This window comes from Nesterenkonia salmonea (genome assembly GCF_005771525.1).
In the GTDB taxonomy this organism is placed as follows: domain Bacteria; phylum Actinomycetota; class Actinomycetes; order Actinomycetales; family Micrococcaceae; genus Nesterenkonia; species Nesterenkonia salmonea.
The window spans coordinates 1-57,671 of record NZ_VAVZ01000006.1; the positions used below are offsets into that span (position 1 = coordinate 1).

The 57,671-nt window shown below is 60.2% G+C and carries 59 protein-coding genes and 1 pseudogene (1 of these 60 running past the window's edge); 41 read left to right on the forward strand and 19 right to left on the reverse strand.

What is annotated here, in order from left to right; genetic code table 11:
• Window positions 1-337, reverse strand: a 337-nt coding sequence (locus FEF26_RS03075) for a transposase family protein (protein WP_138252079.1), incomplete at its 3' end; no start/stop codon positions are given.
• A 457-nt stretch (window positions 338-794) separates the two neighbouring features.
• Between FEF26_RS03075 and FEF26_RS03080 the strand changes: the two genes are divergently transcribed.
• A complete protein-coding gene (locus FEF26_RS03080) occupies window positions 795-2,579 on the forward strand; it encodes an ATP-grasp domain-containing protein (protein WP_138252080.1) in 1,785 nt (594 codons plus the stop codon).
• A gap of 99 nt (window positions 2,580-2,678) precedes the next feature.
• On the opposite strand, the gene FEF26_RS03085 is transcribed toward FEF26_RS03080, so the two are convergent.
• Window positions 2,679-4,115, reverse strand: coding sequence for an ATP-grasp domain-containing protein (locus FEF26_RS03085; protein ID WP_166432896.1), 1,437 nt, complete (start codon window positions 4,113-4,115; stop codon window positions 2,679-2,681).
• Window positions 4,116-4,344: 229 nt separating this feature from the next.
• On the opposite strand from FEF26_RS03085, the gene FEF26_RS03090 reads away from it, so the two are divergent.
• On the forward strand, window positions 4,345-5,565 hold the full coding sequence (locus FEF26_RS03090) for an MFS transporter (protein WP_138252082.1): 1,221 nt from the start codon (window positions 4,345-4,347) through the stop codon (window positions 5,563-5,565).
• A 174-nt stretch (window positions 5,566-5,739) separates the two neighbouring features.
• Here the strand turns inward: FEF26_RS03090 and FEF26_RS03095 are convergent, their stop codons facing one another.
• The 4 genes from FEF26_RS03095 to FEF26_RS03110 form a co-directional block, all read right to left on the reverse strand.
• Window positions 5,740-6,975 (reverse strand): ammonium transporter, encoded by a 1,236-nt coding sequence (locus tag FEF26_RS03095; protein WP_138252083.1) that lies wholly within the window; start codon window positions 6,973-6,975, stop codon window positions 5,740-5,742.
• A gap of 211 nt (window positions 6,976-7,186) precedes the next feature.
• Entirely contained in the window at window positions 7,187-8,377 is a 1,191-nt protein-coding gene (ftsY, locus tag FEF26_RS03100) for a signal recognition particle-docking protein FtsY (protein ID WP_243730382.1), read from the reverse strand.
• Window positions 8,378-8,400: 23 nt separating this feature from the next.
• On the reverse strand, window positions 8,401-9,072 hold the full coding sequence (locus tag FEF26_RS03105) for a hypothetical protein (RefSeq protein WP_138252084.1): 672 nt from the start codon (window positions 9,070-9,072) through the stop codon (window positions 8,401-8,403).
• 10 nt (window positions 9,073-9,082) lie between these two features.
• The gene (locus tag FEF26_RS03110; protein ID WP_138252085.1) at window positions 9,083-9,628 is read right to left on the reverse strand and encodes a hypothetical protein; all 546 of its coding nucleotides are present in this window, start codon (window positions 9,626-9,628) and stop codon (window positions 9,083-9,085) included.
• Window positions 9,629-9,734: 106 nt separating this feature from the next.
• On the opposite strand from FEF26_RS03110, the gene ffh reads away from it, so the two are divergent.
• The 5 genes from ffh to trmD all read left to right on the forward strand — a co-directional run bounded on the left by ffh (window position 9,735) and on the right by trmD (window position 13,572).
• The gene (gene ffh / locus FEF26_RS03115; protein ID WP_138252086.1) at window positions 9,735-11,321 is read left to right on the forward strand and encodes a signal recognition particle protein; all 1,587 of its coding nucleotides are present in this window, start codon (window positions 9,735-9,737) and stop codon (window positions 11,319-11,321) included.
• Window positions 11,322-11,523: 202 nt separating this feature from the next.
• The gene (gene rpsP, locus FEF26_RS03120; protein ID WP_138252087.1) at window positions 11,524-11,946 is read left to right on the forward strand and encodes a 30S ribosomal protein S16; all 423 of its coding nucleotides are present in this window, start codon (window positions 11,524-11,526) and stop codon (window positions 11,944-11,946) included.
• Entirely contained in the window at window positions 11,943-12,200 is a 258-nt protein-coding gene (locus FEF26_RS03125) for an RNA-binding protein (RefSeq protein ID WP_138252088.1), read from the forward strand. Before rpsP ends, FEF26_RS03125 begins: the two co-directional genes overlap by 4 nt.
• A gap of 22 nt (window positions 12,201-12,222) precedes the next feature.
• Window positions 12,223-12,825 (forward strand): ribosome maturation factor RimM, encoded by a 603-nt coding sequence (gene rimM / locus FEF26_RS03130; RefSeq protein ID WP_138252089.1) that lies wholly within the window; start codon window positions 12,223-12,225, stop codon window positions 12,823-12,825.
• Between the two features lie 18 nt (window positions 12,826-12,843).
• A complete protein-coding gene (gene trmD, locus FEF26_RS03135) occupies window positions 12,844-13,572 on the forward strand; it encodes a tRNA (guanosine(37)-N1)-methyltransferase TrmD (RefSeq protein WP_138252090.1) in 729 nt (242 codons plus the stop codon).
• Here trmD and FEF26_RS03140 read toward each other — a convergent pair.
• On the reverse strand, window positions 13,560-14,000 hold the full coding sequence (locus tag FEF26_RS03140; RefSeq protein WP_138252091.1) for an SseB family protein: 441 nt from the start codon (window positions 13,998-14,000) through the stop codon (window positions 13,560-13,562). The genes trmD and FEF26_RS03140 overlap by 13 nt on opposite strands.
• Window positions 14,001-14,389: 389 nt before the next feature.
• On the opposite strand from FEF26_RS03140, the gene rplS reads away from it, so the two are divergent.
• From rplS to FEF26_RS03175, 7 genes are all read left to right on the forward strand, one after another.
• Entirely contained in the window at window positions 14,390-14,785 is a 396-nt protein-coding gene (gene rplS / locus FEF26_RS03145) for a 50S ribosomal protein L19 (RefSeq protein WP_138252092.1), read from the forward strand.
• A gap of 36 nt (window positions 14,786-14,821) precedes the next feature.
• Entirely contained in the window at window positions 14,822-15,523 is a 702-nt protein-coding gene (gene lepB / locus FEF26_RS03150) for a signal peptidase I (protein WP_243730383.1), read from the forward strand.
• Window positions 15,520-16,239, forward strand: a complete 720-nt coding sequence (gene lepB, locus FEF26_RS03155; RefSeq protein WP_243730384.1) for a signal peptidase I — start codon at window positions 15,520-15,522, stop codon at window positions 16,237-16,239. Before lepB (FEF26_RS03150) ends, lepB (FEF26_RS03155) begins: the two co-directional genes overlap by 4 nt.
• Window positions 16,236-16,922, forward strand: coding sequence for a ribonuclease HII (locus FEF26_RS03160; protein WP_243730385.1), 687 nt, complete (start codon window positions 16,236-16,238; stop codon window positions 16,920-16,922). Before lepB (FEF26_RS03155) ends, FEF26_RS03160 begins: the two co-directional genes overlap by 4 nt.
• Before the next feature lie 211 nt (window positions 16,923-17,133).
• The gene (locus tag FEF26_RS03165; RefSeq protein WP_138252094.1) at window positions 17,134-17,505 is read left to right on the forward strand and encodes a YraN family protein; all 372 of its coding nucleotides are present in this window, start codon (window positions 17,134-17,136) and stop codon (window positions 17,503-17,505) included.
• Window positions 17,502-19,058 (forward strand): YifB family Mg chelatase-like AAA ATPase, encoded by a 1,557-nt coding sequence (locus FEF26_RS03170; RefSeq protein ID WP_138252095.1) that lies wholly within the window; start codon window positions 17,502-17,504, stop codon window positions 19,056-19,058. Before FEF26_RS03165 ends, FEF26_RS03170 begins: the two co-directional genes overlap by 4 nt.
• 9 nt (window positions 19,059-19,067) lie before the next feature.
• Window positions 19,068-20,369, forward strand: a complete 1,302-nt coding sequence (locus tag FEF26_RS03175) for a DNA-processing protein DprA (protein ID WP_138252096.1) — start codon at window positions 19,068-19,070, stop codon at window positions 20,367-20,369.
• A gap of 38 nt (window positions 20,370-20,407) precedes the next feature.
• On the opposite strand, the gene FEF26_RS03180 is transcribed toward FEF26_RS03175, so the two are convergent.
• On the reverse strand, window positions 20,408-20,629 hold the full coding sequence (locus FEF26_RS03180) for a hypothetical protein (protein WP_138252097.1): 222 nt from the start codon (window positions 20,627-20,629) through the stop codon (window positions 20,408-20,410).
• Between the two features lie 399 nt (window positions 20,630-21,028).
• Here FEF26_RS03180 and FEF26_RS03185 point away from each other — a divergent pair, with 399 nt between their 5' ends.
• From FEF26_RS03185 to FEF26_RS03195, 3 genes are all read left to right on the forward strand, one after another.
• Entirely contained in the window at window positions 21,029-21,331 is a 303-nt protein-coding gene (locus FEF26_RS03185) for a CatA-like O-acetyltransferase (RefSeq protein WP_138252098.1), read from the forward strand.
• A 100-nt stretch (window positions 21,332-21,431) separates the two neighbouring features.
• Window positions 21,432-22,355, forward strand: a complete 924-nt coding sequence (locus tag FEF26_RS03190; RefSeq protein ID WP_138252099.1) for a tyrosine recombinase XerC — start codon at window positions 21,432-21,434, stop codon at window positions 22,353-22,355.
• A gap of 138 nt (window positions 22,356-22,493) precedes the next feature.
• Complete coding sequence (locus FEF26_RS03195) at window positions 22,494-22,997, forward strand: DUF3145 domain-containing protein (RefSeq protein ID WP_138252100.1); 504 nt, start codon at window positions 22,494-22,496, stop codon at window positions 22,995-22,997.
• A gap of 70 nt (window positions 22,998-23,067) precedes the next feature.
• Here FEF26_RS03195 and fabF read toward each other — a convergent pair whose 3' ends face one another.
• From fabF to aceE, 6 genes are all read right to left on the reverse strand, one after another.
• A complete protein-coding gene (gene fabF, locus FEF26_RS03200; protein ID WP_138252101.1) occupies window positions 23,068-24,312 on the reverse strand; it encodes a beta-ketoacyl-ACP synthase II in 1,245 nt (414 codons plus the stop codon).
• A 127-nt stretch (window positions 24,313-24,439) separates the two neighbouring features.
• Window positions 24,440-24,685, reverse strand: a complete 246-nt coding sequence (locus FEF26_RS03205; protein WP_138252102.1) for an acyl carrier protein — start codon at window positions 24,683-24,685, stop codon at window positions 24,440-24,442.
• Window positions 24,686-24,740: 55 nt separating this feature from the next.
• Entirely contained in the window at window positions 24,741-25,793 is a 1,053-nt protein-coding gene (locus tag FEF26_RS03210) for a beta-ketoacyl-ACP synthase III (protein WP_138252103.1), read from the reverse strand.
• 24 nt (window positions 25,794-25,817) lie between these two features.
• Complete coding sequence (locus tag FEF26_RS03215; RefSeq protein WP_138252104.1) at window positions 25,818-26,756, reverse strand: ACP S-malonyltransferase; 939 nt, start codon at window positions 26,754-26,756, stop codon at window positions 25,818-25,820.
• Window positions 26,757-26,864: 108 nt separating this feature from the next.
• Window positions 26,865-28,040, reverse strand: a complete 1,176-nt coding sequence (locus FEF26_RS03220; protein ID WP_138252105.1) for a PucR family transcriptional regulator — start codon at window positions 28,038-28,040, stop codon at window positions 26,865-26,867.
• A 41-nt stretch (window positions 28,041-28,081) separates the two neighbouring features.
• Complete coding sequence (gene aceE / locus FEF26_RS03225; RefSeq protein WP_138252106.1) at window positions 28,082-30,823, reverse strand: pyruvate dehydrogenase (acetyl-transferring), homodimeric type; 2,742 nt, start codon at window positions 30,821-30,823, stop codon at window positions 28,082-28,084.
• A gap of 173 nt (window positions 30,824-30,996) precedes the next feature.
• Between aceE and FEF26_RS03230 the strand changes: the two genes are divergently transcribed.
• From FEF26_RS03230 to FEF26_RS03265, 8 genes are all read left to right on the forward strand, one after another.
• On the forward strand, window positions 30,997-31,434 hold the full coding sequence (locus tag FEF26_RS03230) for a DUF3052 domain-containing protein (RefSeq protein WP_243730386.1): 438 nt from the start codon (window positions 30,997-30,999) through the stop codon (window positions 31,432-31,434).
• Between the two features lie 10 nt (window positions 31,435-31,444).
• Window positions 31,445-31,921 carry a redoxin domain-containing protein gene (locus FEF26_RS03235; RefSeq protein WP_138252108.1) on the forward strand — a complete coding sequence of 159 codons (477 nt, stop codon included), beginning with the start codon at window positions 31,445-31,447 and terminating at the stop codon, window positions 31,919-31,921.
• Between the two features lie 27 nt (window positions 31,922-31,948).
• Window positions 31,949-32,950 carry a DNA polymerase III subunit delta gene (gene holA, locus FEF26_RS03240; protein WP_138252109.1) on the forward strand — a complete coding sequence of 334 codons (1,002 nt, stop codon included), beginning with the start codon at window positions 31,949-31,951 and terminating at the stop codon, window positions 32,948-32,950.
• A gap of 241 nt (window positions 32,951-33,191) precedes the next feature.
• Complete coding sequence (gene rpsT, locus FEF26_RS03245) at window positions 33,192-33,452, forward strand: 30S ribosomal protein S20 (RefSeq protein WP_138252110.1); 261 nt, start codon at window positions 33,192-33,194, stop codon at window positions 33,450-33,452.
• A 91-nt stretch (window positions 33,453-33,543) separates the two neighbouring features.
• The gene (lepA, locus tag FEF26_RS03250; RefSeq protein WP_138252111.1) at window positions 33,544-35,403 is read left to right on the forward strand and encodes a translation elongation factor 4; all 1,860 of its coding nucleotides are present in this window, start codon (window positions 33,544-33,546) and stop codon (window positions 35,401-35,403) included.
• 38 nt (window positions 35,404-35,441) lie between these two features.
• On the forward strand, window positions 35,442-36,728 hold the full coding sequence (gene hemW, locus FEF26_RS03255) for a radical SAM family heme chaperone HemW (protein ID WP_138252112.1): 1,287 nt from the start codon (window positions 35,442-35,444) through the stop codon (window positions 36,726-36,728).
• A 52-nt stretch (window positions 36,729-36,780) separates the two neighbouring features.
• On the forward strand, window positions 36,781-37,404 hold the full coding sequence (locus FEF26_RS03260; protein WP_138252113.1) for a SatD family protein: 624 nt from the start codon (window positions 36,781-36,783) through the stop codon (window positions 37,402-37,404).
• A 25-nt stretch (window positions 37,405-37,429) separates the two neighbouring features.
• Window positions 37,430-38,164: a hypothetical protein gene (locus tag FEF26_RS03265; RefSeq protein WP_138252114.1), complete on the forward strand. Its 735-nt coding sequence runs from the start codon at window positions 37,430-37,432 to the stop codon at window positions 38,162-38,164.
• 10 nt (window positions 38,165-38,174) lie between these two features.
• On the opposite strand, the gene FEF26_RS03270 is transcribed toward FEF26_RS03265, so the two are convergent.
• Window positions 38,175-38,576, reverse strand: coding sequence for a DUF4870 domain-containing protein (locus tag FEF26_RS03270; protein ID WP_243730387.1), 402 nt, complete (start codon window positions 38,574-38,576; stop codon window positions 38,175-38,177).
• A gap of 140 nt (window positions 38,577-38,716) precedes the next feature.
• The gene (locus FEF26_RS03275) at window positions 38,717-39,592 is read right to left on the reverse strand and encodes a DUF3097 family protein (RefSeq protein ID WP_138252116.1); all 876 of its coding nucleotides are present in this window, start codon (window positions 39,590-39,592) and stop codon (window positions 38,717-38,719) included.
• Between the two features lie 50 nt (window positions 39,593-39,642).
• Between FEF26_RS03275 and hrcA the strand changes: the two genes are divergently transcribed.
• The 10 genes from hrcA (at window position 39,643) to FEF26_RS03325 (ending at window position 50,296) form a co-directional block, all read left to right on the forward strand.
• Entirely contained in the window at window positions 39,643-40,677 is a 1,035-nt protein-coding gene (gene hrcA / locus FEF26_RS03280) for a heat-inducible transcriptional repressor HrcA (RefSeq protein WP_138252117.1), read from the forward strand.
• 12 nt (window positions 40,678-40,689) lie between these two features.
• A complete protein-coding gene (dnaJ, locus tag FEF26_RS03285; RefSeq protein ID WP_138252118.1) occupies window positions 40,690-41,811 on the forward strand; it encodes a molecular chaperone DnaJ in 1,122 nt (373 codons plus the stop codon).
• Window positions 41,808-42,590, forward strand: a complete 783-nt coding sequence (locus FEF26_RS03290; RefSeq protein ID WP_138252119.1) for a 16S rRNA (uracil(1498)-N(3))-methyltransferase — start codon at window positions 41,808-41,810, stop codon at window positions 42,588-42,590. Before dnaJ ends, FEF26_RS03290 begins: the two co-directional genes overlap by 4 nt.
• A 49-nt stretch (window positions 42,591-42,639) precedes the next feature.
• The gene (locus FEF26_RS03295; RefSeq protein WP_424991717.1) at window positions 42,640-43,677 is read left to right on the forward strand and encodes a PhoH family protein; all 1,038 of its coding nucleotides are present in this window, start codon (window positions 42,640-42,642) and stop codon (window positions 43,675-43,677) included.
• A complete protein-coding gene (ybeY, locus tag FEF26_RS03300; RefSeq protein ID WP_138252120.1) occupies window positions 43,674-44,174 on the forward strand; it encodes an rRNA maturation RNase YbeY in 501 nt (166 codons plus the stop codon). Before FEF26_RS03295 ends, ybeY begins: the two co-directional genes overlap by 4 nt.
• Window positions 44,171-45,547: a hemolysin family protein gene (locus tag FEF26_RS03305; protein WP_138252121.1), complete on the forward strand. Its 1,377-nt coding sequence runs from the start codon at window positions 44,171-44,173 to the stop codon at window positions 45,545-45,547. The genes ybeY and FEF26_RS03305 overlap by 4 nt, the downstream gene beginning before the upstream one ends.
• Window positions 45,548-45,556: 9 nt before the next feature.
• Entirely contained in the window at window positions 45,557-46,549 is a 993-nt protein-coding gene (gene era / locus FEF26_RS03310) for a GTPase Era (RefSeq protein WP_138252122.1), read from the forward strand.
• A 247-nt stretch (window positions 46,550-46,796) separates the two neighbouring features.
• The gene (leuA, locus tag FEF26_RS03315) at window positions 46,797-48,542 is read left to right on the forward strand and encodes a 2-isopropylmalate synthase (protein ID WP_138252123.1); all 1,746 of its coding nucleotides are present in this window, start codon (window positions 46,797-46,799) and stop codon (window positions 48,540-48,542) included.
• Window positions 48,543-48,706: 164 nt separating this feature from the next.
• The gene (gene recO / locus FEF26_RS03320; protein WP_138252124.1) at window positions 48,707-49,456 is read left to right on the forward strand and encodes a DNA repair protein RecO; all 750 of its coding nucleotides are present in this window, start codon (window positions 48,707-48,709) and stop codon (window positions 49,454-49,456) included.
• A 21-nt stretch (window positions 49,457-49,477) separates the two neighbouring features.
• A complete protein-coding gene (locus FEF26_RS03325) occupies window positions 49,478-50,296 on the forward strand; it encodes an isoprenyl transferase (protein ID WP_138252125.1) in 819 nt (272 codons plus the stop codon).
• On the opposite strand, the gene FEF26_RS03330 is transcribed toward FEF26_RS03325, so the two are convergent.
• Window positions 50,297-51,355: an alpha/beta hydrolase gene (locus tag FEF26_RS03330; RefSeq protein ID WP_166432897.1), complete on the reverse strand. Its 1,059-nt coding sequence runs from the start codon at window positions 51,353-51,355 to the stop codon at window positions 50,297-50,299. It abuts the gene before it with no gap.
• 60 nt (window positions 51,356-51,415) lie between these two features.
• Here FEF26_RS03330 and FEF26_RS03335 point away from each other — a divergent pair, with 60 nt between their 5' ends.
• Window positions 51,416-52,507, forward strand: a complete 1,092-nt coding sequence (locus FEF26_RS03335; protein WP_138252127.1) for a quinone-dependent dihydroorotate dehydrogenase — start codon at window positions 51,416-51,418, stop codon at window positions 52,505-52,507.
• Window positions 52,508-52,541: 34 nt separating this feature from the next.
• Here FEF26_RS03335 and FEF26_RS03340 read toward each other — a convergent pair whose 3' ends face one another.
• Window positions 52,542-53,162 (reverse strand): DUF3043 domain-containing protein, encoded by a 621-nt coding sequence (locus FEF26_RS03340; protein WP_138252128.1) that lies wholly within the window; start codon window positions 53,160-53,162, stop codon window positions 52,542-52,544.
• Window positions 53,163-53,270: 108 nt separating this feature from the next.
• On the opposite strand from FEF26_RS03340, the gene FEF26_RS03345 reads away from it, so the two are divergent.
• The 5 genes and pseudogenes from FEF26_RS03345 (at window position 53,271) to def (ending at window position 57,650) form a co-directional block, all read left to right on the forward strand.
• Window positions 53,271-53,675, forward strand: coding sequence for a HesB/IscA family protein (locus tag FEF26_RS03345; protein ID WP_138252129.1), 405 nt, complete (start codon window positions 53,271-53,273; stop codon window positions 53,673-53,675).
• 281 nt (window positions 53,676-53,956) lie between these two features.
• A complete protein-coding gene (ctaC, locus tag FEF26_RS03350; RefSeq protein WP_138252178.1) occupies window positions 53,957-54,811 on the forward strand; it encodes an aa3-type cytochrome oxidase subunit II in 855 nt (284 codons plus the stop codon).
• Window positions 54,812-54,813: 2 nt separating this feature from the next.
• Window positions 54,814-56,570 (forward strand): annotated as a pseudogene (gene ctaD / locus FEF26_RS03355) (aa3-type cytochrome oxidase subunit I).
• Entirely contained in the window at window positions 56,570-56,971 is a 402-nt protein-coding gene (ctaF, locus tag FEF26_RS03360; protein WP_138252130.1) for an aa3-type cytochrome oxidase subunit IV, read from the forward strand. The pseudogene ctaD and the gene ctaF overlap by 1 nt, the downstream one beginning before the upstream one ends.
• Window positions 56,972-57,038: 67 nt before the next feature.
• Complete coding sequence (gene def, locus FEF26_RS03365; protein ID WP_138252131.1) at window positions 57,039-57,650, forward strand: peptide deformylase; 612 nt, start codon at window positions 57,039-57,041, stop codon at window positions 57,648-57,650.
• Between the two features lie 6 nt (window positions 57,651-57,656).
• On the opposite strand, the gene trpD is transcribed toward def, so the two are convergent.
• Window positions 57,657-57,671: the 3' portion of an anthranilate phosphoribosyltransferase gene (trpD, locus tag FEF26_RS03370; RefSeq protein WP_138252132.1), read on the reverse strand. Its footprint extends 1,026 nt past the window's final position; only the last 15 of its 1,041 coding nucleotides appear in the window; its start codon lies off the right edge, out of view — the gene reads right to left on this strand; the stop codon is at window positions 57,657-57,659.

The window sequence follows — 57,671 nt, forward strand, 5'->3', positions numbered from 1 at the left end:
CTGCCGGATTTTGCTCAGTGAACACTGCGCGTGAACAGTCAACGTCTTGGCAGCGCCACCGGCGCTTGCGCCAGATCAGCCGGGCTGGTGTCGCATAGACCGGAGCGTCAATCAGCTCGACCTCTCGCCGGCCAGCACTGACAGCGATGACCCCGCAATCGGGGCAACCGGTGAGGGTCTTTGCTGATTCCACCCACACGATCAGCGCCGCCTTCTTGGTTGGCCGGTCTACAGCGGTGACGTGGAGGCCCTCCAGATCAGCGAAGAGGTCGCAGTCATGGCAGTAGCTGATCTTGCCTGTTGGGCAAGCAGAGACGGGGCGCGTATTCTCGAACATCGGGGTCGGGGTCCTTCTGACGACGTGTTGCTTGGTCGCTACACATCATCGAGGCCCCGGCCCCTCTTTCATGCCCTACCCGAGAACCTCCGCGAGTCGCCACCCCCACCTGAAGTCCGAAGAGCCACTAAAGGGCCAGTGTGTATGTGAGCCACATCCATGGAGGGAACGGCCAGTACCAATCCTGCCAGCCAATCCCAGACCAGTCATGTCTAGAGTCACAGCTAGCGGGCATTTCGCTCGCCCACGTGAGAGCCTGGAACGCCGTTGTGAAGTTTGCTTTCGGGGACTTATGGCGCAGAAGGTGTATTCTCGGACCTTGGGGATTTTTATCTAGCGCGTATTTGCCCCACTGCAACCACGTAAGGACCGTTAAATCTGCAGTTCCACGAGCTGGCATTTAGACTTTTGGAGAGTCAGTGCCTAAAGCTTGCATGCTATGAGGGGGATACGATAGATGGTGTGTGAAGGCAAAGATGAGGCATCTACCATCTCGCCGGCACGTGGTTTGGGTGCCCAGCTGATAGCCCGTGAAGCACAAAAAGCAGCTGGAGCAGAGATTTCCTGGGTAAATTATCGCGTTGCAGTGGCTGAGACATCCGATCGGATGATCTTGATTGATGGCACCACGGTTAATGAATCTATTATGGCTGCGAGAATAGCCGATAACAAGGTTCTTACAAAGTCTTTTCTTACGCAAGCAGGAGTGTCAACTCCCCAAGGCACGGTTGTTGGATCAGAAGAGCAGGCAATTGCTTTCGCACAGAAATTAGAAGGACCTGTTGTAGTGAAGCCCGCAAAGGGATCAATGGGGAAGGGCGTGAGCGTCAATGTATTCAGTGCGCGCGAGGTTAGAGAAGCATATAGGCTTGCGGCCAGTATCAACCCCGTGGTTTTGGTAGAGCAGTTTATTGATATCGACTTTGAAGCTCGATGCATTGCTACCTCTCAAGAATTTGTCTCATCGTACAAACGCGTCTTGCCAAGCGTCGTCGGTAATGGTGAGGCATCTATACGTGAACTCATTCTGGAGGCTAATCTTCTGAAAGAAGAGAGTCCATTGCTGAGAAATCACCCTATTCCGGTCGACGCGACGCTTCTGTCGACTCTTGACGCTCAGGGTTGGCGGATAGATGACGTTCTGGAATCAGGAAAGAGACTCGTGGTACGGAACGTAGGCGGGTTAAGCAGTGGTGGAGAGCCCCACGAAATTACAAGTGAATTTAGTGATGAACTTAGGCAGATGGCTGTTCGATCTATTCGATCAATACCAGGACTTCATTGGGGTGGAATAGACCTAGCGGTAGAACGCCATACAGGTAGAGCGTACGTTATCGAAGTAAACGTTAATGCCGGATTTGCGGGTTCAATGTTTCCCGTTTCTGGTGACCCGGTTAACGTGGCGGCTATTGCCTGGCGGGAGCGGTTCAAAAGAAGTCATCCGCTCCCTCCCGCTGAAGGTCGGTTTCCCGAGAGGCATACGGAGCCGAGTACTATGGACACGCTCTACCCACACCTGTGGACTAAATCGCAGGTGGTTCGGTTGTCGGGTCTACTCTGGAACAGTCTCGAAGGCTCCGGCCTTTTCCAGGCGCGCCGTCTTGCCTCGCTGGTTCAATTGAAGGGCCACGATGGGCGTGAACGTTGGTTCAGCTCAGACTTGCGTGGCGAAAACGATTCTCTGTCAGCGTATCGCCTGTCACGAAGGCATGCGTCCATTCGGAAGATCCTCCGTGAACGGGGAGTCCGACAGGTCCGCGCTGCCGTGGTGTCGAGCGCAGATCAAGTTGCTCGATTTTCCCCTCGGCATCGTGGCCTGTTCGCCGCCACTCCAGTCAACAGTCCTTGGCTGGGAGCCGATTGTCACATCGGTCATCGTGCATGCATCGAAAAGCTCATGACGGGTTCCAGTCGATGGGTTATTCAACCATATTGGGATGGTGTGCGTCTGCGCGCTTATGCCTCGAAGGATCGAGTTTTCGCCCTCACATCCTCGAGTGGAGGATCGCGCTTTACGCAGGAGATGCTTATAGGCGCGTCGAAAGCGGCAATCAGCGTGATGCGCGCGGTTCCTGATCTGCGGTGGGCTGCCGTGGATCTATACGTTCCGGGTGCAACCCCTACGGATGGAGAATCTCGAGAACCCGTTTTCGAGGGAATCCAGGTGGACCCCAAGCTAGCGTCTGCTGAAAGACTACTTGCCGGATCATTTTCTGTCATGGCTGATTGGGTGGTGCGCTAGATCATGTTGCGGAATTTGAACGGTAGCTGGTGTTAATCGGGGGACTGTTTGCGCCTTCCCAGAAGGCTCGTTCTCGCGGAACGAAATTCTACAGTTGAACTAGGGAAGCAATGTCCCTGGTACGCGGAAGCCTGCCGTGACAACCCCGCGCCATTCATCAACCGAGGAAGCAGGAATACCTATGATCTCTTCAGCGGCCTCTCTTAATGGCTGGAGAGACTCTCTATCCGGACCGGCGAGCATAAGTAAGAGACGTTTTCCCCTCCGTTCGAGGGAACCAGCGGCATTCAATTGGCGAGCCTCCTTTTGGAGTTCTTGCTTCTGCGACTCAGTTATCGGGAGGCAGCTTGCGCCTTCATCGAAAGTGTATTTGTAACGCGCGGGATAGTGGGACGGGGGCAGCGCTTTCAGAGTCACGCTCCCGGCAACGTTGGCGCGAAGTGCTGCGCGAAGTGGACGCACGTCAAAATTAAGAAGCTCGTCTCCTGGTTGCTCGCTCCGTGAAGACTCCGGAAAGAAATAGTCAACCATGCCCTTGGGGACGTCTTGGCCGGTACCTTGGGTCGGGTACATGTTAACGGGTATGTGAGGACGAGAGTTCATCTCGATTACGGTGAATGTATCCGGAGTGGCGGCTTCGCCAGTCTTGTAGAGAACATCCACGCCAGCCACCACAACGTTGGGTATGGCTGCAACAGCTCGAATCGCTGCATCCTTTATTGCTTCCGGTAGTGCTTCTGTCACGTCGATTACATCGCCACCCGCTGAGGCATTTGCAATTCTTCTCAGAAAAACAGTCTGTCCGTCAGTGGGAACACTTCCAAGCGTCATGTCATTTTTCTTAAGTTCCTGTCTGACCTCATAGTCTATTTTGATCAGACCCTTGGATAAAAAGGGATTCTGTTTTCGTGAATAATTTTTATCTTCGATGAGCTCTTCGACGCTCTTGGTACCGTCGCCTTCGATGTTTGCTGGAACTCGCAGACAAGCGGCTACTACCTTGTCTCCTACCACCAAGATTCGATAATCATCACCAGAGTGATGCTTTTCTATCAGGACTTCTTCCGCACGAATCTCTTCAACTAGCTGATTCCATGAGGAAGACAGTTCTGCCCACGACGGTATGTTGCTAAAGACGCCCCGGCCCATTGTTCCGCCATTCGGCTTGATGACTAGAGGATAACCGATCTCTGCTGCTATCGATTCTAAGTCGTTAAGGCTCGTGGCAGCAGTGTCCAAGAGACGCCCTCGAGGAACAGGAACTTGCTCTTTCTCCATGAGCCGCTTCGTGTCCCATTTCTTGATGAGCTTTTGGTAATCGCTACGTTTGGTGATAGACGTGGGCCTGGAGTCGTTAAAAACGACCCTCCTTGTGCCGTCACTGATTCCGAATATCCGTAGGTCTGCATCGTAGAAAGTGACTTGCAAACCTCTGCGCCATGCCTCTAAGGCAAGGCAGTAGCTGGAGAGTTTCCCGCCTCCGTAGGTCCGCCGGACGACATCGGGGGAAAAGTGCTGTGGCCATGCTGCTGACATAAGTCGTCCTTTCCGAGTCTTGGTTGAGCCTACTAGCCACTTGTCGGAGCGTCCAAGGGCAACCCGTATTTTCTGCGGCATCGCGGATACCGAAAGGTGATTTGGAGTGCAGCGCTTGGAGTTCTTGCCACTAATCACTGGTCTCGGCACAGGTGGAGAGTGTTATCGCGAATCAGCAGCGTAGATGCGTCGGGAAGACGAATGTCGTGAATGCTGTTGAGGGTTCTACGTGAGCACTAACGCCGAGCAGGTTTCCCGCCCCCGTATACCGCCAGAGTTGAAAGTGATGATCGCGTCGGCGTTCGTTATCGCCATAGGTTTCGGGATCGTCGCTCCGATCCTGCCGCAGTACGCATCCGATTTCGGAGTCTCTGCCTTCGCAGTGTCGGCTGTCGTTTCAGCCTTTGGGCTTTTCCGGCTGCTCTTCGCTCCCGCTTCAGGGAAGTTGACCCAGCGTCTAGGGGAGACTCCTGTTTACGTCATTGGCCTTCTGATCGTCGCTGCCTCCATGATTGCGACGGCTTATGCGCCGACCTTCGAACTGCTGCTCATTTTCCGGGCACTTGGGGGCATAGGGTCAACATTCTTCACCGTATCCGCCATGACATTTTTGGCTCGGAAATCACCCCCAGAAATTCGAGGAAGAGTCGCCGGTGCCTACGCGTCAGCATTCCTGATCGGCAACGTTGCGGGGCCCATTCTCGGTTCCGGTCTCCTCGTCTTCGGGCAGAGGGTCCCATTCCTGGTCTATGGAGGGGCCCTGATCCTCGCTGCGGCCCTGGTTTACTTCATGCTTCGCAAGTCCAGACTCGAGGACCGGAAAAACAAGGAGACCCGCCAGAACGCCAGTCTCGTTGAAGCCTGGCAGAGTCGGAGCTACCGGGCTGCGCTGACCTCTGGATTTGTCAACGGCTGGGCAACCTTTGGAGTGCGCAACTCGATCGTGCCGCTCTTCGCCGCCTCAGCATTCGTCGGCGGTGGTTGGATCATCGACTCCAGTCAGCTTGCGGGTTTCGCGCTGGCCACATTCGCGGTAGGAAACGTGGCCATAGTCTTCACATTGGCAAAACGCTCTGACCAGTGGGGCCGTCGTCCGCCCATCATGATTGGGCTGGTCATTGCCGCAATCGCCACCGGGCTGTTGGGATTCGCCCCGGACCCCTGGATCCTGTTGCTCCTGAGTCTGATTGCCGGGGCTGGAACTGGACTGATTGTTCCTGCGCAACAAGCGGCGGTGGCCGACATTGTCGGGGAAGGACGGAACGGCGGCCCTGTGGTGTCCACTTTCCAGATGACACAGGATCTCGGTGGAATTCTCGGACCGCTCCTGGCCGGGTTCCTGGTCGATCAGTTGAGCTACGCATGGGCGTTCGGCATCACCGGCATCGTGATGCTTTTTGGTGCCGCAGCCTGGGCGGCAGCACCAGAAACTCTTCCGGACAAGCCCTAGGGGCCCATGTCCGAAAGGTGTGAGTCCGATCCAGCTGTGCTGAGCCCCGGCGGCCGAGAGCACACTGGGTAACGTGAGAAGTCCCGAACCCATCAGGGGGTTCGGGACTTCTCACTCGTTGGCACACCACCTACAGGTGATACGCGAACTCAGTGTTACTGGATGTTCGACACCTTATGCGCGAGTGTCCACTGGGACCGTGGCGTAGGCCTCAGTCTGGTGAGCTGCGGAGTCAATGCCAGTCTCTTCGATGCTGTCATCGACACGGAATCCAATGGTCTTATGGATCGCCATACCGATGATGTACGTGGCGCCGAAGGCGAAGACCAGGGTCACGACAACTGCCACGACCTGGGCGATCAGAAGGTCGAAACCTCCGCCGATCAGCAGGCCGGTGCGGCCCTCACCGTAAATGTCTTCGTATCCGAAGAGGCCAATGGCGATGGTGCCCCAGAGGCCAGCGACGAAGTGCAGACCCACAACATCCAGGGTGTCGTCATACTTGCCATACTTGAAGTCCACGGCGAAGCAGCAGATAACACCAGAGATGGCGCCCAGGATGATAGCGCCCACTGGCGGTACATGTGCCACAGCGGGTGTGATGGCCACAAGACCAGCGACGATACCGGAAGCCGCACCCACAGGAGTGGGCTTCTTGCCACGTGCCCACTCAGTCAGCAACCAAGCAGTCAGAGCGGCGGCGGGAGCCAGCATCGTGTTCAGCCAGTTCAGAGAGATCTCATCTGTGCTGCCGGCTTCACCAAGGTTGAATCCGAACCAACCGAACCAGAGGATCGAGGCGCCCAGCAGGACGAATGGCACGTTGTGAGGTTTTGTGGGAGCGAAGTTGCTACGTGGGCCGATCACCAGCACCAAAGCCAGAGCCGCTAGACCGGCGCACATGTGGACAACCAGGCCGCCAGCAAAGTCCACAGCTTCACCTACGGCATCACCGATCAGGCCACCTTCCACGAGAAGGCCTCCGTCGCCCCACACCCAGTGTGCAAGCGGCGCGTAGACGAGGGTGAGCCAGATCGGCACAAAAATCATCCATGCGGAGAATTTAGCGCGGTCGGCGATAGCACCGGAGATCAGTGCCGTGGTGATGATGGCGAACGTACCGCCGAAGCCAACCAAGACAAGTTCATCGCCTGCCGCTTCGAAGGATGCGAAGGCCGCGAAGTTGTCTGCCGGGTTGCCGAACAGGCCACCAACTGAGCTACCGAAGGAAATCGCATCACCCCACAGTGTCCAGGTGATAGCCACGAGACCCATGGCCGCGAAGCTCATCATCATCATGTTGACGGCGGACTTGGTCTGTGTGAGACCGCCATAGAAAAGTGCAAGACCAGGGGTCATGAACAGGACCAAAGCACCTGCTACGACTACCCAAATAACATCTGCTTCCATCAGGTTCCCTCCAGGAACGTTACTCACCGATGACCCTCATCGGCGCGAGCTGTGTTCCATGCTGTCCTCTATGTGTTTCACCTCGAGTGCCCTCATGTTTCAGCAACGTTAAATCTCTCCGGCGAAAAGGGAATAACACGACGACGGCGCCCCGCTCAGGCCCCGGAATCCAGGGGAGTGGGGCGCCGCAACGCTCTTGGAAAGAGTCAGATCATTCTTCCAAAAGGGCATCCACAAATGATTCGGCATCGAAAGGAGCGAGATCATCGGGGCCCTCACCGAGCCCGATAAGTTTGACCGGCACACCCAGCTGCTTTTGGATAGCGACGACGATGCCGCCGCGAGCAGTGCCATCGAGCTTGGTCAGAACGATGCCAGTGACGTTGACGACTTCGGAGAAGATTTTTGCCTGGCTCAGACCGTTCTGACCCGTCGTGGCGTCAAGAACCAACAGGACTTCGTCCACCTGTGACTTCTTCTCGACGACACGCTTGACTTTGCCAAGTTCGTCCATCAAGTTCGATTTGTTCTGCAGGCGGCCGGCTGTATCGATCATCACGATGTCTGATTCCAACTCAGTCGCCTTGTCTACCGCCTCGAAAGCCACTGACGCGGGATCTGCGCCCTCAACGTCCGAAGAGACCGTCGGAACTCCCACCCTGGAACCCCACGTGGTGAGCTGCTCAGCGGCTGCCGCACGGAAAGTGTCAGCAGCCCCGAGAATGACGTCTTTGTCTTCTGCCACCAGCACGCGCGCGAGTTTTCCTACGGTGGTGGTCTTGCCAACGCCGTTGACTCCCACCACCATCACCACAGCTGGGCGGCCGGAGACTTCAATGGCGAGGCTGCGGTCGAATTCTGGGTCAACGAGGTTAATAAGTTCCTCGCGGAGGATGGCTTTCACTCGAGCCGGGTCTTTCGACCCTTCGATTTTGACCCGTTCGCGCAGGGTCTCCACCAGTTCAAACGTTGAATCAGCGCCGAGATCAGCGGTCAGGAGAGTCTCTTCGATCTCATCCCAGACGTCGTCGTTGATTTCATCCTGGCTCAACAGTGCAAGCAGAGACTTACTGAAAATGTTGTTGGATTTGACCAGTCGGGCCCGGAGGCGGGCAAGGCGGGTGTCTGCAGCTTCCGGCGTGTCCAGGACGGTCTCTGCCGGTGCCTCAGGAGCCTCGACATCTAGGTCGGACGGAGTTCCCTCTGGACGGTCTGCGACCAGGGTCGCTCCGTCTGGCTCATCAGGAGCCCCAGGTGGGAGATCGTCGTGGTCCCGGGTTTCGGGGAATTCTTTGGTCGTCCTACCAGGGGAGAGCGGGCGCCCCTTGACCAGGAACAGTCCGAGCAGGGAAAGCAGGATAAGGCTGAGAACTATGAACGTAATAAAGACTGAGGTTTCCACGCACCCAAGTCTCGCACAGGGTTCTATCTCCTGAAGCGGCTCCGAATAGTGTTCAGAGCATTCCGTGCCTGTTGGGCAGCAGGGGAGACGCGCTCCCCGACCCTGTGTATGAGGCTGGACTCTGTTTCCTTCGCTAAGACGCCCAGCTTTTCATGCGCGGATTCCGCCGACTCCACGGCAGCGCTGATTGCCATTTCCAACTGGTCAACACGGGCATTCTGGGCCGCAATGCGGGCATCACGTTCGGCCAATTGCGTGGCATAGGATTCGCCAGCCTCACGCAGAGCCAGGTCAAAATCAGACTGCTTCTCTTCCTGCTCCTTCAAAGAGGAGGAAATGTTCTCGAGCAGGTTCAGCAGCTCCTGCAGCTCTCCCGAGGATGGTGCCGCCGAAACTGTCGCCTCAGCGTCCTGGACGCGTGACTCCAATGCCGCATACTCCACCTGGCGGACCTGCTCGAGCTGATCATAGACGCTCCGAAGTTCCGCTACGAGATCCTGCTGATGGCCCAGCAGCGCGGTGACCACCTGGTGAGCGTTGTCTCCCAGATCGCTCGGGGGCAGGATCTTGTCTCTGGTCTCGGGGGCCCAGTCAACCTCGGTGGGTTCTTCCTCATCGGCCAGCTCGGGCTCCTCGCCATCGTGTTCGAAGGCATCTGAGAGGTCAATACTCTCGGGCTGGGTTCTTTCCGTCATATGTTCGATCCTACTTGCGTCCACGAAGGATGTCCCCAAAGCTTCGTCTGTACCAGCGGGGCTTCCGTTCTGGTGTGGGGAGCGTCACTTCATCCTCATACCGAAGTGGTTGTTCTGAAGGGTCTCCCGCTGACTCATGTTTACCGGAGTCCTTGTGCGTGGCAGGCCGGGCGGCCGGTTTCGCGGCGGCTAAGCGTGCGGTGGACTCGCGTTCTGCGATGGCCTCGGAAAGATGTTGCGGTACAGCAGATTCGCCGATGTGCGCCGGGACCTGCAGCGTGCGCATATCTCCGGAGGTCAATGAGCGCAGGCCTGAGACCGGGAAATTGAGAAGCTGTTCGACGAATTCTGCCCGTTGCCCGAAAGATGCACCGCGTGCGCGGTGGGCCGCTGAGCGGGCGATCGGGCTCCGTTGCAGCTTCACCAGATGCGAAAGCTCGGGGTGTTGGGACAGTGCGCGTCCGGCGGCCCGATGACCGGATTCAGCCGCGCGGAGATATGCCAGGTGGGTCCCCAGCGCTGACTTGATCACCTGTGCATCATGGTCTTGGCTCACATTGTTACTCTAGAGCTTTGGAAGTTTCGAGTCCGGGTCAGCTTCAAGCTGGGGCTGAATACCCTCGACTGACGGCACTATGAGTCTTTAAGGAAACGCACCCGACGTGTTCAACTCGCTCTCAGATCGCCTCACAGCGACGTTCAAGAACCTCCGCGGCAAGGGGAAGCTGACCGAGGCCGATATTGACGGCACCGCCAGGGAAATCCGGCGCGCCCTCCTCGACGCCGACGTCGCCGTCCCTGTCGTCCGAGAATTCATCGCCCGGATCAAAGCTCGTGCCTTGGGGACGGAGGTAGCTCAGGCCCTCAATCCCGGGCAGCAGGTCGTCAAGATTGTGAACGAGGAGCTCGTCGGCATTCTCGGCGGTGAGACCCGTCAGCTGGAGTTCGCCAAGCAGCCACCGACGATCATTATGCTCGCTGGTCTCCAAGGAGCTGGTAAAACCACCCTCGCAGGGAAAATGGCGCTGCACTTGAAGAACCAGGGACACACCCCTGTTCTCGTCGCATGCGACCTTCAACGGCCCAATGCTGTGAAGCAGTTGCAGGTCGGCGGCGAGCGTGCCGGGGTGCCGGTCTACGCCCCACATCCGGGAGTCAGCTCAGAGACTGAAGCTGCGACCGGGGATCCGGTGGCTGTGGCCAAGGAAGGACTTGCACACGCGAAGTCCAAACTCCACGATGTGGTCATCATCGACACCGCCGGCCGACTGGGCGTCGATGAAGAACTGATGCGCCAGGCTGCCGACATCAAATCCGCTGTCAACGCCCACGAGACGCTGTTCGTCATTGACGCCATGATCGGTCAGGACGCAGTCAACACCGCCCAGGCGTTCAACGAAGGTGTGAACTTCACCGGAGTAGTGCTCACCAAGCTTGACGGCGATGCGCGAGGCGGCGCAGCGCTCTCGGTGGCGTCGGTGACGGGCAAGCCTGTGATGTACGCATCCACAGGCGAAGGGCTGAAGGACTTCGAGGTCTTCCACCCCGACCGGATGGCTCGCCGGATCCTTGACATGGGTGACATCCTCAGTCTGATCGAACAGGCTGAGGCGACCTGGGACAAGGATGAAGCGGCCAAAATGGCGCAGAAGTTCGCCGACCAGGAGGACTTCACTCTTGAAGACTTCCGAGCCCAGATGCAGCAAATCAAGAAGATGGGCTCGATGAAGAAGCTGCTGGGTATGATGCCCGGCGCTGCAGGGATGCGCCAGCAGCTTGAACAGTTCGACGACTCGCAGCTGGATCGAGTCGAGGCCATCATCAACTCCATGACCCCACATGAGCGCAACGCGCCGAAGATCATCAACGGTTCCCGACGCGCACGCATCGCTCGCGGTTCCGGTGTCCACGTCTCGGAAGTCAACCAGCTTCTGGAACGCTTCGGCCAGGCGGCCAAGATGATGAAGAAGATGGCCTCCGGGGGCGGTATGCCGGATATGCCGGGAATGCCAGGCGGTGGAATGCCGGGCATGGGGGCGCCAGGAGGAGGTCGGAAGAAGACCAAGGCCAAAGGCAAGAAGCCCAAGGCGAAGTCAGGAAATCCGGCCAAAGCCGCTCAGCAGGCACGTGAAGCGGAGCTGCGGCGAACTCAGAAGCAGATGGACGGCTCAAGCTTCGGTGCAGGATCGGGTGACTTCGACCCTGACGAGCTCAACCTTCCCAAAGGATTCGAAAAGTACCTCAAGTAGGGAAACGACCTGAATCCCGCTAAGGATATGCGTCAGGCCAGTTTATCTGGCAGAATACACAGGTACCTTGCTCAGATTCGGTGAGCACCCTCTACTCTTGCCGATCTGACCAGCGTTCTAGTGCAAGACAAAAGCTGTTTGCATCACCCCACGCAGCTCAGGTCCCGTGCACGCCCCAAAACCTACAGGAGTAACCACACAAGTGGCAGTCAAAATTCGTCTGAAGCGAATGGGCAAGAAATTCGCCCCCCAGTACCGCGTTGTCGTTGCTGATTCCCGCGTGAAGCGTGACGGCAAGAGCATCGAGGAAATTGGCAAGTACCAGCCAACAGAGGAGCCCTCGTTCATCGAGATCCAGTCTGAACGTGCTCAGTACTGGCTGTCGGTGGGCGCACAGCCCACTGAGCAAGTCAAGCAACTGCTGACGATCACCGGTGACTGGCAGAAGTTCAAGGGCCTCGAAGGCTCGGAAGGCACGCTGAAGACTCGTACGCCTAAGGAAGAGTTCACAGCTCCTACTAAGGGCTCCGTCGTCGTTGACAAGTCCAAAGCCGCTGAGCAGGCACCTGCAGAGGCAGACAAGCCCGCAGCTGAGGACTCCTCCGAGGAGAAGACCGAAGCATGAGCACCGACGCTGCGCTCACTGACGCGCTAGAGCACTTGGTCCGCGGAATCGTCGACTCACCTGAGGAGGTCGACGTTCGCCGGAAGACTGGCCGCCGCTACGACACTCTCCAGGTCCTGGTCAACCCAGAGGACCTGGGGCGAGTCATCGGGCGAGCCGGCCGCACCGCAAAAGCTCTGCGCACCGTGATCGCAGCGTTGCCCGGCGGCAACGACGTCCGCGTGGACGTCGTCGACACTGACCGCCGTCGCTGAGAACACCATAGGCCACCAACCAGTGGACAAGACCGCATACGAACCCGACCCGCAGACACCGCCTCCCAAGGGCGAGCGTCTGCGGGTCGCTCGTATTGGGAAGCCGCACGGCATCCGTGGTGAAGTTACCGTCCAGCTCTTCACCGATGAGCCCACCGAGCGGCTCGCCCCCGGAGCTGTTCTGCTCCGAGACCCCGGAGATCCGTCAGAAAATTCTGAACTCTCTTCCAAAACCAGCGGCGCAAACACAGAGCTGGGCACACTTACGGTCGCTACTCAACGGTGGAACAAAAAGATCTGCCTCCTGGGGTTCGCCGAAGTGCCCGATCGAAACGCCGCCGAAGAGCTCCGCGGATCCGTTCTGTTCATAGACGTCGAAGACCAGGACGACGACGAAGAAGGCTGGTACTCCCACGAGCTGGAGGGGTTCCGCTGCGTCAGTGGCCAAGAGGCAGAGCTTGGAACAGTCGAAGCGCTGCTGACCGGATCCGCCCAAGACATCCTCGTCGTAAAGACACCGAACGGTGAGGAAGTCATGGTTCCGTTCGTCGAGGACATCGTCCCCGAGGTCGACCCCGGTCAGCGGCTCATCACGCTCACTCCGCCTGCGGGTCTCTTTCCGTGATGCTGTTGGGGCTCGCCGGTGAAAATTGACCTCATCTCAATTCTTCCCGAGTTCTTCGACGTCCTCGATCTCTCCCTGATCGGACGTGCACAGCAGGATGGCTTGCTGAGCATCCACCGACACAACCTTCGCGATTTCACCTACGACAAACACCGCAGTGTCGACTCGCCCCCCGCTGGTGGTGGGGCAGGGATGGTGATGAAGCCCGAACCATGGGCGTTGGCCATGGAGGACGTGCTCAAGCGTGGAGAATCCGACGCTTCCGTCGGAGCCATTTCTGAAAAGCCAGTCCTCATCATTCCGACGCCTTCTGGAGAACTCTTCACCCAAGACAGGGCGCAGGAACTCTCCCATAAGCCTCACCTGGTCTTCGCACCGGGAAGATTCGAAGGCATAGACGAACGATTCACTCGCTGGGCAGCTGAACGGTTCGACGTGCGGCGGCTCAGCATCGGCGACTACGTCCTCAATGGGGGCGAGTCAGCAGTCGTGGTCATGGTCGAAGCCATCACACGCCTCATTCCCGGAGTCATCGGCAACGATGCCTCCCTGGAGGAAGAATCCCACAGTGACGGGCTGTTGGAATACCCGGTCTACACCAAGCCCGCTCAGTGGCGGGACCATCACATTCCGGAAGTTCTGCTCTGCGGCAATCACGCCAAAATCGCCGCATGGCGCCAAACCCAGGCCGAAGAGCGGACCCAACAGGTCCGCCCCGACCTGTGGCAGCGATATCAGTCCTCTTGAGTTGGTTCAGCCTCGGCTAGACGCTCCTCAACGAAGCTGCGCATCGAACCCATCTGCTCGGCAGGGATCAGGAACTGGTGATCACTCATCGGATCCAAGACCACTCCGACGTCCTTGAGTGACTGGACCAAGGTAATTCCGTTGGTCTGCACCACATGGGGAGCTTGTTCCTTATGCTCACCGGCAGCCTCTGGGGTGGTGAACAGAACAGGCAGAGCGTTGCCTTCGTTGTCTTGCACCATCAGCAGGTTGGTGCCCTGCTCACCCTGAGGATCCTCAGAGCTCGCCACATACACGGGACTGTTCAGGAACGCATTGAGGACATTGGTCACGTCATCCTGCAGGAACCCCTCATCGGTACGATTCGCTGTGGCATCCTTCAGAGCCTGCTGCAGGTCAGGAACGTTCTCAGTGGGTGCTTCAGTCATGATTAGTCACTCTCCAGTCTCGACTCACTCTTCGGATCATCAACGGCTGTGCCGCATCCGCCCACGCTACGGGAGACCCCGCCCACTGTGCGAGGCCCAGAGTCCCTCCACCGGTTTTTTGGGCGCTGAGCGAAAAACAGCCGCAACGAGCCACCTCACCAAGAAAGTGGATAAAACACTAGCAAGCACATAAGATGGAGTGCTGTGCCTGCTGGGTGCCGGCTCTGCCACAGGGGAGAGGTGCCATACAGCCAGGAGACGGTGGATGAGCATTCCGCTCCCACCGGAAAACTGAGACTTTTGACCAGAGCCGTGAGCGTGCAAAGCGCACTCGGCCAGGGTCCCCGATATCAGGGCGTTGACCTGTGGCAGCCTCTGGAGGAGATGCTATGCAAAAACTCGACTTTGTTGATACCGCCAGTCAGCGCAGCGATATCCCGGAATTCGGTCCCGGTGACACTGTCAACGTCCACGTCAACATTGTGGAAGGCAAGACGACCCGTGTCCAGATCTTCAAAGGTTACGTCCTGGGACGTCAGGGCTCCGGTCTGCGCGAAACCTTCACCGTCCGTAAAGTTTCCTTTGGCGTCGGTGTGGAGCGTACCTTCCCGGTCCACTCCCCAGTGATTGACAAGATCGAAGTCAGCGCCCGCGGTGACGTTCGTCGTGCCAAGCTGTACTACATGCGCGACCGCCACGGTAAGGCTGCGCGTATCCCCGAGAAGCGCGAGTCCCAGGTGGCGCGTGCCCAAGGGCAAGACGTGGAGGAAGTCGTCGAGGCCTGATCCTCAGCGCAGACTCCCCGCAAAAGCAACCTGAACGTGCCCGAGAGCCCCGAGACAGCTGAGCCCAGCTCTGCGTCCCGGGGCTCTCGGTTGTTTAAGGCCCCCCGCCGCTGGGTGATTGGCGCCGGCGTCGTCGTCATCCTTGCTTTGCTCATCAGCACCACGATCCGTGTCTTCGCGGTGGACCTCTATGCGGTCAATCAAGAATCCATGGATCCGACCCTGCGTGATGGAGAACGCATTGCAGTGTCGAAGAGCTATCCCGAGGACAACGGACCTAAACGTGGAGACATTGTGGTCTTCGACGGTGAAGGGTCTTTCACCCCGTATCAAGGCGGTCCGAGCCTGAACCGAAGTCTCGAGACGCTGGGGCACTGGGTCGGCCTGGGATCCGCACCGCACGTCTACGTCAAGCGTGTCATCGGTGCCGCAGGAGACTTGGTGGCATGCTGCGACGACTCAGGCCAGCTCACGGTCAACGGTGAGCCTATAGCTGAAAACTACCTCCCGTATGAGGTAAGCCCAGAGAAGCCTGCCTCAGACCTGACCTTCGAAGCCCTTGTCCCAGAAGGGCGAATATGGGTCATGGGAGACAACAGGGCAGAGTCAGTAGACTCCCGCGACCTACTGGGCGCACCCGGTGGCGGTATGATCAGCGAAGACCGAATCATCGGGTCGGCCACCTCCGTGGTCTGGCCGTGGGAGGACCGACGCGATCTTGAAGGAGGCCTGCGGTGAGTACTGCGGAGGATTCCGCCGAGGCTTCCGGCCAGGAGCAGCGACCTGAGAAGAAACGCCACTGGGCGGTTTCATTCCTCATCGAACTTGTCGTGATCGTCGTGATGGCGGTTGTCATCTCCTTCATCATTAAAACTTTCCTTCTGCGGGCCTTCTACATTCCGTCAGAATCCATGCAACCCACACTGGAAGTCGACGACAGGATCGTCGTTAACCTCCTTGCCCCCGGCGTGATGGACATACAGCGCGGAGATGTCGTCGTCTTCGAAGACACTCGAAGCTGGTGGGGTAGCCCGGAGCCACAGACCAGTTCCGTTCAAGAGGCCCTGATCTTCATCGGTCTGGCCCCGGACACCTCAAGTCACTACGTCGTCAAGCGCGTGATTGGACTCGAAGGCGACGAGGTCGAGTGCTGCGACGATGATGGACGCATCCTCGTCAACGGTGAGCCCATCGATGAGCCGTATCTCTTCCCCGGAATGGAACCCTCTACCTCCAGCTTCGATGTCACCGTTCCCGAAGGGCATGTATGGCTGTTGGGAGACAACCGCTCTGCCTCAGCAGACTCCCGCTCCCACGCCGATGAGCCGGACCAGGGTGCAGTACCCGAAGAAGACATCATTGGCCGTACCTTGAGCATTGTCTGGCCTGTTGACCGATGGGGTGGTGGAGGAACCGAGCGGGACCCCTTCGACACTGTCCCAGAGCCGCAGTGAGCCCCGCTCCCAACGCCACCCTCCTTCCCGAGCTGGCACTCGCTGAGCAGACCGGCTCCCGCTACATCGCAGGCGTCGACGAAGTCGGGCGCGGCGCTCTGGCAGGGCCGGTGACCGTCGGAATCGTCGTGATCGATCTGCATACGCTCCCGCAAGAAGTCCACGCCTCAGGCACTGGTGTCTGGCAGGCACTCGACGGAGTCCGGGACTCGAAACTGCTGACTGCTCCGGCCCGCAAACGCTGGAAGCCTTCCATCTGTCAGCACGCCAAAGCGTTCAGCGTCCAACACTCCACGCCACAGACAATCGACGCCGCCGGGCTCACCTCAGCTATGGGTGCCGCAGGCCGGGCAGCCCTCGCCTCAATTCACGAAGAACTGGGACACCCTGTCGACCACATCATCCTCGACGGAATCCACGACTGGATCCAAGCCGACGTCCCGGTCATCACCATAGCCAAGGCTGATACCACGTCATTGAGTGTGGCTTGTGCCTCCGTCCTGGCCAAAGTAGAACGAGACTCACTGATGACTGAGTTAGCTGGCGACCACCCCGAGTTTGGGTGGGATTCCAATAAGGGCTACGGATCTGCCGCCCACCGGGCAGCGATCCTCTCACACGGGGCAACCCAGCACCACCGCACATCCTGGAACCTCGGCACGGATACGCTGCCCGGACTCTAGGACCTGATGGGGCTGGGCGCCCATTGCCCCCAGAGCTCTTCATTCCAACACCCGGCCCAGCTGATTGTTGAGCTGAGCAAGCACAGTTATCCCCACCTGTGGGCAGTCCGCCCCTGACACGCGGAGGTCTCCACAGGTCCCTCATGCGTCGCCTCCGCGGCAACTTTTGTAGCGCAGTCTGGTTGATCACGGACAGGGGAAGGGAGCGTCTATGCGGGCCAAAGACCGGACAGGACTAGTAGGTGAGGACAAAGCTGCGGAGTACCTGATAGCGAACGGCCACCAGCTACTGGAGCGACGATGGCGTACACCAACCGGTGAGCTCGACCTGATCACCATGGATGGCCATGAGCTGGTTGCTGTGGAAGTTAAGACTCGCCGGGGCCTGGACTACGGACACCCTTTCGAAGCCATCAGTGAACTGAAACTACGACGGCTGCAAAGGCTGCTCATGGAATACGCCGCTCATGTTCCAATCAGGCCGGCACGTCGGCGAATTGATGCCATTGCGATTCTTCTGCATCCGGGGGATATCCGCGCAGACACCCCAGTCGCCGTCGAGCATCTCAAGGACCTTCCATGACCATGGGTCGGGCACGCTCAGTGGTGCTCATTGGTATGGAAGGCCGACTCATCGAAGTCGAAGCCGACATAGGACAGACCCTGCCAGCATTCGTCCTGCTGGGACTGCCCGACGCCGCACTGAGGGAAAGCCAGGACCGTATACGGTCCGCAGCCAAAAACACCGGACTCGACCTGTCACGGCGGCGACTCACCGTCAATCTGTTTCCCGCGTCACTGCCGAAGTCTGGATCCGGTCTTGACCTAGCAATTCTGATGAGTGCTTGGGCTGCCGACGGTTACATGACGGGAACTTCTGATGTCGTCTTCCTCGCAGAGCTGGGATTGGATGGCAGGCTCCGGCCTGTGAAAGGCATATTGCCATCGGTGGCAGCTGCCGCCGCCGCAGGGATTGGCACTGTGGTGGTCTCTGCCGACAATGCCGCCGAGGCTGCCCTTGTGTCAGGAGTGGAGGTATTGACTGCTGACCATGTTCTGCCTATAGCCCACCACTTCGGGACGGCCAAAGCTCGGAAAGTGCTTCGCCCACCGGAAACAGCGCCGGAACGCATCACCGGAGGTTCAGGCAGCAGCGGAAGTCCCCATGAATTGCATGAAAGAGACCTTGCGGAGGTGCGGGGCCAGCAGGAGGCCCGGTTTGCCCTGGAAGTTGCTGCTGCCGGAGGGCACCACATGCTACTCATGGGCGCTCCGGGCGCAGGAAAGACAATGCTGGCCGAGCGGCTCCCGTCGATTCTCCCGCCGCTCGACGATGAGGAGTCCATGGTCGCTACGGCGATAGCGTCGATTAGCTCCGGGGCCACCAGCGTCACCCAACTCCAACGGAGCCGCCCCTTCGAAGCGCCGCACCACAGCGCCTCTGCGGCATCCATCCTCGGTGGCGGCAGCAGAATCCCGGGTCCAGGCGCTGCCACACGTGCCCACCTGGGAGTGCTTTTCCTTGACGAAGCTCCGGAGTTCCACCGCCATGTTTTGGACTCGCTGCGGCAGCCGCTGGAAAGAGGAGCAATCACGCTTCACCGATCAGCTGGACAAGTCACTTACCCTGCCAGTTTTCAGCTTGTTCTGGCTGCCAACCCGTGTCCCTGCGGCATGAACGTCGGATCGGGAAGACAGTGCGTCTGCTCAGTGGCACAGCGGCGAAATTACCTCAGTCGGCTCTCCGGGCCACTGCTTGACCGCGTTGATGTTCAGGTGAAGGTTGATCGTCCGCGATCAGCTGCCTTAGCGCTGGAAGACAGGGGCGAGTGTTCTGCAACGGTGGCGCAGCGGGTCCAGCACGCGCGGCAACGTCAAGGCAGCAGGCTGGGTCCGCATGGGCTGAAGCTCAACAGCCAAGCGCCGCTGAGTTTGCTGTCCAACGAACTGCGACTCCCGCGTGCCAGCCTCCAGGCCCTCGACGCAAGCCTGGATCGAGCTCAGATTTCTCTCCGAGGGTACGTCCGAGTCCTAAGGCTCGCGTGGACATTATCGGACCTTTCCTTCAAAGACATCCCAGACCATGAAGACATTGACATCGCCCTGCATCTGCGGCATGTGGGCGTACGACCCTGAGGAGAAGGAATGCTTGCTGACAACGTCCCAGCATGGGCGCCGGAGGGAACACGCCAGGCACGAGCAGATCTGAGTCGACTTATCGAACCTGGTGATCTTCTGGGCTCCATCACGGTCTCTGTCCTAGGCGCTGAACGGACGCTGCACCTTATCCGTTCAGGGCAGAAACCCAGCGCCAGCGATCAGCAGAATGTGGGAGAAGCGGCAGAGTCTTCAGGTCTGACACCAAGGCAGCGGAAACTCTCTGAAGCGTTGGCGCGGTGGCGGACACGGCTCGCCCAAATCGGTGACACGCAGATGCTCCGATCTCTGGGTCGCCAGGGAGGGGGGCTGCTGATCCCTGAGGATGCTGCCTGGCCGAGACAACTGGGCGACCTGGGCGCCGCCCAGCCCATCGGGCTGTGGTTCAGGCTCTCTGGTAGCGATGATCACGACCCGTACGCGTCTGTGAGCGGACACCTTCCACGCTCGGGTCGGAGCGTAGCCGTTGTAGGCTCACGTGAAATGACTGACTACGGCGGTCACGTCGCATGGGAGACGGCCCGTGAGCTCGCCGGGTACAGCGTGACCGTCATATCAGGCGGCGCGTACGGCATCGATGCTGCTGCTCACCGAGGAACTCTGGCAGGCGCTCAGCGAGGTCATCGTCCCGCGATTGCGGTATTGGCTGGGGGAGTAGACAGGCTCTACCCCGCCGGAAACGAGGGATTGTTTAAGGACGTCCTGCGCCACGGCATCGTTCTGAGCGAGATGGCACCAGGGTCAGCACCGACCAGACACCGTTTCCTTCAACGCAACCGAATCATCGCGGCACTGTCCGCTGCGGTTGTTGTCGTGGAAGCGCGCTGGCGCTCCGGTGCCCTGTCTACCGCGCACCATGCTATGGACATCGGCCGACCGGTAGGAGCCGTACCCGGCAGTGTCCTCTCTGCCAGTTCAGCGGGCTGCCACCGTCTATTGCGCCACACACCCGCTCACGTCGTGACCGACGCAGCCGACGTTATGGAACTTGTTGCCGCAGAAGGCCCACACATTGGCGCACAAGCCCCAGAAGTCATCGAATCGAGTCAAAGACACGCACCCGTTGAGGACTTTTTCTCAGCGTTGGATGGCCTGGATGAAGCAGCACGGCGCATCTATGACGCGCTTCCGGTTCGGAGAGTCACCACGCCCGGCCGCCTCTCAGAGATCGCGGGTTTGCCAATTCCCCAGATCTTCGCTGGACTCAGCCGGCTTGAGAGAACAAGACTTGTCCGCCGAAGCCAGGGAGGGTGGGGCCGTGCGGCGCCGTCTCGTGACATTGGGAGTTGAGACGGCACTTCCACTCACCGGAGAAAGGGGCTCAACCCTCAACCCTTCGTGTTCGAGGAATACAGTGGCACGCCCTCATTCTGCCAATGATGGCCATTACTGAGGTAGGTATTTTTCTGCACACGTAGCAATAGGGCGTCCACCGCCAGATCAGGGCGACCCAGTCGTGCTGCGCTCATCGCCATCAAAGGGTAGTCCCACGCCCCGGTGCTCTGCCGATCCCACTCTCTCAAGACATCCAGGAAGGTCTTCTCCGGCACATCCCTCTCAATCAGCGGCGCCTCCGGAGTGCATCACGAGTGCTCTGCCAGCTGGGTTTAGACGGCCCGAGTTCGTCCGCCACTGGATTGCGGTCTCCATGCCCCAGTGCCGGGTGAGAAGCCATGTGCTCCGCGGTCTCGAACACCAACTCGGCATGCTTTCGCGCCGCGTCCATCCCCAAGGAGCGGAGGTTGATTCACACCATGACCATCAAGGTCACAGTGGGATTCGGGACACTATGCAGTGTGAGTTGGTGGCAGTTGGTTTGAATGTGTTGCTTAAGGCATCGAGTCATGCCGTATCAGTACAAAGCCCATGAGCGCACTCGTAGCACTTGTGAAGCAGGCTCCGGCGCTGAGCACAGTGGTGAATCGCCTCGATGAGTTCAAAATGGGACTCTGCAGAACTCATGGTGCGCCACCGGAGCGCCGACCGGCTGTACCCCTGGGAGAAAACCCGCAGACGTCTTCGACATCTCAAGTCTGCCCTGGACAGCATTCACCGGACTCAATCTCAATGCGCCGGGAAACGCGACGCACATGTCGCCGAACTTCACGTTCGGCAAGTATGTCCACCGCGAGGACAAACTGTTCCTGCCGCTGGCTGTACAAATGCACCACGCTGCGGCGGACGGTTTCCACACTGCACGACTGATCAACGAGTTTCAGGAGATGCTGGCCGATCCGTCCTGGCTCGACTGAACTCTTTACTGGGCCATTTCGCGGCTCCGTCGGCAATGACTGGTGAGGTCCTCGGCGCGGTACGGCACCACAGCTCTCTGCTAGGCCTAGACTGCCCATCATGGAACAACCGGACCCGTTGCTTGAAGAGTTTGTAGCGCACTTGCGTCACGAACGGCGACTCTCCGAGCACACGATTCGCGGTTACACCAGCGACCTTGTGCAACTCAGTGACCATTCACAGGGCCTAGCGAACCTTCGCCTCGCCACGTTGCGAACATGGTTAGCCGATCTCCACTCGGCCGGACTGGCTCGCAGCACACTCAACCGGAAGACTGCCTCTGTGCGCACTTTCACCGGCTGGGCCCATAAACGCGGTCACCTCAATGAGGACCCAGCCGTCAGGCTCAAATCCGCGCCTCGTGGCAATCACCTCCCCGACGTACTACAGGCTGGGCACGTGGCGGAGCTCACGGAGTCTGCGCAGCGAATGCGCGAGGCCTATGACCGGATTAGGGACAAGGACCCCGTCGGTTGGGCCATAGCCGTCCGAGACGAGGCCATCATCGAACTGCTCTACGCGACCGGTATCCGCGTATCAGAGCTCGTCGGTCTGGACCTGGACTCGATCGAAACTGAGCGCAGAATGTTGCGGGTGCTCGGCAAGGGCAGGAAAGAGCGGGTGGTCCCTTTCGGTGTCCCTGCCGACAATGCCCTCCAACGCTGGAGAGAGAAGGCTAGGAGAGTCCTGGTGCAGCAGGGGAGCGGCGAAGCTCTCTTCCTCGGACAACGGGGCGCGCGGATCGATGTTCGCGTGGTGCGGCGAGTGATCGACGAATCCTTGGCGGCACTGGGTACCACCGCAGCACGTGGGCCACACTCACTTCGCCACAGCGCTGCGACACACCTGCTCGACGGGGGAGCCGATCTCCGCACTGTCCAGGAGATGCTTGGCCACGCCTCGCTATCGACTACTCAGGTTTACACCCACATCTCTGTGGACCGACTCACCAAAGCCTATGCACAGGCGCATCCCCGGGCTTAGGGCCGCGCCAGCTTCGCCAATGTTCTGCTGGTGCCGAAAAGGGGATAGACCTGTTAAGATGTAGACGCATACCTTCGCACATGCAGTAGTTCCGGTCGTTGGGGAAGACGTACCGAGACGCACATGTGGAGGATGGATATGTCGGAATATGTTGCCAGGGGTGTCCTGCACATCCACTCGGCGCCCAGCGCGCTATGCCCTCACGTTGAATGGGCTGTGGCGTCCATTGTTGATGCCCGAGTGGATTTTGCATGGGTTCCGCAGCCTGCCGCGCCCGGAACTCACCGGGCCGAACTGAGTTGGCAGGGAAAACAGGGGTTGGGTGCCAAGATGGCATCAGCGCTCCGTTCCCTGGGGCACCTGCGCTTCGAGGTGACAGAAGAGCCCTCACCCGGTTGCGACGGATCACGCTGGTCGCATACTCCCGAACTCGGAATCTTCCACGCCACTGTGGATACAGCTGGCAACATCCTGGTCTCCGAAGACCGGATCCGCTACGCCTATGAGCTGGGGGTCGGAGACCCCACGGTGATGTACCAAGAGCTGTCGCTCGCACTGGGTGAGGCGTGGGACGAAGAGCTCGAGTCTTTCAGGCACGCAGCCGAGGGCGCTCCAGTGCGTTGGCTCAGCCACGCCGTATAGACACAGAACACCTGGCCATCAGCCCAGTTATCTCAAGCGAGAGGCAATGGCCCGGTGCTCAGATGCAGTGTCAGGCAGTACGGAAAGCTGCCACAGCGTTGTGTCCGCCGAAGCCGAAACTTGAGCAGATCCCTACCTGGTCACCCTGACGAAGTTCGCGTGGTGAGCCGGTCACTACGTCGAGAGGGATCTTTGGGTCCTGATTATCGAGATTTATTGTCACCGGAGCCTTACGATCGGCGAGGGCTTTCACCGTGAGCACGGACTCCACAGCGCCGGCGGCGCCGAGCAGGTGGCCTGTCTGTGACTTAGTTGCGGACACGCAGATCGACTCCAAATGCTGACCAAAGACAGCCTTCATCGCCACATACTCAGGGACGTCGCCCAAGGGGGTGGACGTCGCGTGTGCGTTGACGTGGGTGACATCAGTTGCTGAGGCATCTGCTGAGGCCAGCGCGCGGCGCACAGCACGCGTAGCACCCTGGCCCTCAGGATCTGGCGCCGTGATGTGGTGGGCATCAGACGTGACGGCACCACCAGCCAGCTCCGCGTATATGGTGGCGCCACGTGCTTCAGCGTGTTCTTGTGTTTCGATGATGAGGGCACCAGCGCCTTCACCCATGACAAATCCGTCACGGTCGATGTCATATGGCCGTGACGCCGCTCCGGGATCATCATTGCGCCGTGAGAGAGCCTGCATATTGGCGAAGGCTGCCAGCGGGAGAGGATGAATCGCAGCCTCTGTCCCGCCTGCCAGCACTACATCGACATCGCCGGTGTTCAGCAGGTCCATCGCCATGATGAGCGCTTCGACTCCGGATGCGCAGGCTGAAACTGCGGTGCGGGCGCCGGCTTGCGCGCCGAAAGCCAGGCTGATGGCACCGGACGCTCCGTTGGGCATCAGCATTGGCACGGTCATCGGAAGAACTCGTCGGGGGCCTTTCTCCCGCAAAGTGTCCCAGGAGTTCAGCAGTGTCCAGACCCCACCGATCCCGGTGGCAAAACTGACAGCAAGACGTTCGCCATCGACCTCCACATCCGTCAGCCCGGCGTCAGCCCATGCCTCGCGGGCAGCGACCATGCCCAGCTGCGTCGATCTGTCCATGCGGCGGGTCTCCGGGCGGGACAGAACCCCTGCAGGCTCCACCGCGACTTCTGCCGCGAATGTCACCGGCAGGTCATATTGTTCAACCCAGTCATGTTCAAGCGTCTTAGCACCAGGAGTACCAGCTAGAGCGGCTTGCCAGGTGCTGTTCACATCACCACCAAGGGGAGTGGTGGCACCGAGACCGGTGATAACGAGACGTTTCGACATGGAACTTTCCTACCTGCTGAGGATGTAGCGGTTTATCCCGCAGCCACGTGGACCACAGGGGTTGGGGCGGAGGGTGTGGGGGCCTTAGCCCCCACACAAACCCTGCGACTGAGTGAGAAGGGTTGACTCAGCCGGCTGCGTTGGCGATGTAAGTGACAGCATCTCCGACAGTGGTCAGGTTCTTGACCTCTTCATCGGGGATCTTCACATCGAACTTCTCTTCGGCATTGACCACGATGGTCATCATGGAGATGGAGTCAATGTCCAGGTCCTCAGTGAAGGACTTGTCCAACTGGACCTCTTCAGTCTCCAGACCAGTCTCTTCCTCAACGATCTCGGCGAGTCCGGCGAGGATTGCATTCTTATCAGCCACTAGGGGCTCCTCTCATGTGTGTTTGGTTGGAATTGCAAAAACGTGCGTGTCTAACTTACGGGATTCGGATGACTTGTGCGCCGTAAACCAGCCCCGCGCCGAAACCGATCTGTAGCGCAAGGCCGCCAGAAACGTCCGGGTTCTCCGCACGCAGGCGGTGCAGAGCCAGTGGTATGGAGGCCGCCGAGGTGTTGCCGGCGTCGACGATGTCGCGGCCCACTAGGACATGGTCGGGGAGCTTGAGCTGCTTGGAGAGTTCATCGATGATTCTGATGTTGGCCTGGTGCGGCACGAATGCCGCGAGGTCCTCGGCCGCAACGCCAGCTTTCTCGAGGGCTTCCGCGGCTACCTTAGCCATCTCCCACACGGCCCAGCGGAAGACGGTCTGCCCGTCTTGCCGAAGAGTAGGCCACAACTTCTGCTCAGGGTCCAGCAGCGCACTGGCGTCCCCCGAGGTCTGGGCGTCAAACAGTGCATCCCGCAACCTCAGCAGGGAGTTGTCCATGGACACGGCATTCCACTTTTCACCGTTGGATCCGATCACTGAGGCGGCGATGCCGGGGGTGTCAGATGGTCCGACCACGACAGCGCCGGCTCCGTCGCCCAAGAGGAAACTGATGGAGCGTTCGTGGTTGTCGATAATGTCAGAGAGCTTCTCCACACCGACGACCAAGACGTGCTTGGCGTGACCGGAGCGGACAAGCGCATCGGCCTGTGCGATGCCGTAGCAGTAGCCTGCGCAGGCTGCGGAGATATCGAATGCGGCCGCTGGGGTGGCACCGACCCGGGCGGCCAGGTCCGACGCGGCAGAAGGGGTCATGTAGGGGTGGGTCACGGTAGAGACGATGACCGAATCCACCTGCGAACCGGCTATCCCCGCATCCTTGAGCGCCTCCGTCGCGGCGGCCTCAGCCATGTCCACTACTGACACGTCTGCAGGGGCACGGTGGCGGGTGACGATTCCGGTGCGCTTCCGGATCCATTCATCAGACGAGTCAATCCACTGGCAGATCTGCTCGTTGTCCACAAGTATCGAAGGGCGGTAGACACCAAGCCCGAGCACGGCTGTGGCATCGACAGGATTGGTGGGCTTCAAAGTGGCGGTCACTGTGTGTCTCTTCGGTCGGGGGCTTCAGGCGGTGTGTTCTGCAATGAAATCAGTGGCGGCGCTGATGTCGTCAGGAGACTTCACGGCATAAGTCTTCGTGCCCTTCAAACCGCGTTTTGCCAGCCCGGTGAGGGTTCCTCCGGGCAGCAGCTCCAGGATCCCGGTCACGCCAGCATCCCTCATCGACTCCATACATGAGTCCCAACGCACTGGCCGGGTCACCTGGTCGACGATGCGGTCCAACACATCAGAACCGCGATGCACAGCAGCACCGTCGCGGTTCGACAATAGAGTCACTGCGGAATCGGCGGCTGTGGTTGACTGCGCCAGAGCGGCCAAGGCTCGCTTAGCGGGCGCCATGTACTGGGTGTGGAATGCCCCGGCAACTTTCAGGGGGATGGCCCTGGCGCGTGCCGGAGGGTTGGAGCAGAGGTAGTCGACCCCAGACTGGGAGCCCGCGGCGACGATTTGTCCTGCGCCGTTGATGTTCGCTGGAGTGAGCCCCGCTGATTCGATCGCGGCCAAGACGTCCTCTTCCGCACCACCCAGCACTGCGGCCATCCCGGTGGATTCAGCGGCAGCCGCTTCAGCCATTGCGGTGGCTCGCACGGCGATCAGCTCCAGTGCCTGTTGCGCAGTGAGCGCACCGGCCAGTGTGGCCGCAGGTATCTCTCCGACGGAATGGCCTGAGACGAGGACTTTGTCACCCAGCTCTGTGAGCCGGTCTGGTGTGAGTCCCAGCGCGTGGGCGCTGAGGAGTGAGGAGGCAACAATAAGTGGCTGCGCGATCGCGGTGTCGCGGATGGTCTCCTCATCGGAAGTTGTGCCGTGGGTGACGAGGTCTGTTCCTGCGTAGCCGGAGTATTCGGCAAGAAGCGCGGAGGCGGCGTCGTCGTTCTCCAGCCACGGGGTCAGGAGTCCGGGGGTCTGGGAGCCCTGTCCAGGGCAAACGATAGCTAGCACAGGCCCAACCTTTCCATCACCTGGGCGTTACCGCCCCCATCTCCACAGACGACATCGTCATCCTGAACTTGTAGGTACTCTACAACGTTGCCCTCAGGCTGCTCGCGGTCACAGCCGACCTAGGGACAAGGCCGTATGCAACACATAAGCATCGCGCGGCTCCATAGGGTCCCACCCGGTGACCTCGGTGATGCGTTTGAGGCGGTAGCGCACCGTATTGGTGTGCACGAACAGCTCACGAGCAGTGGCCTCCAGGGAGTGCCCGCCGTTGACGTAGGCATCCACAGTTTCCAGCAGCCCATGACCGGCGGCCTGCAGAGGCGCACAGATTCCTGTGGTCAACGCGTCTTTGGCGTGCGGGTCTCCGGCAAGGGCGCGTTCCGGAAGCAGTTCCTCCGCTGCGGCAGGCCGCGGGGTCCGGCTCCAGGCAGGCGCTGCTGAGCAGCCTGCGAACGCAGATTGAGCGCACCGGGCAGCATGAGCGATGGGCCCTTCATGCTGGGAGTAGACCACCGGCCCGTCACCGAAGTGCGGCAGCACGCGGGCCAGCCCATGCTCCAAATTAGTGACCCCGCCCAAGAGGAGGATCAGCCGATCTCCCTGAACACCGACGACGGCATCGGCGGCAAAACGCACACACTGCCTCCGCAGATGGGACAGGAACACGGCATCTGCCGGTTCAGGAGCAGACCCCACCACGACGACGACGCCGGCCCCAGACTGCCAGCCCACCGCCGCAGCCCGTGAGGCAATCTGCTCTGCCGGATCTGCTCGGAGCACCGCATCCACCAGCAGAGCTTCGAGACGAGAGTCCCATGCTCCACGTGATTCTGCTGCACGGGCGTAGACATCAGCGATGGCGAAGGCCACCTCCCGCGAGTAGCGCAGCACGGCCTCCAGCATGGGAGGTTGGTCCGGCTCGGGCATCAGCCCCGGCAGCCTGGCTTCTACAGCGTCAACGATCGTGCGAATAAGCTGCAGCGCCCGTTGGAGGCTGATGGTCCGCATCAGGTCAGTCGGAGCTGGGCCGAGCAGCTCGTTGACCAGGGGGAGGGAACGTGCATCCGGGTCCTGCAGCCAGTTGGCCAGCCCGGCAATGCCTCGCTGGGCAATGAGCCGCAGCGAGGCGCGCTCCTCGGTGGAGAGCTGGTTGTACCAGGGCAGCTCAGCTTCCAGGTGCTGACCCACTTCAGTGGTCAGCTTCCCGGTGTTGCTGCGCAGCACCTCAAGCGCCTCTTCCGAGACGTGCACGGCTTTGGGGAGCCGTCCTGTGTCAACACTCATAGACTCACACCCTACGTTGTGGGGTGTCTACAAACAGAAGCCTACGCGTCCCCGCCTGCGGTTCCGGAGGTCCCGGCATTGGGATCGGTCAGTTTGTACTTCTCGCTAGCGTCGGCAGCCTCCTGAGTCTTGCCCAGCATCTGCAGGGCTCGGACGACCATGGAGTGCGCATCGATCTTGAAGTGCCGTCTGGCCGCGGCCCGCGTGTCCGAGAAGCCGAAGCTGTCTGCACCCAGGGTGGCGAACGGGTTGGGCACGAACTGACGGATCTGGTCAGGCACTGCTGTGACGTAGTCGGTGGAGGCGATAATCGGGCCCTCGGCGCCTTCAAGCTGTTGAGCGACAAAAGGCACCTCTGGCTCGCGCTCTGGATCCATCATGGCGGCCTGTTCGACGTGAAGCGCTTGACGGCGCAGTTCGTTCCAGCTCGTCACGGACCACACATCCGCTGAGACGCCCCAGTCTTCAGCCAGGAGCTCCTGGGCCTCCAGGGCCCAGGGAACCGAGACTCCGGAGGCGAGCAGCTGGGCTTTGTTCTCGGCTCCGCTCTCAGCCTCGAGCTCGGAGGCCTTCAGCTTGTAGATACCGCGCTTAACGCCTTCAACGTCCAAACCTTCTGGCTCCGGCAAGTGAGTGACCGGTTCGTTGTAGACGGTGATGTAGTACATGACGTTGTGGTCACCGTCATGCTCGCCGTACATCTCGTGCAGGCCGTTCTCCACGATATGGCCGATCTCGTATCCGAACGCAGGATCAAAGTGCTTTACGGCGGGGTTGGTGCTCGCCAGGATGGGGGAGTGGCCGTCCGCGTGCTGCAGCCCCTCACCGGTCAGTGTGGTGCGGCCAGCGGTGGCTCCGATGATGAACCCGCGTGCCATCTGGTCTGCCGCCGCCCAGAAGGAGTCGCCTGTGCGCTGGAAGCCGAACATCGAATAGAAGATGTAGAACGGGATCATGGCCTCGCCGTGGGTGGCGTAGCTGGTGCCAGCAGCGGTGAACGCGGCTGTTGCTCCGGCTTCATTGATGCCCGGATGCAGCAGCTGTCCCTGAGCCGACTCCTTGTACGCGAGCATCAGCTCACGATCCACCGACAGGTAGTTCTGCCCCTTGGGGTTGTAGATCTTCGCCGTGGGGAAGAAGGAGTCCATGCCGAAGGTCCGGGCCTCATCCGGGACAATCGGGATGATCCGTTCTCCGAAGTCCTTCTCCCTCATCAGGTCCTTCAGCAGCCGCACGAAAGCCATCGTGGTGGCAGCCTTCTGCTTACCGGAGCCCTTCTTGGTGCCGGCATAGGCTTTCTCTCCGGGCAGTTTCAGAGTATTGGCAGGAACCCGACGCTCAGGCAGGGCTCCACCGAGCTTCTGGCGACGTTCGCGCATGTACGCGATTTCTTCGGCGTCTTCTCCCGGATGGAAGTAGGGCACGTTGTACGGGTCGGCTTCAATCTGCTCGTCTGACACTGGGATGCGCAGGGTGTCGCGGAAACGCTTGAGATCATCCACCGTGAGTTTCTTCATCTGGTGGGTGGCGTTGCGACCTTCGAAGCTCGGACCAAGTCCGTAGCCCTTAATGGTCTGCGCCAGGATGACAGTGGGCTTCTCAGTGGTTTCCACCGCTGCCTTGTACGCGGCGTAGACCTTCTTATAGTCATGGCCACCGCGCTTGAGGCCCCAGATTTCATCATCCGACATGTCCGCGACCATCTCTTTGGTCTTGGTGGAGCGGCCAAAGAAGTGCTCACGCACGAAGGCACCGGATTCGGCCTTATAGGTCTGGTAGTCGCCGTCGAGTGTCTCGTTCATAATCCGGACGAGTTCGCCGTCGTCGCTCTGTTCCAGCAGCGTGTCCCACTCGCGGCCCCAGAGAACCTTGATCACATTCCAGCCGGCACCGCGGAAAAACGCCTCAAGCTCCTGGACGATTTTGCCGTTGCCGCGGACTGGGCCGTCCAGGCGCTGCAGGTTGCAGTTGATCACAAAGTGAAGGTTGTCCAACTTCTCGTTCGCGGCCAGCTGCAGCAGACCACGGGATTCAGGCTCGTCCATCTCACCATCGCCGAGGAATGCCCACACGTTCTGGTCCGATGTGTCGCGAACGCCCCGGTTGTGCAAGTACCGGTTGAACTGCGCCTGATAGATCGCATTCATCGGCCCCAGTCCCATGGACACGGTGGGGAACTGCCAGAAGTCAGGCATCAGCCGGGGGTGTGGGTAGGAGCTGAGCCCATAGGGAGCTTTGGACACCTCCTGGCGGAAACCGTCCAGGTGCTTCTCGGTCAGACGCCCCTCAAGGAACGCTCGGGCATAGTTTCCGGGGGAGGAGTGTCCCTGGAAGTAAATCTGGTCGCCACCGCCGGGGTGATCAGCGCCGCGGAAGAAGTGGTTGTGCCCCACCTCGTAGAGCGTGGCGACGCCGGCGTAGCTGGAGATGTGCCCGCCCACAGAGATCTCTTCGGCCTGGGCACGGTGCACCATGATCGCGGCATTCCACCGCAGCAGACGCCGGTACTTGCGCTCCATATCCTCGTCACCAGGGAAGTCCGGCTCCTGATCCACCGGGATGGTATTGACATAGTCGGTGGTCGTGACCATAGGCACGCCGATGGATTTGGCACCGGCGCGCTGCAACAAAGCTCGAATGATGTACTCAGCACGCTCGGTGCCGTGAGCTTCGACTAACTGATCGAGAGACTCAATCCATTCGCTAGTCTCTTCCGGGTCCATATCCGGTAGCTGGTCGATCAGGCCGCTTCGGATGTGGGATGTCTCTTCGCCAGCGCTCACGATGGGGCACCTTTCTGACGTCGTAGTACCGGCCCCGCGGTAGCAGGACCATTTTCGAGGTGGTGATCCGAGCCGCGTGGGTGGCGGACAGACCGAGTCTGAAATGCAACTCTACCGGTTTCATGAAGTGTCGCACTTCCCGCTCGGCGCTAAATCCGCGTAACGTTGACGTTGTGGGACTGAATAATGATGCCGCCACGAATGTTGTTGATCACAAGAGCCTGCTTGAGGAGCTCGGTCTGAAGGCCGATGCCCTGGTGCAGGAGATTGGGGTCGACAGCGACGTTGACGATGACCTCCGGGACGCTTTGGACGAACTTCTAGACGAACCTCTCATCGACGAGGATGAGCAAGAGGTCGTCGATGCAGTACTGCTCTGGTTCCGCGCGGGCGAGGAGGACCTCACCGACGCGCTGCTGGACGGTCTGACCACCTTGGAGGAGGGCGGGGCTGTCTGGTTGATGACCCCCCGCTCCGGCAGGGAAGGCTATGTGCCGCCGGTGGAGATTCAGGATGCCGCCACTGATGCCGGTCTACACGTGACCTCCTCTGCTGGTGTCAGCGCTGACTGGGCCGCCAGTCGATTGGTGCACCGCAAATCGTGGTCCTAGGTTGTCGGCGGTGACCCCCGCACGACGCCGCTCTGCTCCGACCCACGCCGCAGCAAACTTTGCGTTGCGTAACCAACACGGTGAAACTGTCGAGTTGCAACAGCTGCGGGGCGCTCCGAGTGTGCTCATGTTCTACCCTTTTGCCTTTAGCCGGGTCTGCAGCTCTGAGCTCACCGAAATCCAAGACCGCTGGGCGGAATTCGCCGACCTGGGGGTCCGCCTGTGTGCCGTTTCCTGTGACAGTGTCCACACTCTTCGGGCCTACGCCGAGCAGATGGGTAGGGTCCAGTTCGACCTACTGAGTGACTTTTGGCCCCATGGTGCAGTGGCGCGGGCCTTCGGGGCGTTCGATGAGCAGAAGGGCTGCCCCACCCGGGAAACCTTCGTGATCGACGCGCAGCTGAATGTGTGCCGAACCGTTTCCTCTGGGTTTACTCAGAGCCGCGACCTCAGTGAAGTGCTGGAAGCAGTTCAGGCGACCCCCTAGAGCTGAGCCCACCGATAGGATCAGACCATGCCGCCCAGATCTTCTCACCGCGCAGCTCCATCAGGGCCGGACTTCCGGACGGTTGAGCCCGCCGCGCTCATCCTGCTCAAGGGCGCAGAAGACTACGTTGCCACCCGCGCTCTGGATCGGGTGAGAACCGCACTGAAGGCTCAGCATCCAGATCTCGAGTACACACGATTGGATGCCGCGGAGGCCACTCGCGGCGAACTCACCACATTGTCCTCCCCCTCTCTCTTTGGAGAACCGAGACTCATCGTGGTCGAAGACCTGGCTCAGATGAACGAGGTCTTCCTCGAGGACGCACTGCGCTTCCTTGGGGAACCTGCCGATTCCGAGGTCACGCTGGTCTTCCGCCACAGCGGAGGCAACCGGGGCAAGAAACTCACTGACGCGCTCAGTGCTCGGGGAGTCGTCGTCGACTGTTCAACGGTTAAGAGCGACAACGACAAACTCGATTTCGTCCGCAAGGAGTTCCGCGCCGCCCAACGCACTATCCACCCTGAGGCGGCCAGGGCTCTGGTATCAGCGGCAGGCTCCACTCTGTCCGATCTGGGCAGCGCATGCCAGCAGCTGATGCGTGATGTTCCTGAGGACATCACCGCCGAGCATGTCGATAAGTACTTCGGCGGACGCGTTGAGGCATCCGCATTCAAGGTCGCTGACGCGACGTTCGCAGGACGTGGTGAGTCCGCCCTCAGGCTCTACCGCCACGCCATTTCCACCGGTGTCTCTCCGGTAGCAGTCACAGCCGCGCTAGCGATGAAGGCTCGTCAGGTCGCGGCACTGGTTGATCACCGCGGAGCACAAGGGGAACTCGCGCAGACGCTGAAGATGGCCCCCTGGCAGCTGAAGCAAGCTGCTGAGACTGCCCGGCGGTGGACACCACGCGAGGCTGCAGACGCCGTGGAAGCCGTCGCCCAGGCTGACGCCGAAGTCAAAGGCGTGTCGAGAACTCCCGAGTACGCTGTTGAAAAAGCCATAGCGCGCATCACCACACATATCTCGTAGCCCGCCGAACCGCCCCAGTCTGCTAGGATATGGTGCTAGTGTCCGGGGGTCGATGAAGGCCCCTGCACTGTCTGGCGACGGCAACCAGCGCGCTGAGCTCATGGGCCCCTCTACCTGAAGAGCCCAGCGTGAATCGCCAAGGTGCCCCACACCACTGAAAACTTCCGTCGTCGCCGCGCCCTCACCAGGGCGTCAGGGCAGTGCTCGTCATGACAAGCACAAGAAGCTAAGGAATACACCCGTGGCAAATATCAAGTCTCAGAAAAAGCGCATTCTCACCAACGAAAAGAGCCGCCTGCGCAACCAGGCGGTCAAGTCGGAGATCAAGACTGCGATCAAGAAGGTCCATAACGCCGTCGAAGCCGGTGACAAGGACGCAGCTGTCATCGCCAACCGTGAGGCGAGCCGCAAGCTGGACAAGGCTGTCTCCAAGGGCGTCATCCACAAGAACCAGGCCGCAAACCGGAAATCCGGAATCGCGCACCTGGTGCAGTCGGTCTGACCGACGCTCCTGCAGAGGCCTCGCACGTGAATGCGTGCGGGGCCTTAGCTTTATGATGGACTGACCCCTATGCGAAGGACGGATTGAACACGTGAGTCCGAAGGCCAGCACGCCACTGGTGCCCGCTCAGACCGCCCCCCACGCGATCCGCAATTTCTGCATCATCGCGCATATCGACCACGGTAAATCCACCCTCGCTGACCGAATGCTGCAGCTCACCGGAGTAGTGGAGCCGCGTCAGATGAAGGCCCAGTACCTGGACCGGATGGACATCGAACGTGAGCGCGGCATCACCATCAAGTCTCAGGCGGTCCGTATGCCCTGGGAGTTCCAAGGTGAGACCTATGCCTTCCACATGATCGACACCCCCGGACATGTGGACTTCAGCTACGAGGTCTCCCGCTCCTTGGCCGCCTGTGAAGGAGCAGTTCTGCTGGTAGACGCCGCCCAGGGCATCGAAGCCCAAACGTTGGCGAACCTCTACCTGGCCATGGAGCACGAGCTGGAGATCATCCCAGTGCTCAACAAAATCGACCTCCCGGCGGCCATGCCGGACAAATACGCCGAAGAGCTGGCCCACCTGATCGGCTGCGAGCCCGGTGACGTTCTGCGAGTCTCCGGCAAGACCGGCGAGGGAGTCGAGGAACTCTTGGACCGGATAGTCGACCAGGTCCCCGCCCCCGTAGGTGAGGCCGACGCTCCGGCGCGGGCCATGATCTTCGATTCTGTCTACGACACCTACCGGGGCGTGGTCACGTTTGTGCGCGTCACCGACGGCAAACTCGGCCGCCGCGAAAAGATCAAGATGATGTCCACCGGCGCGACCCACGAACTCCTCGAGATCGGCGTGTCCAGTCCGGAGCCAGAGGCCACTGAAGGTCTCGGCGTCGGGGAGGTGGGCTACCTCATCACTGGGGTGAAGGATGTTCGGCAGTCCAAAGTGGGTGACACCGTAACCTCAGCGGCGAAACCGGCGTCGTCGATTATCGGCGGCTACCAGGAACCGAAACCCATGGTGTTCTCCGGACTGTTTCCTCTCGACGGCTCCGACTTTCCAGTCCTGCGCGAGGCTCTGGAGAAGCTCCAGCTCAACGACGCAGCGCTGAACTTCGAACCCGAAACTTCCACGGCGCTGGGCTTCGGATTCCGCGTGGGGTTCCTCGGCCTTCTCCACCTGGAGATCACCAGGGAACGCCTGGAGCAGGAATACAATCTGGATTTGATTTCCACAGCGCCGAACGTGATCTACCACGTGAAAGACGAATCTGGTGAACCCCACCAGGTGACCAACCCCTCAGAGTTCCCCGACGGCAAGATCGACGAGATCCGCGAGCCGATCGTCGACGCCACGATCATTGTTCCAGCCGAGTTCATCGGCGCTGTGATGGAACTCTGTCAGTCCCGACGGGGATCCATGGACGGCATGGACTACCTCTCCGAAGATCGCGTGGAGATTCGCTACACCATGCCGCTGGCGGAGATCGTGTTCGATTTCTTCGACCAGTTGAAGTCACGCACCAAGGGGTACGCATCCCTGAACTGGCAGGCTTCCGGGGACCAGGCGTCTGATCTGGTCAAGGTGGAGATCCTCTTGCAGGGTGACAAGGTCGACGCCTTCAGCGCCATCACCCACCGCGACCATGCATACGCCTACGGGGTCAAGATGGCCTCGAAGCTCAAAGACCTCATTCCTCGTCAGCAGTTCGAGGTGCCGATTCAGGCTGCCATCGGTTCCCGGATCATTGCCAGGGAAAACATTCGAGCGATCCGCAAGGACGTTCTCTCCAAGTGCTACGGCGGTGACATCAGCCGTAAGCGCAAGCTGCTGGAGAAGCAGAAGGAGGGCAAGAAGCGTATGAAGATGGTGGGCACCGTAGAGGTCCCGCAGGAGGCGTTCATTGCCGCTCTGAGTTCGGATGAGGGCAACGCCAAGGAGAAGGCGAAGAAGTGACCTCCGGTGTTGTGCTCTTCGCCGGTGAATGAGGAACTATGCCCTCTGCATTGCCGCTAGGTGACCCGGTTCCCACTGACGGTAGGTTCCCGCCTGAGGTGATCCAAGCCTTGCCCGCCCGCGCGGACAAGCCGTTTGGGCTCTATGTGCACATCCCCTTCTGCTCAGTCCGCTGTGGATATTGCGATTTCAACACGTACACCGCAGCTGATCTAGGTCCCGGGGCCTCGCACCAGTCGTACCCAGAAACCGTGATGGCTGAGCTGGAGTTTGCACGCGAAACACTCGACGACGCCGGGGCGCCCGACCGCGCTCTGTCCACAGTCTTCTTCGGCGGGGGAACTCCAACACTGCTTCCAGCCGGGGAGCTTGCGCGGATTCTGCACAGAGTCCATGAGCTGTTCGGCTTCGCCCCTGATACCGAGGTGACCACTGAGGCGAACCCCGATACTGTCACCCCCGAGTCGGCCCAGATTCTGGCCGAGGCAGGATTCACCCGGCTGAGTCTGGGCATGCAGTCGGCGGTGCCGCATGTGCTGAGAACGCTGGATCGCACCCATGATCCAGAGAACGTCCCCGCCGCACACGCCGCAGCCCAGGCGGCCGGTCTGGAGACCTCCCTCGACCTCATCTACGGGACACCGGGGGAGTCGCTGCAGGACTGGAGCCGCAGTCTGGAATCGGCGATCGCGCTGCGCCCCGATCACATCAGCGCCTATTCGCTGATCGTGGAACCCGGGACCGCGATGGCGGCTCAGATCCGCCGCGGGGAGCTGCCCGATATAGATCCTGATGACCAGGCCGATAAGTACGTCATGACGGACCAGATGGCGCAGGCCGCAGGCTACGAGTGGTACGAGGTGTCGAACTTTGCACGCGGAGGCAACAAACGTTCTCAGCACAATCTGAACTATTGGCAGGATTCCGACTGGTGGGGCGCCGGTCCTGGCGCGCATTCCCATCTTGCCGGTATGCGCTGGTGGAACGTCAAGCACCCCGCTCCCTACGCGCAGCGGGTGCAGCAGGGCATTTCCCCGGGTCACGGTAGAGAGCTGCTCGACGCGGAAGCCACAGTTCTGGAATACCTCATGCTTCGTCTTCGCATCGTAGACGGTCTCGATGTGGCCGAGTTCAACACCCTGCCGCAACTGGGACAGAGCGAGAGCTCGCCCATCACTCAGGAACTTCTGCGGCAGCTGACCGAGGAGGGTCTCGCCGAGGCCTCAGCCGCGCAGCCATCGGAGTACTACCCGGAGGGACGGATCGTGCTGACGTTGCAGGGCCGGTTGCTGGCTGATGCCGTGACCCGCCGACTCGTCACCTAACAATAACCCTAAAGGGTTATATTCTTAAAATATAACCTGATATGGTTATTCCATGACTGACTCAGTACCCGTGGCGCTCATTGCTGATGTGATTGACTCACGTCAGCACGCTGATCGTGACCATGTCCAACGCTCCGCTGAAGACACGCTGGAGGAGATTGCGCGAAGGGTCCCACCTGCGGAAGGCTTCCATGCGACGGTGGGGGACGAATTCCAGGCTGTGTACTCCTCACGGAATGAGGCGCTACGTGCGACGCTCTTCGCCGGATTGCTCCCGCAGCAGGGCCCGCAGCTGAGGTTCGGGTTGGGTGAAGGCCGGGTAAGCGGTGTGTCGAGCCGCACGTCGGACCGCATCGAAGACGGCCCCGGCTGGTGGCATGCCCGTGAGGCCGTTGAAACGGTCGAATCCCAGCAGCGGCGCTTCACCTTTCTCCGCAGCTGGTACATCAGTGACGTTCCTGAGCAGGCACTCATGATCAACGCGTATTTCTTGGCCCGGGATCAGCAATTGGGCGGGCTCAGTGTCCGTGCTCGGGACTATGCTCGGGGTGTGGTCGAGGGTGGCAGCCAGAAGAGCATTGCCGAGGCATACGGTGTTTCGCAGCCTGCGGTGTCCAAGCTTCTGCGGGAATCTGGAGCAGCCGCTCTCATCGAGGGGTTCAGAATGCTGACATGACATGTGAAGACAAGGAGGATCATCAGTGCTGCTGCTGGCAACGATCCTGCTGATCATTGGCTTAGGGGACATCCTGCGGGTGTTGCTGCCGTCTGGAGTGTCGGCAGCATGGACCGTCGTCGGAATTGGTGGGCTCGCTGGAGCAGTCCTGCTTTCTGCCGGTTTTCTCACCGGCCTTCCGTGGTGGTCAGTGGGCCTGTGCGTGATTCCGATTCTGCTGTGGTTCATCACCGTTTCGGCAGATGCAGATGCTCCTACACCTTCGGTCCGGCACGCAGCACCGAGAGTGCTCGGGTTCGTCGTCATCAGCGCAGTGATCACAGTCCTAGGCGACAGCCTCATAGGGGGCACGGACGCACTCCCCGTTCCCATGGTGGGACGGTTCGGTGTGGAGTTCGCTGCCCTGGCCATGGGGGTCACAGCTTTCCATATTGTGAGCGCCAATGCCCTAGTGCGGTTAGCGCTCAATGCGGAGCAGCGCGGCACACAAAGCGCTGACTCCGACCTTGTCGTGCGCAAACCTCAGCTCAAGGGTGGACGCTGGATCGGCCCTCTGGAGAGAATCACCCTCACCGGCCTGCTTGTCGCAGGCGCTTATCCGGTTGTTGCCGGTCTCATTGCAGCTAAAGGCATCATTAGATTCCCCGAGATGCATGAAGACCGAGCCCTGGGCAATAAGGCCGAATACTTCCTGGTCGGAAGTTTCGTCAGCTGGACGGTTGCCATCGTCGCGGCAGGCATTCTCTGGACAGTCCGGTGAGTGCCCGCGTTCAGCGAACCAGGCGAAGATTCAGCGGATAGCGGTAGGGGCGTCCCTTATTGCACTCGGTGCCGCCGACGAGTCCGGAGATCGCCATATAGGCCCAAACCAGGACACCGCCGATACCGGCGACGGCGGCTATCGAGGGGATGAACGCCAAGCCGTAGCAGATCAGGACAATCACAGTCAGGGGCAGAGTGAAGTTCAGTGCTTCCTTGGATTCCTGAGCGGTGAAAGGTCCGCGCTCACGAAGCAGCAGATAGATGATCAATGCAGGAATGCAGCCAGCAACGGCGCCGAAGTGCGAGATCATCGCCCACCGGGTGTCTTCCTCCCTCGTCAGCATTGGCGCTGACGTGGAGGGTCGAGTACCGCTTGATGCGGCCCTCTGCTTGCCGTTCTGTGTGGTCACTGGGTTTCTCATGCCTTTCTTGGGTTCTGCGGGTCCTCGACCGTCGGATACTGCTCTCATCTTAGAGCGCTCACCTTAATGGAGGCTGACTCTGCCCGGGGTGTGTTTGTGGCGCCTCGCCTCACGTGCTGGCCTCCACCTCAGGGAACTGTGACGAAGTCGATGAGTTCCTCGACCCGGCCGAGCAGGCTGGGCTCCAGATCGGTGTAACTGCGGACTCGGCTGAGGATCTGTTTCCAACCGTGGGCGATGTCCCGCTGGTTCGATGCTGGCATCCCCAGAGCCTTCAGTGTCCCCACCTTGATGTCGGTTCCCCGAGGAATGTCAGGCCAAGCCTGAAGGCCCACACGTTGAGGCTTCACCGCTTGCCACACGTCTACGTAAGGGTGGCCCAACACCAGCACGTTGCCGGCCGCCCCCACCTGCTGCATCGTCTCCGTAGCAATCCGTGACTCCTTGGAGCCTTTGACCAGATGATCCAGAAGCACTCCGATCCTGCGTTCGGGCCCGGGTTGGAACTCCTGGACAGCAGCCACCAGATCATCGGCGCCGTGCAGTGGCTCCACCACGATTCCCTCTTGGCGGAGGTCATCACCCCACACCTTCTCCACCAGTTCTGCGTCATGAGTGCCCTCCACCCAGATGCGAGAGGCGCGGGCCATCCGAGCCCGTTGGGGAGTCTCGGAAGCGAACGAACCTGACGCCGTGCGTTGGCGTCCGGATGGCTGTGAGCTCCGTGTGGGGGCGGTGAGTTCTACCGGCTGCTCATCGACCAAAAAACCGAATCCAAGGGGAAATCCACGTTCCCGACCGTCGTAGTCGCGGAGCCGAACCACCTTCATGCCACCGGAGGCTTCAACACCTACGACGACGCCGACCCACCCAGAACTGCGCTCCTCCACTTCTAAACCAGTGGTCGCCGGGACCTTGGGCAGAGTCCGCTGCTGAGAGCGTCGTCGTTCTGAAACATCCTGGGCTCCCCAGGAGCTCCAGTCGGTGGGGAAAGGTGTACTCATGCTGACATTGTAGAATTAGCAGTCGAGCTTTGAGAGTGCCAGGAGGTCCCATGTCCGATACCAGTACCAGGCGGTTGCAGGTGCTGCGCGCGATTGTGGAGGACTATGTCCAAACTCGTGAGCCCGTAGGATCCAAGGCCCTGGTCGAACGACGCAATCTGGAAGTCTCTCCGGCGACCATCCGCAATGACATGGCGCAGCTGGAGGAAGAAGGGCTCATTGCTGCGCCACATACTTCGGCGGGCCGCATCCCCACTGATCGCGGCTACCGGCTCTTCGTAGACCGCATCACCGAGGTCAGGCCCCTGTCCCGCGCCGAGCGCCGCGCCATGGACATCCTCGCCGAAACCGCGGATGATCATGAAGCGACCATGGAGCAGACCGTGCGCCTGCTCGCCATGCTCACCAACCAGGTGGCAGTCATTCAGCACCCGCAGCACACCTCCGCGACCATCCGTCACGTTGATGTGGTGCCTATGTCCGCCCAGAAGGCTCTTGTGATTGTGATTCTCTCCACAGGAAAAGTGGAGCAGCGCATGGTGACGCTGGCGGAGACACCGGATGAAGATTCACTGCACAGGGTCGGGCTGAAAGTTTCCGAACAGCTCTACAGGCGCTCAGCATCAGCGGTGCCGATACCGGTGAACACTCTGATCTCCGCCGTCGAACCGGCCTTGCAGCCCACGATGGCTGTGGTGGCACACGCAGTGGAAACGATCCTGGAAAGTGGGCGAGTGGATCGCATCATCATGGCCGGGACTGCTAACCTCGCCAAGTCGGGCGGTGACCTGGGGCCGTCGATTGGACCGATTCTCGAAGCGCTTGAGGAACAAGTGGTGTTGCTGAGGTTGTTGCATGAGATGCAGCACGATAGGCGAGGGCTCTCGGTACGGATCGGCCAGGAGACTTCCCACGAATCGCTCCAGGAAACTGCGGTGGTGGCCGCCGAGTACGCCACTGGAAAATCTGCCGGTGACGGCGCAAAGCTTGGCGTCGTCGGTCCGACCCGCATGGACTACGGCTCCACGATGTCGGCTGTTCGAGCTATGGCACGCTACCTGTCACGAATACTTTCCGAAGGATGAGAACCGCACCAAATGGCAACTGACTACTACGAGGCGCTGGGCGTTGACCGCAGCGCATCCACCGAGGACATCAAGAAGGCCTACCGCAAGAAGGCTCGCCGGCTGCACCCCGATGTGAATCAGGCCGATGACGCTGAAGAGCAGTTCAAGGTGCTCGGGCAAGCCTATGAGGTGCTTTCTGACCCTCAGAAGCGGCAGAGCTACGACACCACTGGGGATCCGAATGGACGCCCAGCCGGCTTCGGCGGCGCTGGTGCCGGTGGGTTCGGTGGGTTCGGGGACATTTTCGAAACGTTCTTCGGCGGCGGTTCAGCCGGACCGGCCTCCCGGACCCGCCGCGGCCAAGACTCCCTTATTCGCGTGCGCATTGATCTGCGCGATGCGGTCTTCGGAGTGACCAAAGAGGTTGAGGTTGAGACCGCTGAGACCTGCTCAGTGTGTAACGGATCCTGCATGCGGCCCGGCACCTCACCGACAACCTGCCCCGACTGCAAGGGAGCCGGTCAGACGCAGCGGCCCATGCGTTCGATCCTCGGCACTGTGATTCAAACTCAGACCTGTGCGCGTTGCTCCGGGTTCGGCAACATCATCGAAGACCCCTGCCAGGAGTGCGACGGTCAGGGACGTGCGCGTGAGCGCAAGACACTGAAGGTCAAGATTCCCGCAGGTGTGGACCGCGGAAATCGAATTCACTTGGCCGGTGAAGGAGAGGCCGGCATCGCTGGCGGCCCCGCAGGTGACCTCTTCATTGAGATCGACATCCGGCCACACAGCGTCTTCACTCGGCGCGGCAACGATCTGCACGCAACAATCAACGTTCCCATGACCTCGGCGGCGCTGGGCACCTACGTCACTCTGGACACCTTCGACGGTGAAGAGAGCCTCGAGGTCAAACCAGGCACACAGTCAGGGGAAGTCCTCACCCTGCGTGGCAAAGGCGTGGCGCATCTGAGAGGTATGGGCAGAGGAGACCTCAAGGTTCACCTCAAAGTTGATACCCCGACCAAGCTCTCGGACAAGCAGCGTGAACTGCTCAAGATGCTCGCAGAAGAGCGCGGAGAAAAACAGGGCGAGTCGAGCACCGAGCACAAGGGAATGTTCGCGAAACTTCGCGAAGCCTGGGAATCTGTGTGACCGCACCGCTGTTCCACCTCTTTCCGGGGGCGCTCGACACTGTTGGACCAGGTTCAACAGTGGTCGTCTCCGGCGCCGAAGGACACCATGCGGCCACAGTGATGCGGCTCGGGGCAGGGGAGTTGATTCACCTCTCGGACACCCAGCAGCGGCGAATCGAAGGGATCATCGTCGCTTCCGGCGCTGGTGAAGTCACCGTTGAGGTGCGCGAGGTAGAGGACGAGCCGAGTCTCAAGCCACGTCTGGTCCTGGTTCAGGCGCTGGCTAAAGAAAAACGAGACCTCCAAGCCGTGGAATCCGCTACAGAGCTCGGAGTCGACGCCATCATCCCGTGGGACGCCGAACGCTCCGTCGCCAAGTGGAAGGCCGGCCGTGAGGCGAAGAAACACGCCGAATGGGTCAACACGGCGCGCAGTGCGGCGAAGCAAACGCGTCGCACCTCGCTGCCGGAGGTGCGTGAACTGGTCACGACAGGGAAATATTGTCAGCACATTCAGCAGGCCCCAGGCATCGCGGCAGTGGCGCTGCACGAAGTCGAAGAAATTTCGCTGAGCAGCGTCCTGGCCGCAGCCGGTGCCCTGGAAGCTGAAACAGAAGTCGAGGAACTTCATCTGCTGGTGGGTCCTGAGGGTGGAATCAGTGATCGTGAGCTGACGCAGTTGACAGCGGCCGGGACCCTGACGGCTCGACTGGGCCGAAACGTGCTGCGCAGCTCGACTGCAGGACCTGCCGCAGTAGTTGCGGCCCAACTACTGCTAGGCCGCTGGGACTGGGCATAGGAAGTCTGCACGAACCCACGTATCCTAGAAGGACTGACACATCAACCAAGTGAGGCATCAGATTACCGAGACTGTTACTCCCACCTTTTTTGAGCGCGAGGTCCACTTCGCCGACGCCGAGACCATGTTCCGCACCCTTGGTGTGCAGGATATGGCTCTGCGCATCCTCGCCGGGCTGTATCCGGAGGCCAGCATTGGGCTTCGGGACCAGCTCATTACGGTCTCCGGGGCCGCACAGGACGTTAACCCCATGGTGGAGATCCTCACCCAGCTGAAGACGCTCGCAGCCTCTGGAAGCACAGCCACAGAGGAGATCGTCGAGCAGATCGCCACTATGGTGCGGGCCCAAGACGCTCCCACCAGCGCCCGCATGATGGCGACCAACATCCTCTCCCACCGAGGGCGCACCATCCGTCCTAAGACGGGGAACCAACAGACATACGTCGAGACCATCGACGAGTCCACGGTGATCTTCGGAATTGGCCCAGCAGGCACCGGCAAGACCTACTTGGCAATGGCCAAAGCCGTACAGGCTTTGCAGGCCAAAGAAATCAAGCGGATCATCCTGACCCGCCCTGCTGTGGAAGCTGGAGAGAAGCTGGGTTTCCTGCCCGGCTCGCTCAACGACAAGATCGACCCTTACCTGCGCCCGCTCTACGACGCGTTGTACGACATGATCGAACCAGAGTCGATCCCCCAGCTGATGGCGGCAGGGACGATCGAAGTCGCACCCCTGGCGTACATGCGGGGCCGAACGCTCAACGACTCCTTCATCATCTTGGATGAGGCGCAGAACACCACCGCCGAGCAGATGAAGATGTTCCTGACCCGCTTGGGCTTCAACTCCAAGATCGTGGTCACCGGTGACATTACCCAGGTTGATCTCCCACGCGGAACAGATTCCGGGCTACGGACCGTGCTCGGCATCCTTGACGGCGTCGAGGATATCGCCATCACACGGTTCGGCTCCCAGGACGTCGTCCGCCACGAACTTGTCGGACGCATCGTCGATGCCTACGAGAAGCATCAGAACGCGCAGCTCGCCGCAGACTCACACACACGGAGGGGCGGCGGAAAGCGACGATGACCGTCACTGTCGACGACGCCTCAGCCAGTCCGCTCATCACCGCCGAGCACTGCGCCGACCTAGTGGACCTGACTGCTTATCTCTTCGCTGAGCTTTACCTCACAGCCAAGGTCGAACTGTCCATCAGTCTTGTGGACGAGCCCCAGATGGAGCAGCTGCACGTGGAATGGATGGGTCTCCCTGGGCCCACGGATGTGATGAGCTTTCCCATGGACGAATTGACCGAAGGTTCAGCTCAGGAGCCAGTGGCATCCGGGACCCTAGGCGACGTCGTTCTCTGTCCCGTCGTCGCTGCAGCTCAAGCCCACGCGGGAGGCCACTCACTCGGTGATGAGCTCCTGCTGCTGACGACTCACGGGGTGCTGCACCTGCTCGGCTATGACCACGAGGACTCCGAGGACCGAACCGTCATGTTCGGGCTTCAAGCCCAACTGCTGGAAAAGTACCTCGGCCGACCAGGACCAGTGCCCACAGGCGCTGAGGGAGCGCAGGCGTGATCACCCCACTGCTGATCGGCGCTGCAATTGCTGCTGCGATCCTCGTGTTCCTCCTGTCAACGGCTGAGGCAGCCTTCATCCGGTTGACGCGCAAAGAAGCTGAGGATATCGCCCAGCGGGACGGCTCCCGATCCGTGGAGCACATCCTGGAGCAGCCTGTGCCGCATACGCTTGCCCTGCAGATCTGGCGGTGGGTGCTGACCACCGCCGCGATAGTGCTCATGACGATCTCCTCAGTGCGGCTCATCGGAGATGTCGAACTCGGTGCAGTCGTGGCAGGCGCCGTGCTCGCGCTTATAGGCGTGCTCTCCGCTGCAGTTTCACCACGGAAAATCGGACGAGCCCATCACCTCAGCCTGGCCTCGGCGACTGCCCGCATGGTCCGAGGACTCAGGATTTCCCTGGGCCCGATACCGGTGTGGTTGTCCGTGGTGGGTGGGAAAATCTTGCCTGGTACGGCCTCAGATCAGGGCTTCTTTGACGACGACGAGCTGCTGGAGTACATAGCCAGGGCAAATGAATCCGATGTTATTGAGGACTCAGAAGCCGAACTCATCGAGTCTGTGCTGGACATGTCCACCACACGAGTCCGCTCCGTCATGGTCCCGCGCACCGATATGGTGACCATCGAAGTTGAGGCAGACCTGGACGAGGCCATGACTCTGTTTCTGGGCTCCGGGTACTCACGCATGCCAGTCATCAGAGGTTCCGCAGATGACATCACCGGCATGGTGTATCTCAAGGATGTCGCTTTCTTGGAACACATGCTCAGAACAGGCCGTGCACCTTCGGTCTACGCCGGCAGGACCTCCTCTTCGATCCGGGTTGAGGAGCTCCAACGAGATGTCCGGTATGTCCCGGAGTCCAAGTCCGTCGGAGAATTCCTGTCGGAACTCCAGAGAGAATCCACCCACGTCGCGATCGTCATAGATGAATACGGCGGCACAGCAGGGTTGGTCACTATGGAAGACCTCATAGAAGAGCTAGTCGGCGAAATCGTTGACGAGTATGACCGTGAGGACGCCGAAGTTGAGGCGCTCGAGGACGGCAGGCTCAGGCTGTCAGCGCGAATGAGCGTTGACGACTTCGCTGAGGAGTTCGGGCTTGACCTCGACGATGAGGAAGACGTGGACACAGTCGGTGGGCTGCTGGCGAAGATGCTGGGCCGCGTGCCGATTGCCGGATCCGAAGTCGAGATCGATGGTGTTGTCCTCCACGCAGACCGGCTGGGCGGTCGCCGTAACCGTGTCACTCACGTATTGGCCTGGGAGCATGAAGATCGCCGCGGAGCCCGCGGCGGGGTCGGAACGGGAGATGAAGATGATGCCACCCGCCAGGACTCTGACCGAGCGCCCGCAGAAGCGTCCAGATAGGTGGATGAGATGACTGACAACGTATTGCAGGAGTTCCCTGAGTACAACGACAACTACCGGGCGGGCTTTGTGTCCTTTGTCGGGCGGCCCAACGCAGGGAAGTCCACGTTGACCAACGCCCTGGTGGGGGAGAAGGTGGCGATCACCAGCTCCAAACCCCAGACCACGCGGCACACGATTCGTGGCATCGTGCACCGGCCCCAGACCGACGACGCTCCCGGGTCACAGTTGGTCCTGGTGGACACCCCGGGTCTGCACCGGCCGAGGACACTTCTGGGGTCGCGCCTGAACGACCTGGTGATTGACACCCTCAGCGAAGTGGATGTGGTCGGTTTCTGCATCCCCGCGGATGAGAAGATCGGCCCCGGAGACCGTTTCATCGCCGGCCAACTGAACAAGCTGCCGCATAAGCCAGTGGTGGCCCTGGTGACTAAGACCGACAAAGTCCCGCGGGCTGACCTGGCGGAGCAGCTCATAGCTGTTGACCAGCTTGGGCGCGAGCACTTGTCGAGTGAGGGTCGACAGGCTGATGGATTTGCGAGCATCATTCCGGTCTCAGCTGTCCGTGGCGACCAGACCAACGTGGTCACCGACGAGCTCATCACCATGATGCCCACCTCCCCTCCGCTCTACCCCAGCGGTGAACTGACCGATGAACCCGAACGGGTGATGATCGCCGAGCTGATCCGTGAGGCCGCATTGGAAGACGTGCGTGACGAGCTTCCGCACTCGATCGCCGTCACAGTGGAAGAAATGCTGCCGCGGGAGGGCCGCGCAGCCGATAAACCCCTGCTGGATATTCACGCTACTATCCATGTGGAGAGGGATTCGCAGAAGGCCATCATCATTGGCCATCGCGGCTCACGTCTCAAGCAGATCGGCAGCGGGGCCCGCGAAGGTATCAAGAAACTCCTGGGAACACCGATCTACCTCGACCTGCACGTCAAAGTCACCAAAGAGTGGCAACGTGATCCCAAGAAGCTCAACCGGCTCGGATTCTAGGGCAGGCAGAAAACTCGCGCCGAGGCGTCGCCGTTCTCATATGTGCTAAATTCGAAGGGTGCAGTCTATTCAGCAGCGTGCGCTACTTGAGCTACTACTTCTCCGCCGCAGCGGGGAAGTGCTTGCGCCGCGCTAAGTCACGGGCAAGAGCTTCTCAAGGCCGAATCCCCGCTGCGGAGACTCACCGGTTTCTGATCCGGTTCGCTCGGTCTTCACCGCACAGCCCCAAGACTGAAGGAAGTTCGCCATGCGCACGCCACAAAAACCCTCACCAATGCCATTCCAGCGGTACGTGCCGTTCCAGGACCAGATCACGGTCTCCGTTCCGGACCGGACCTGGCCAGACCAGGTCATCACCGCGGCCCCCCGCTGGTGCGCCGTCGATTTGCGGGATGGTAACCAGGCTCTGATCGATCCCATGAGCCCTGAACGTAAACACCGCATGTTCGATCTCCTGGTCAGCATGGGGTACAAGGAAATCGAAGTCGGGTTTCCCTCAGCATCACAGACAGACTTCGACTTCGTGCGGCAGCTCATTGAGCAGGGCAAGATCCCTGACGATGTCTACATCCAGGTCCTCACCCAGTGCAGGGAACACCTGATCGAGCGCACGTTCGAAGCGATCGCGGGGGCGCCCCGTGCCATCGTTCACCTCTACAACTCCACATCAATTCTCCAGCGTGAAGTGGTCTTCAAACAAGACCGCGCCGGGATCGTGGACATTGCGACCACAGGTGCGCGGTTGTGCAAGAAGTTCGAAGAGCAGCTGCTAGCTGACCAGCCGGAGACCGAGATCGTCTACCAGTACAGCCCGGAGTCATTCACCGGCACGGAACTGGACTTCGCAGCCCACATCTCCAATGAGGTGGTGGAAGTCCTCGGCGCCACAGCAGAGAAGCCGGTGATCATCAACCTTCCCGCAACCGTTGAGATGGCCACACCCGATGTGTACGCGGACTCTATCGAATGGATGCATCGGAATCTGCAGCCTCGGGAGGCGATCATCCTGTCGCTGCACCCGCACAATGATCGCGGCACCGGCGTGGCCGCCGCTGAACTCGGCTACAAGGCCGGGGCCGACAGGATTGAGGGTTGCCTGTTCGGCAATGGTGAGCGCACCGGCAACGTAGATCTGGTGACCCTGGGAATGAACCTGTTCAGTCAAGGTGTAGACCCGGAGATCGATTTCCGTAATATGGAGGAGATCCGGCGCACAGTTGAGCACTGCAACCAGATGCCCGTTCCGGAGCGTTCCCCCTATGGCGGAGATCTGGTCTTCACCGCCTTCTCCGGCTCCCACCAGGACGCCATCAACAAGGGGTTCGCCCATATGGACGCCCGCGCAGAGTCCGAGGGTCGGGCCCGTGAGGACATCACCTGGGGCGTGCCGTATCTGCCGATCGACCCCAAAGACATCGGCCGCAGCTACGAGGCCGTTATCCGCGTCAACTCCCAGTCTGGTAAGGGCGGGGTCTCCTATGTGCTGAAGGCCGAGCGCGGAATCGAACTTCCGCGCAGGACACAGATTGAGTTCTCTGGGGTCATTCAGCGCCGTGCTGATGTTCAGGGTGGCGAGGTCACACCTACGGAGATCTGGCAGATGTTCCAGGACGAATACCTTCCAGCTGACGACGGGGACAAGCAGTGGGGCCACTACCGGTTGGGAAAAGTGGAGACCTCATCGACTGCAGACGGGGGATTCTCCATGGATCTGGAACTTCAAACCAACGGAACGCCGCGGACAATCACCGGAGCCGGAAACGGGCCGATTGACGCCCTCCTGCGAATACTGGCAGCAGAGGGCGTTGACGTGCGCCTTCTCGACTACACCGAGCACGCGATGAGTTCAGGCGGCGACGCACAAGCTGCAAGCTTTGTGGAACTCGCGGTGGGGGAGCGTGTCCTCTGGGGGGTGGGGATCGACTACAACACCACGTTGGCCTCCCTGCAGGCTGTTTTTTCCGCAGTGAACCGCGCTATCCGCGATTCCTAAGAGTCTCCAGGCTGCACTGGCACAGATGTCAATTCACCACGTTCTAGGCCGCATTTGCCCGAGCTCAGGCGTGACATCTGACATTTGTGCCAGCGCAGAGACGTGACCCGCGAGGAACAGGGCCCTTCAACGCGCCACCAGGGACCGGGCATATGCTGAGACGTATGGCAGGTTCCACCTTCGCTTCCCGCAGCTACCGCGACATCGGGATCGTGCTGCGCACCCACAAACTGGGCGAAGCTGATCGGATCATCACCTTGCTCACCCCGTTCAACGGCCTGGTTCGCGCAGTCGCCAAGGGAATCCGCCGTACCTCCTCAAAGTTCGGCGCGACATTGGAGCCCTTCATGGTGGCGGACATTCAGTTCGTCCATGGCCGGAACCTCGACATCATCACGCAGGCCCAAGGACGCAGCTCCTACGGCACCATGATCGCGGCTGACTATGACAAGTACACGGTGGCCTCGGCAATGTCTGAAGTAGCAGAGCGGCTCACTGACACAGGAAGCGGCGCTGAACGCTCCCAGTTCGATCTGCTTCACGGTGCGTACTCGGCTCTTGCCCGCGGAGTGCACAGCCCGGACCTCGTCCTTGGCTCATATCTGCTTCGCTCCCTGAGTGAGGCTGGCTGGGCTGTCACATGGACTGCTTGCGTCAGCTGCGGGGAGCCTGGGTCACACACCGGATTCCACGCCGGAACCGGTGGCCCCGTCTGTCCGGCATGCCGACCACCCGGGACACGCACCGTCCCGGAAGGAACCGCAGAATTTCTCCATGCGCTGCAGCACGGCCACTGGAACGCCACCGGTGAAGCCGCCCCCGATATCCGGCACGAGGCGGTAGGTGTGGTCACTGACTACGCCCAGCACCATCTTGAACGAAGACTGACTTCCCTCAGGGCTTTTGCCCACTGATCGCGCCAGAAGACTGGCACAATGAATTCTGTGAATCCCCGCCGAGCAAAGGGCGACGCCGCCCGCTACCAGGACCCCTGGCCGCACCCCGACGGCGCGAAGGCGCCCAAGCTTCCCGCTGCGCTGACTCCGCGGCATGTCGCTGTGGTGATGGACGGCAATGGGCGTTGGGCCAATCAACGGGGACTACCGCGCACCGAAGGTCACCGAGCCGGTGAGCGCAGTCTGATGGAAGTCATGGCAGGCGCCATAGAGGCGGGCGTCGAGCATGTCAGTGTCTACGGGTTTTCCACGGAGAACTGGAAACGTTCCCCCGAGGAAGTGCGGTTCATCATGAGCTACTCCCGTGACGTCCTGCGCCGCCAACGTGATGTGCTTAACTCCTGGGGAGTGCAGATCAGGTGGAGCGGCAGGCGGCCCAAACTCTGGCGCTCGGTCATCAGAGAGCTCCAAGCCGCTGAGGAACTCACCAAAGACAACACACGAGTGACTCTCACCATGTGCGTCAACTATGGAGGACGCGCAGAGATCACTGACGCGGTCCGCCGCATCGCTGAGCGTGCGGCCTCTGGGGATCTGGACCCCAAGCGTATCCGCGAATCGACTATCACCGCGCATCTGCAACAGCCCAATGTGCCCGATGTGGATCTCTTCCTCCGCTCATCGGGGGAGCAGCGGCTGAGCAACTTTCTGCTGTGGCAGTCCGCCTACGCTGAGTTCGTCTTCATGGACACGCTCTGGCCCGACGTGGACCGGACCACACTGTGGAAAGCCATAGAGGCCTACGCGCAACGCGACAGGCGGTACGGCGCGGCGGTGGACAAAATTCGCGACTCCTAATCAGCCGACGTAGCCTCGCAGCCACCGCGATGCCTCTTGGAAGGCAGACATGCGGACCTGCTCAGAGGATGCGAACACGTCATGCATGGCGCGCGGAATCCTCACTATAGTGACTCTCCGGCTGAGCTTATGCGAACGGCGAGCCAGCAGTTCGACGTCCAGCACGCTGTCGTTTTCCTGAAATTGTTCGCTCCACTGCGTTCTGAAAGCCGACTTTTCAGCGAGCAGCACCAAAACTGGAGTGTCCAACTGCAGGCCTTGGCGCACACGTCGATGACCAGCAAACACCGCCTTAAGCCACCCCATAGTCATCGGGAAGGACGCGCGCGGTCGCCAAAGCGGGTGGAGGTCCCATTCACCGTTAGCCAGCGAAGACATCGACTGCCAGTAGTTCTCCGGCCGGGGCACCTTCAGCTCAGCGGTCGGATTCACTCGGTTGAGCGGTGTGACGATACCTTCCGCAGCAGCGCGCGCAGGGGAGTGGCCGGGCAGTTCCAGCCAAGGAGAGTTGAGCACGAGCGCTGAGGCACTGTCCGGATGACGTTCAGCCCACAGTGCGGCCACGAGTCCGCCCGTGGAGTGAGCGTTGATCACCGGAGCAGGGGACTCGGGGTTCTCCTGGGCTATCACAGCGCATGCGGCATTGATCTCGGCGTCGTATTCGGTGAGGTCGTCAATGTGACCAGGAGTGTGGTGCTCGCGCAGGCTGCGACCATATTTGCGCAGGTCTAGGGCATAGAACCGGTGGCCACGTCCGATCCACTGATAAGCCATCGGCAAGTTGTAGAAGTAGTCGGTCCAACCATGAATCTGCAGCACAGGAGGCAGGGCTGATCCCGGTTCTGGGTCCTGGTTGCAGCGCACCAGTGTGGCGCTGACAGATCCTTCGAAATCCTCGCCTAGGGGAAGTGTCATCCGCGAACAGCCGGGCAGGTAATCATCGACCCATTCGTTCGGAGGGGAGTCCGGGAGCAGTTCCTGGCTCAGTTCAGCCAGTCCGTGTTGTCTGGAGGTGCCCTCCCCGGAGTCGTGGACCCGATGCTCGTGCTCAACCGTCATAAGCAAAAGTCTAGCCAAGGGTGGCTGGGCAGTAGCTGGGTGGACGATAGGATCTGAGGCATGCCGGCTCCTATGTATCAGTTCGCTTTCCGCACCGTGTTTTCCCGAATGGACCCCGAAAAGGCTCACCATATAGTTGTCACTGGTCTCCGGCTGGCGCACCGTCTCGGAGCTGGACCGCTTTTGGAGAAACTCACCGCACCGGACGCTTCGCTGAAAACTGAGGCCCTGGGTATGACGTTTCCGTCTCCCTTCGGTCTCGCTGCCGGGTTCGACAAGGGCGCCCTGTCAGTCTTGCCATTGGCTTCGCTGGGGTTCGGGCATATCGAAATTGGGACCGTCACCGCCCAGGCTCAGCCGGGTAACCCTAAACCCCGACTCGTCCGCCTTGTGAAGGACTCGGCACTGGTCAACCGTATGGGTTTCAACAACGACGGCGCCACCATCGTGCGTCGGCGACTAGCACGCACTACTCGCCAGATCGCGCAGCTGAAACGCGCCGGGCGGCATGCACCCATTGTGGGCGTGAACATTGGCAAGACCAAGATTGTGCCCCTCGAAGGAGCGGTGGACGACTATCTGCTCTCTGCCGGAACTCTGGCTCCCGTAGCTGACTACCTGGTCGTCAACGTCTCATCACCCAATACGCCCGGTCTGCGGCAGCTACAAGACATAGAGGCGCTGCGTCCCCTTCTGCGGGCGGTGCGGGAAGAGTCCGACGCCGCCGCCGGACGCAATGTGCCGCTGCTGGTAAAGATTGCCCCCGACCTTATCGACGCCGATGTCGACGCCGTCGCTGACCTAGTGACAGAGATGAATCTAGACGGGATCATTGCTACGAATACGACGATTTCGCGCAGTGGCCTCAGGAGTCCCGAGACTGAGGTGGCGGAGGCTGGAGGAGGAGGTCTCAGTGGGCCGGTGCTCGTTGAGAGGTCGAAGCAGATTCTTGTCCGACTCAGAGATCGCCTCCCAGAAGATGTGGCCGTGATCTCCGTTGGCGGTGTGGTAACCGCAGAGGATGTCGCAGAGCGCCTCCGGCTCGGGGCAACCTTAGTCCAGGGCTACACCGGCTTCGTGTACGAAGGCCCATTGTGGGCACAGCGCATCAACAAGGGCCTGCGTGCGCTGCGGCACTCAACAGTGAGCTAGAGGTCAGCACTAACGGGAACTCTGTGAACTGCGTCTAGCTGGGAAACTCGCCCCGGTTGACCATGGGTTTCGGCAGCCGCAGGCGGCGCATCTGAAGAGCTCGCATCGCTGCGTAGAAGCGAGAACCTTTCTCCATATTCCCCACACCAAATTTGGCCTCCAAGCCTATGCGTGTCTTCCGCCCCACCCAGAACAGCTCGGTGAAGACGGCCAGCATCAGCACGAACAAAAGATATGACGTCAGAGCGCGCGTCTCATCAGTCAGAAGGAACGATGCGAAGAGGAACACCAGCACCAGAATAAGTAACCACTCACCGATTCCGTGTCGAGCGTCAACGTAGTCACGGATCCAGCGCTTCTGCGGGCCACGATCACGGGCAGGCAAGTACTTCTCCTCACCGGTCTCCATGGCCTGACGCATCTTGGCTCGCTGTTCCTGGATGGCTTTACGCTGAGAAGCCCGCGCAGCTTTGCGGTCATTGTGCACCAAGGGTCGACGACGCGCTGCTTCCTGGTCCCGCCGCTTCGGGGTCGGAACCCCCTTTTTCTCGGGGGTGCGTTTCCGCTGGGCGGCAGCAGCCTCCTCCGCTTCGCGGGCGGCGGCAGCCTCTTGGGCCGCATTGTCCGTCTGACTCTTCTTCCTGAAACCAAGCACGAGATCAGTGTACTGGGGTCTGGAGACCCCGCGGGAATGCCCCGTGGTGACCCGACGTTGGTACTGTGCAAGAGGCACTGGCCGAAGACCATGATGTAAGGGGAGAGAATGAGCACTGCCACACCGGAAACAACTGAGACCAGCCAAGCTGCTGATGTCCGCGGCTCAGAGGTTGAGGGTTTCGCCCCCCACCAAGTGGAGCTTTCTGAGACTGCCAGCCAAAAGGTCAAGTCGCTGCTGGAGCAGGAAGGACGCACCGACCTCCGCCTGAGGGTTGCTGTGCAGCCAGGTGGATGCAGCGGCCTGATCTACCAGCTGTACTTCGATGAACGCACACTTGACGGTGATGCGCTTCGTGAATTCGACGGCGTCGAAGTCGTCGTTGACAAGATGAGCGTGCCGTATCTGGAAGGTACTTCGATCGACTTCGAGGATTCCATCTCCAAGCAGGGGTTCACTATCGACAACCCAAATGCGGGTGGGTCATGCGCCTGCGGCGACTCTTTCCACTAAGTACAACTGTCTTCTACTACGTAATGTAGAAGTCACATTGAAACCCGCGTTCCCCGGAGGGGCGCGGGTTTCTGCTTGATCGGGCGACGTGGCGGGGTGTCTTGGTCCAGCGCTGCCTCTACAAGTCGTAGTAGTCTTATCTTCAGCGTAAAGATGTCGCTGATCACTGCCCTGGCAGTGGTTGAGACCCAAGTGATAGTGCGCGATTCACTCGCACACAACTGAAAGAGGAAGGGCCGTCTGTGAGTTCTTCGCAGAAACAAACCGGCAACTTCAGCCGCATGGCGAAGTCGCTGGCCCTGGCCGGTGTGGCGCTCCTTGTGCTCACCGCATGTGCAGAGGATAACCCTGCGCGCCGCGGCTGGCTGCCTGGTGACCGCGACACCACGTCCAACACACCCGAGATCACGGACCTATGGGTCAATTCTTGGATCGCCGCTCTGGCCGTGGGTGTGCTGACCTGGGGGCTGATGCTCTGGTGCATGGTCGCCTATCGGCGCAGAAAAGGGGAGACCGGCTATCCCCGCCAGCTGGCTTACAACATCCCACTGGAGATCATGTACACCCTGGTGCCGCTGGTCATGGTGGCGGTGTTCTTCTTCTACACGGACCAGGTCCAGCGCTCGATCGATGAGCCCTACGAAAATCCCGATATGACCATCGAGGTCTACGGCAAGCAGTGGTCGTGGGACTGGAACTACACGTACACGGCAGCCAACGGCACGGAGTACGAGGTCTACGACACCGGGGTCCAGGCGCACCTCACCGGAGAAGAAGGTGTGCGCGAGACGCTGCCGACCATCTACCTCCCGGTCGATCACGACATCACTTTCGAGCTGAAGTCCCGCGACGTCATTCACTCATTCTGGGTCCCGGCCTTCCTCCAGAAGCGCGATATGATTCCCGGGCGCACCAACTATATCTATCTCAACCCGCAGGAAACCGGCGTTTTCGACGGCAAATGCGCCGAGCTCTGCGGTGAGTACCACTCAGAGATGCTCTTCAACGTGGAAGTGGTCGAGGAAGACGAATTCACCGCATACCTCGATGGACTTGAAGAAGGCCACTTGGGTGATGAGTACAACCGCAACGTTAACCTTCACGACTCCGACGTTCTGACCGGAGGGGACGACTAATCATGACCACAATGGAATATTCTTCCGACGACTCACGCGAGGCTTCACGGTCCGTTCCGGTCTCCAAGGGGAAGATCGTCGTCAGCTGGTTGACGACCACCGACCACAAGACCATCGGGTACATGTACCTGATCGCCTCCTTCCTGTTCTTCTGCATGGGCGGGGTGATGGCACTCATCATCCGCGCAGAACTTTTTGAGCCCGGTATGCAGTTCCTACAGACCAAGGAGCAGTACAACCAGCTGTTCACCATGCACGGCACGGTCATGCTGCTGATGTTCGCCACTCCGCTCTTTGCCGGCTTCGCAAATGTCATCATGCCGCTGCAGATCGGCGCCCCGGATGTTGCTTTCCCGCGCTTGAACGCCCTTGCCTTTTGGCTGTTCCTCTTCGGCTCAGCTGTGGCTGTGGCCGGTTTCCTCACACCTCAGGGTGCGGCCTCCTTCGGATGGTTCGCCTATGCTCCGCTCTCCGACACGACATACTCTCCCGGCGTCGGCGGAGACCTCTGGGTGTTCGGGCTGGCGCTGACCGGTTTCGGCACCATCGCCGGCGGCGTCAACTTCATCACCACCATCATCTGCATGCGCGCCCCGGGTATGACCATGTGGCGGATGCCGATCTTCACCTGGAACACGCTGGTGACCTCGATCCTGGTCCTGATGGCGTTCCCCCCGCTGGCGGCGGCGCTGTTCGGTCTCGGACTCGATCGGCGCTTCGGCGGCCACATCTTCGATCCCGAGTCCGGTGGAGCGATCCTCTGGCAGCATCTCTTCTGGTTCTTCGGACACCCGGAGGTGTACATCATCGCCCTGCCCTTCTTCGGCATCATCTCGGAGATCCTGCCGGTCTTCAGCCGCAAACCCATCTTCGGGTACAAGGGGCTGGTGTACGCCACCATCGCCATCGCAGCGCTCTCTGTCACGGTCTGGGCGCACCACATGTACGTCACCGGCGCCGTGATGCTTCCGTTCTTCGCGCTGATGACCATGCTGATCGCAGTGCCCACGGGTGTGAAGTTCTTCAACTGGATCGGCACCATGTGGCGCGGTTCCATCACCTTTGAGACGCCCATGCTCTGGAGTCTCGGGTTCCTGGTGACCTTCCTCTTCGGGGGGCTGACCGGAATCATCCTGGCGTCTCCGCCGCTGAACTTCAACGTCTCTGACACNCTCCGCCGCTGAACTTCAACGTCTCTGACACCTACTTCGTCGTGGCTCACTTCCACTACGTGGTCTTCGGCACTGTGGTCTTCGCGATGTTCGCAGGCTTCTACTTCTGGTGGCCCAAGTGGACCGGCAAGATGCTCAACGAACGTCTCGGTAAGATCAACTTCTGGATGCTCTTCATCGGTTTCCACGGCACCTTCATGGTCCAGCACTGGCTCGGAGTCATGGGCATGCCGCGACGCTACGCCGACTACATGGTGGAAGACGGCTTCACTGCGATGAACCAGTTCTCCACAGTGTTCTCCATGTTGTTGGGTGCCTCTCTGATTCCGTTCTTCTGGAACGTGTGGATCACCCACCGCAAGGGCAAGAAAGTCCTTGTGGACGATCCCTGGGGCTTCGGCGGATCCTTGGAGTGGGCAACGAGCTGCCCGCCCCCACGGCACAACTTCTACTCCCTGCCCCGGATTCGGTCCGAGCGTCCTGCCTTGGATCTCCACCACCCGGAGCTCTCTGAACGGCACAGTGTCAATACTCCGGCTGGCAAGGTGTTCGGACCTGCTGACCAGAAAGATAAGGCGGGTATCTGATGAAGACCAACATCGTCATCTTCGGTGGAATCGGCCTTTTCTGCCTCATCGTCGCTTTCATCTATGGTTTCTTGACGGGCTTCGACGAGCTGGCAGGCTTCCCCCTGCTGCTGCTGACTGCCGGTCTTGGATTTATGCTCTGGTGGTACCTGAGGTCCGCCAATAAGCACCATGGCGCCATGGACAGCGACAACCCAGAGGGCGAAGTGGCAGATATGGCCGGAAACTACGGCCAATTCTTCCCATGGAGCTGGTGGCCGCTTGGCCTAGGTTTCAGCTTGGCCTTCCTGTTCTTCGGCCTCGCGATCGACTGGTGGGTGTTTCTGCTGGCCTGCATCCCTGCTGTGTTCTTCGTGACTGGATGGGTGATGGAAGGAAACCGCAAGACTTACGCCCACTGACAGGCCACTGTGTGGCTAGGCACGTACTTGCGAATTCCGAGCATACTTCACCGAGAGGATAGGCCCCATGGGCGTGCGCCCGATCGTCATCTATGGCGAGCCGGTTCTCCATCGTCGTGCCGAGGAAGTTCATACGATAGATGATGAATTACTTCGCATCATCAATGATATGGACGACACCCTCGACGCATCACATGGTGTCGGTTTGGCGGCTCCGCAAATCGGCATAGGTCTTCGAATATTCAACTGGAAGTACCCGGATACGGGCGAGGCTCCCCAGCGCGGAGTGCTGCTCAATCCCAGCTTGAGAATCATTGGTCGCGTATCGCAGGAAGCGCCAGATCCAGACGATGAGGTCGAAGGCTGTCTCTCGGCACCGGGTTACACCTTCCCGCTGAAACGCAGCGATCATGTGGAGATCACTGGGTTGAACCCCCACGGTGATGTGGTCAGATTCGAAGCATCCGGTTGGTTTGCCCGCATCCTCCAGCATGAGTACGACCACCTGGATGGTTGTCTCTATGTCAACCGTTTACGTGACCGCTACGCCAGACGGTGGAAGAAAGCCGTCAAACGTGAGGGATGGAACGTGCCCGGTAACTCATGGATGCCCGGCGTAGATCCCGACCCCTTTGGGCACGAGGACGACGCTGAGGAAACCCCCACGACCAACAACTGAAGCTGCTCAGGACAGGGAGAA

Excerpts from the sequence above, each read along its gene's own strand:
- FEF26_RS03080 (WP_138252080.1), top strand. The coding sequence starts at position 795 with ATGGTGTGTGAAGGCAAAGATGAGGCATCTACCATCTCGCCGGCACGT.
- FEF26_RS03085 (WP_166432896.1), bottom strand. The coding sequence starts at position 4,115 with ATGTCAGCAGCATGGCCACAGCACTTTTCCCCCGATGTCGTCCGGCGG.
- FEF26_RS03095 (WP_138252083.1), bottom strand. The coding sequence starts at position 6,975 with ATGGAAGCAGATGTTATTTGGGTAGTCGTAGCAGGTGCTTTGGTCCTG.
- FEF26_RS03105 (WP_138252084.1), bottom strand. The coding sequence starts at position 9,072 with ATGACGGAAAGAACCCAGCCCGAGAGTATTGACCTCTCAGATGCCTTC.
- FEF26_RS03125 (WP_138252088.1), top strand. The coding sequence starts at position 11,943 with ATGAGCACCGACGCTGCGCTCACTGACGCGCTAGAGCACTTGGTCCGC.
- FEF26_RS03140 (WP_138252091.1), bottom strand. The coding sequence starts at position 14,000 with ATGACTGAAGCACCCACTGAGAACGTTCCTGACCTGCAGCAGGCTCTG.
- rplS (WP_138252092.1), top strand. The coding sequence starts at position 14,390 with ATGCAAAAACTCGACTTTGTTGATACCGCCAGTCAGCGCAGCGATATC.
- FEF26_RS03165 (WP_138252094.1), top strand. The coding sequence starts at position 17,134 with ATGCGGGCCAAAGACCGGACAGGACTAGTAGGTGAGGACAAAGCTGCG.
- FEF26_RS03170 (WP_138252095.1), top strand. The coding sequence starts at position 17,502 with ATGACCATGGGTCGGGCACGCTCAGTGGTGCTCATTGGTATGGAAGGC.
- FEF26_RS03175 (WP_138252096.1), top strand. The coding sequence starts at position 19,068 with ATGCTTGCTGACAACGTCCCAGCATGGGCGCCGGAGGGAACACGCCAG.
- FEF26_RS03190 (WP_138252099.1), top strand. The coding sequence starts at position 21,432 with ATGGAACAACCGGACCCGTTGCTTGAAGAGTTTGTAGCGCACTTGCGT.
- FEF26_RS03195 (WP_138252100.1), top strand. The coding sequence starts at position 22,494 with ATGTCGGAATATGTTGCCAGGGGTGTCCTGCACATCCACTCGGCGCCC.
- fabF (WP_138252101.1), bottom strand. The coding sequence starts at position 24,312 with ATGTCGAAACGTCTCGTTATCACCGGTCTCGGTGCCACCACTCCCCTT.
- FEF26_RS03220 (WP_138252105.1), bottom strand. The coding sequence starts at position 28,040 with ATGAGTGTTGACACAGGACGGCTCCCCAAAGCCGTGCACGTCTCGGAA.
- holA (WP_138252109.1), top strand. The coding sequence starts at position 31,949 with ATGCCGCCCAGATCTTCTCACCGCGCAGCTCCATCAGGGCCGGACTTC.
- hemW (WP_138252112.1), top strand. The coding sequence starts at position 35,442 with ATGCCCTCTGCATTGCCGCTAGGTGACCCGGTTCCCACTGACGGTAGG.
- FEF26_RS03260 (WP_138252113.1), top strand. The coding sequence starts at position 36,781 with ATGACTGACTCAGTACCCGTGGCGCTCATTGCTGATGTGATTGACTCA.
- FEF26_RS03275 (WP_138252116.1), bottom strand. The coding sequence starts at position 39,592 with ATGAGTACACCTTTCCCCACCGACTGGAGCTCCTGGGGAGCCCAGGAT.
- hrcA (WP_138252117.1), top strand. The coding sequence starts at position 39,643 with ATGTCCGATACCAGTACCAGGCGGTTGCAGGTGCTGCGCGCGATTGTG.
- dnaJ (WP_138252118.1), top strand. The coding sequence starts at position 40,690 with ATGGCAACTGACTACTACGAGGCGCTGGGCGTTGACCGCAGCGCATCC.
- ybeY (WP_138252120.1), top strand. The coding sequence starts at position 43,674 with ATGACCGTCACTGTCGACGACGCCTCAGCCAGTCCGCTCATCACCGCC.
- era (WP_138252122.1), top strand. The coding sequence starts at position 45,557 with ATGACTGACAACGTATTGCAGGAGTTCCCTGAGTACAACGACAACTAC.
- leuA (WP_138252123.1), top strand. The coding sequence starts at position 46,797 with ATGCGCACGCCACAAAAACCCTCACCAATGCCATTCCAGCGGTACGTG.
- recO (WP_138252124.1), top strand. The coding sequence starts at position 48,707 with ATGGCAGGTTCCACCTTCGCTTCCCGCAGCTACCGCGACATCGGGATC.
- FEF26_RS03325 (WP_138252125.1), top strand. The coding sequence starts at position 49,478 with ATGAATTCTGTGAATCCCCGCCGAGCAAAGGGCGACGCCGCCCGCTAC.
- FEF26_RS03330 (WP_166432897.1), bottom strand. The coding sequence starts at position 51,355 with ATGACGGTTGAGCACGAGCATCGGGTCCACGACTCCGGGGAGGGCACC.
- FEF26_RS03335 (WP_138252127.1), top strand. The coding sequence starts at position 51,416 with ATGCCGGCTCCTATGTATCAGTTCGCTTTCCGCACCGTGTTTTCCCGA.
- FEF26_RS03345 (WP_138252129.1), top strand. The coding sequence starts at position 53,271 with ATGAGCACTGCCACACCGGAAACAACTGAGACCAGCCAAGCTGCTGAT.
- ctaC (WP_138252178.1), top strand. The coding sequence starts at position 53,957 with ATGGCGAAGTCGCTGGCCCTGGCCGGTGTGGCGCTCCTTGTGCTCACC.
- ctaF (WP_138252130.1), top strand. The coding sequence starts at position 56,570 with ATGAAGACCAACATCGTCATCTTCGGTGGAATCGGCCTTTTCTGCCTC.
- def (WP_138252131.1), top strand. The coding sequence starts at position 57,039 with ATGGGCGTGCGCCCGATCGTCATCTATGGCGAGCCGGTTCTCCATCGT.